The organism is Nostoc sp., assembly GCF_036917135.1.
Lineage (GTDB): Bacteria > Cyanobacteriota > Cyanobacteriia > Cyanobacteriales > Nostocaceae > Nostoc.
Map to the genome: position 1 here is coordinate 57672 of NZ_JBALEA010000061.1, position 57671 is coordinate 115342.

A 57671-nucleotide genomic window follows, 5' to 3' on the forward strand; every position below is an offset into this window, starting at 1 on the left:
TGAACATCAGGAAACTTTATCTAAAATTTTGAAGTTACTAGCTAGCCGTGTTCCTCAGCTAGAAAAAGTGGAGTCTGAGCCAACAATTGATGGCAGATTGGCTCTTTTATTTAAAGATGCACCTTTTAGTAAACCATTTCTAGCTAGGTTTTCCTCAGACGGTACACTAAAACTACTGGCATATTTGATATTATTAAATGACCCTAATCCTCCTCAACTACTTTGCATTGAAGAACCAGAGAATGGACTGCATCATCGACTGCTTGATTCTTTAAGTGAGGAAGCTCAGGCTTACTCGCAACGCGCACAAGTATTCGTTTCTACTCACTCACCATTTTTTGTTAACACAATAAAAGATGCTGGACAACTTTGGATTTTCCAACGCGATGATACGGGTTATGCAACTGTTACAAGCGATCGCTCAAAATGGTCTCAGCTACTCTGAAGGTGTTTATGATATCGAACGCTATAAACAATTGCAGGCGATCGCTACAGAAATCATGGCGACTTACTCAAATATAGAACACAGCTATGTCCTCGATTTATTTAGCTTTTCTATCTACACTAATTAACTATATAGTTTGCTCCCAAAATAACTGCATCGCAATGACTCAAAATACTCAACAACAACCAATCACTGGTAAAAAAGGATTATATTTAGGTTCGGAAACTGCGATCGCAGTTGGTATGCAAGATCAACCAGAGTCAGCAAAACTTTTTTGGGAGGATTTGTTTAGGACTGTTCTAGACTGTACGCCAGTCTACTCCCATGTTTGGCAGCCAGGAGATATTATTTTTTGGGACAACTCACAGGTGATGCACAGAGGTACACCCTATGATGCAACGAAACACAAGCGAATTGCGTTGCGTTTAAGTGTAGTAGAGACAGGTTGAGCTAAACAAGAAGACGGGGAAAGTCGGAGACACGCTGAAAGTATTCTCTGTGTCCCCATGTCTTTGCGTCCCTGCACCGTCTTCCAAAAACACTAAGGCGTTGTCTCAGGAGTTGGTATTGCTGTAGGTGTAGGTTCAGGTTTGGAGGTTTCTGTAGGCGTGGGAGTTGGTGTAGGCGTGGGAGTTGGTGTAGGCGTGGGAGTTGGTGTAGGCGTGGGAGTTGGCGTGGGATTTTCTGCTGTAATGCTGAGTTGATAATCTACTGGTTTCGATGCTGTAGAAACCACAGCAAACTCGTAAAATCCCTTCTCTGGTAATTTAGTTGACAAACTACGCCGGGTAGAATCTTCTAAAATTTGGATTTTGCCAGATGGTGAATAGACTGATAATAAAACTTGGGAATTTGCTTGTAGCTTTAAGTCCAGAGATTGATCTTTAGCAAGTCCAGCAATTAACACTTTACCACCACCAGGTTGAAGAGTACCGTTGACTGTTTTGCTGGTAGCGCCCGGCTCAAAAACAAGTTTCTCGAAAGCGCTACCACTGAGGATAGCACTGAGTCGATCGCTAACAAAACCGTACCAAACTTGTCCAATGGGCTGAGATCGAAAATCTTTACCACGCTGATCGGGAAATACATTGAAGAAAGCAGCATCTCCCAAATCAGACAAAGAACGACTACCAACGTTGATTTTGTTCACTTCCAGTTTCCAGCGATCGCGTTGGGCAGTTGTGTAAGTTCCCATCTGTTGACGTGCTTTATCACTCAGTGGCGCTATCTTTTCCAACAATTCTGAGGCTGTTTTATCCCATTCTGCCCGCAAACTCTCATCTTCAGGGCCATTGCTGAGAGTGCGTCCCCGTAAACTGGGATTTCTGTCCCAAAAAACTTGATTCACCAAGTTTACGTAGAATTTAGAGTCAATACCCAACTGTTGACGGCGATCGCTTAATTTTTCTTTGCGTTCCCGTTCTGCTGGCGAATATTGCGCTAAAGGATCAGTTGGTTCTTCAGTGGTTGGAATTGGGCTGGCTGTAGGAGTAGGTTTGACTTCCACAACATCGTCGTGGTGGCTATTGACTCCCCACCAAATTAAGCCAGCACTACCAGCGACTAGCGCCGCCACTAGGAAGGTTTTTGTTGGTGTCCACCACGAGGGAGGAGGGGGAGATGGGGGAGATGAGGGGGATGAAGGAGAGATGGCGACGGTGGCGGATGTAGGTTGTGGTGGTGTGGGGTATTGAGTTGGGGGATAGTTAACTGGGGGCGGGTTAAGGGATTGCAGTACTTGACGGGCTGATTGATAGCGATCGCTTGGTCTAGCAGATAACATTTTATCTAATACTTGTCCCAAAATTGGACTCAAGCTAACTTCCCGTCGCCACTGCCAGGTAAGATTGTAGGCATCAATTAGTTCTTGGGGTTGCTTGCCTGTCAGTAAAACCAACATGGTTGCGGCTAAGGCATATAAGTCGCTATGGGGAGATACTGATCCAGTTTGCATCTGTTCTGGGGGTGCAAATCCGATTTTACCTAATAGGGTTGGTGCTGGAGGAGGTGCGACCATACCGGGTTGGTAATATTCAGAAGCAACGGTTGCGACTACTTGTTTGACACCGCCAAAATCAATTAACACTGGCAATTTGTCAACAGTACGAAGCATTAAGTTATCTGGAGAAATATCTCGGTGAATTACTCCTAGTGAGTGAATGTATTCCAATACTGGCAAAATTGAAAGCAACAATTGGCAGACTTCCGTTTCTGTAAAGCGCAAACCCTGCTGTATTCGGGTATTTAACAAAGAATTGTAAGTTTCCCCTTCGACATAATCTTGCACTAAAAACAGATATTCTTTACCCCCTAAGTTCAGCCGCAGCAGTTCCCGAAAGCGGGGAATTTGGGGATGTTGCAGTTTATAAAGAACACTCGCTTCTCTCTCAAACAATTCTTCAGCTTTTTGGACAACGTAAGCGGTTTGAACTTGGGGCGAAAACTCTTTTAAAACACAAAGTTCGCGGAAACGGTTGACATCTTCAGCTAAATAAGTGCGTCCAAAGCCACCTTGGCCAATTTGACGTACAATCACATAGCGATCGCCTAAAGTTAATCCCGGTTGGATACTATAACTCATGGGCGTATCCAACAGTTTTTCACCACACTGGAGACAAAAGCGACTACCTGGGGAATTTTCATGTCTTTTAGAACAATAGATTGAATTCATTGGAAAGTGAGGATTTAGGAGTTAATTCATAACTCATCACTTATAACTCCTAACTCTATCTTTGTACTTTACTGACTTGATCGGCTGCGATCGCATACCAAATTTGTCCAAAAGTCTGTTGATTCATTTTCCCACGCTGCTGACCAGGAAACAACTGAGCAAATTTTTCATTTGTGTCTTTGTTCAGTTGATCAATTGTATACTTCCCTAATTCCCCTGATCGCGCTTGTCGTCTCCATGTTTCGTAATCTTGGTCAGTATATTTACTCAATTTACGACGAGATGCTGTACTCAGTTTCGCCTGTTCTAGTTGATTCAATAAATCGTCAGCGACATCAGACCATTCATCTCGTAAACCAGCGTCTTCAGCTTTAGATGTCAGGCTACGTCGCTTTAATTCCGGTTTTTTTGTATAAAATAAATCATCTACGAAGCCAATAAAAAATTTTTCAGGAATTTCTAGCTGTTGACGACGACTGATAATTTCTTGGATATCGTGGTTTTTTCCTTTCTCACTGACTGGTTTTCCGCTTGGAAAGTGTGGGATTTCCGGTAATGAAGGTAATGAAATTGATGGGATGGTGATTGAAGCTACAGCCCGAATGACTGCATTTCCCGCCGCTAAAGTTAATCCAACTAAAGCTGTTCCCCCTAAACTGATCACAAAAGGGCGAATCCAAATAGGCCAAGATATTGGTTTAGCAATGGCTTGGGTTTTGCTCTGGAATCTACTCACAACAGCGCTGGCGTGTTGTCTTCCCGGAGCAACTATCATCGTCTTAATCTTGGTGCTAATATAATTACCTGGGGATTTAATCGCAGTTGATGATGGTAAATCTTTGAGAATTTGCTCGGCTCGTTGGTAGCGATCGCTCGGTTTATAAGCCAGCATCTTTTTTAACACCGCTTCCAGTTGGGGACTAACTCTAATTTCCTTTCCCCATCCCCAAATTCCCTGATAGCTGTCGTATAATTTTTGTGGTTCTTGACCTGTGAGCAACACCAGTATTGTCACAGCCAAAGAGTATAAATCACTACTAAAAAATGCTTTTCCCTGCCGTAGCTGTTCCTCTGGGGCGTAACCTTTTTTACCCAGCAAAGTGTTATTTCCCACCAACTTCGTGCGCCAAAAACCTTGAGAAGCTGGTAATTGCTTGACACCACCAAAATCAATCAGCACAGGTAGATTATCAGAACGCCGCCAAATCAAATTATCAGGAGAGATATCGCGGTGAATTACATCTCGTGAGTGGATGTAGGATAACACAGGTAAAATCTGTTGCAGGAGGGTGATTACTTCCTCTTCACTAAAAGTTTTTCCTTGACTCTCACGCTGTTCTAATAATTGGTAATAATTATCACCATCAACATAATCTTGCACTAGAAAGAAAAAATCTTTACTACCTATCTTCACTTGTAGCGAGGCGTGAAAACGTGGAATTTGTGGATGCTGGAGTTTTTTGAGGACATTTGCTTCTCTTTCAAATAACTCTTTAGCTTTTTGTAAATCTTGTTGTTCTTGTACTTGGGGTGCAAATTCCTTCAACACACAGGTTTGCTGGGATTTATTTCTATCTTCAGCCAAATAGGTGCGTCCAAAGCCGCCCTGTCCTAATTGACGGATAATTTGATAGCGATTATCCACAACCTGTCCCACAGCAAGAGGTAATGGTTCACCACAAAGGGTGCAAAAGCGGTTAATACCATTATTTGTGTGTTGTTTACTGCAATAGAGCTGCATGGTGCCCAAGGATAAATTAAGGTTTTATTGAATGACTACAACGCCCATACCCTCATTTTCGGATATCCTACGAATTACGAATTAGGTAAAGCCTGCGTCATAGCTTCGCTTAGAGCGTAGCCGATTACAAATTATTTTAACGGTGTTGATTCTACTTCAGGATAAATAACAAGTGTCATGAACCGCAAATCAAGACAGCAGCAAGTAATTAAAGCATTTGAAGATTTTTTGTCTACCCCGCTAGAAAGGTTACTGCAACGTCATCTCAACACTCAAACTTCGGCAACTTTGAGTTTATTTCACGATGTGGCGGCTAATGTACCAGCTTACAAGGCGTTTTTAGCAGAGAGGGAAATTAATCCCGCGACTATTCAAACCTTGGAGGAGTTTCAAAAACTACCAGCGATCGCTAAACAAAATTATATCCTGCGTTATCCCTTAGCTGACTTGTGCCGCAACGGACAATTAGAAACCTGTGACATGATAGCCGCTTCATCAGGCTCCAGTGGGAAACCGACATTTTGGCCTCGTTTTTTTACAGATGAACTCCAAATCGCCACACGCTTTGAACAGATTTTTCACGATAGTTTTCATTCAGATACTAGACGTACCCTTGCAGTAATTTGTTTCACTTTGGGCACTTGGGTAGGTGGAATATTTACCACCAATTGCTGTCGTTATCTTGCTAGTAAAGGTTATCACATCACTGTAATTACTCCTGGTAACAACAAAGAAGAAATCTTGCGAGTTGTCCAAGAACTAGGTTCAGAATTTGAGCAAGTGGTGTTATTGGGATACCCGCCATTTTTAAAAGATGTGATTGATACTGGTATCGCCCGTGGTGTGGAGTGGCAGCAATATCAGATTAAATTAGTGATGGCGGGAGAAGTATTTAGTGAAGAATGGCGGAGTTTAGTTGGTGAAAGAATTGGTTCCCAAAATTCCTGTTATGATTTTGCATCACTTTACGGTACTGCGGATGCAGGAGTTTTAGGTAATGAAACACCGTTAAGTATCTGCATTCGCCGTTTTTTGGCAGAAAATCCCGATGCAGCTAGAGCTTTATTTGGGGAATCGCGTTTACCCACGCTAGTACAATATGATCCTTGCAGTCGCTTTTTTGAAGTTCAAAATGGTGGATTGCTCTTTTCTGGAAATAACGGTATTCCCTTAGTACGTTATGACATCTTGGATACTGGCGGGATAATTAGTTATGATGCCATGCTGCAATTTTTAGCTAAATGGGGATTTAACCCCCTTGAAAATCTCCGTTCTGACACTGAACACTTACCTAGAGGTATTCATCAGCTACCTTTCGTTTATGTCTTCGGCCGTTCTAACTTTACAGTTTCTTACTTTGGCGCAAATATCTATCCCGAAAATGTGACGGTGGGATTAGAACAACCAGGAATTCAAGAATGGGTGACGGGTAAGTTCGTGTTGCAGGTGAAGGAAGATGCTGACAAAAATCGATTTTTATCTGTGGTTGTGGAATTAGCGCCAGGGGTAGAGGGTAGTGAAACTTTAAAGCAAGCGATCGCATCTTCCATTCTTTCACAACTGCTACGCCTCAATAGCGAGTTTGCTAATTATGTTCCCCCAGAATATCAAACACCACAAGTTACATTAGCCCTAATGGGTGATTTTGAATATTTCCCCATTGGGGTGAAACATCGTTATACCCGTCAATAGTACTAGGCGCGATGACAAATAAAAAAATACTCAACTATTTCTTGTGGGGTGGGTGTCTCACCCGCCCACAGCTAAAGGCGCTCATATTGCCCACCCCACAAGATTGGATAATTTATTTGTTGTCAGTCCCTAGGTAAGAATACACTCAATAGTGTATATTTTCTACTAACTATATTCGTTAACGAAAATTTGGAACATCTCATATTCCCTAATCGCATCAAAATCAGGATCAGTTTTCGCAATTTCCAATCTATTTGATTCAAGTTTGATTGATTGTTGGAGGTTTTCTATTGCTAGAGTGACATTGTTTTGTAGTGCGTAACAACAGGCTTTGTTATACCAGCAATCAGCACTGTCAGATTTAATTTCAATTGCTTGATCGTAGACAACTAACGCATCTTCATAACGTTGCAATTTTATCAAACTGCCACCTTTATTATTCCAAGCATTGATGTTATCTGGCTTTAATTCAATAACTTTTTCGTAAGAGGCGATCGCATCTTCATATTGTTGTATAAAATAGAGTGCATTGCCACGATCTAACCAGAAACCATAAAAGTCAGAATAGATTGTAATTGCTCGATTGTATGAGTCTACGGCTGCTTGATAATTTTTCTGTGCTGCTAAAGCTTGTCCTCGTAACCACCAAGTATTACTATCTTCTGGTCTAATTTCTATTACTTTATCGTAGGCTGCGATCGCTTCCTCATAACGCTGTAATTTTGCCAAAGCTTCGCCTTGTTTATACCAAGCTTGATAAAAATCTAACTGAATTGCGATCGCTTGTTTATATGCTGTTAAAGCTTCTTCATTGCGTCCTAAATCTGTAAGAGCAATCCCCTGATAGTACCAAACTTGTGGATCATCAGATTTGATTTCCAAAGCTTTTTTATATGAATCAACTGCTTCTACATATCTTTGCAAAAAATAAAGTGAATAACCGCGTAAATACCAAGCATTAGCGTAGTCTGGTTGAATTTTAATTGCTTGATCGTAGGAGGCGATCGCTTCATCATGTTTGTTTAAACGATAAAGCGCATAGCCCCGCCAATACCAAGCATCAGCATTGTTCGGTTTATTCTTAATTATTTTGTCATAGCCAGCGATCGCCTGCTCATATTGTTGCGATGAGACTAACTTATCAACTTTTTTTTGTAACTCTTGATTTTTATCTCTAAATATCCATAAAACCAAAACTAATCCGATAACTAAATACCGCGAATTCTCTCTAAATATTGCATTAGCAAAAACAGTTAAATTTTCTGGTAGATGAAGATATTCGCTAATTGTATGAGTGAAATTCCATAAAAATCGATTAAAAGGTCTGGCAAACCATAACAAACCAATCAATATCCAAATTCCATATTTAGCAACCTTATTGATTTGCTGTTGAATTGGTTGTGGCAGCCACGGTTCGATAATTCCATAACCATCTAGTCCAGGAATAGGTAATAAATTAATCAAAACGACATAGATATTTAGAGATATTATATAAGCTAGGGCAGTAATCAAAGCAAATAAAACTGAATTTGGATTTTCGAGAGCTAGAGAATCCCAATCCAATTGAAAAGGCATTGATAGCAGGTAAGCTAGAATCAAATTGGCAATTGGGCCAGCAGCCGAAACCGCACTTTTCCATTTGCGATCGCGTAATCGACTGTGATTAATATAAACTGCTCCCCCAGGTAGAGCAATACCACCAATTAGGAGAAAAAATAACGGCATCATCAAACTCAAACTCGGTTCGGTATATTTGAGTGGGTTCAAGGTCAAATAGCCCTTATCTTTGACAGAAGTATCACCACCCCAATATGCTACTATTGCATGACCAAACTCATGCAAAGATAAAGATAATATCCAACCAAAACAGATAAAAACTACTATTAGCCACATATTATAGATATCTCGTAAAAATCCTGGTTAGTTTTTGATCGTATTGGCTTTTACAACAAGTTTAAGTAGAGCGGCGTAAATAATACTTACTTACAGCATTTTACAAGTAAATGAAGTACACATCTTAATCTCATGAATCCTGTGGGGTGGGCATCCTGCCCGCCCTTGTGTACTTCATTCAGATCAAATGTGCTGTAATAGAAAATCATCAGTGAGCGATCGCCTAAAATTTTGCCCACTGATGATTTATTTTACCTCGTAAATTGTCGCTATCAACAATTAAGGATAAAGACCCCTATCAGTCAATGCCTGAGCCACTCTACCCACTCCTAAAGTGTAAGCTGCTAACCTTAAAGAAATTTGTCGTACCTCCGACTGGTGAATTACCTTGCGGTAGGCTTGCACCATCAAATGCTCCATTTCGCGGTTGACACGTTCCTCATCCCAAAATACGTAAGAAAGACCCTGCACCCACTCTAAATAACTCACTACCACACCGCCAGCATTGGCCAAGATATCCGGTAGCACGATCACACCCCGCGCCTCTAACGCCAAGTTAGCCTCAAGAGTAACCGGCCCGTTAGCTGCTTCTGCCACAATCTTTGCCTGCACCTGATTCACATTTTCTTCAGTGATCTGGTTTTCTAAAGCTGCTGGTATTAAGACATCGCAGGGTAAAGTTAATAAATCTGCATTGCTAATTGGTACAGATTGCGGGAAACCCACAATACTCTTACGATTTTCAGCCGCGTAGACTTTCAACTTGGGAATATCAAGACCAACTTCGGAAAATATTCCGCCAGCAGCAGTTGAAACAGCGATAATTTTCGCTCCCGCTTCATATAATAATTCTGCTGCGGCACAGCCGACGTTACCGAAACCCTGAATAGCAACTCGCATTCCTACCAAGGATTTACCTTGATCTGCTAGCGCCTCACGCACAATAATCATTACACCACGTCCGGTTGCCATTTCCCGGCCTAGAGAACCACCAATAGAAAGGGGTTTCCCAGTTACAACTCCTGGTACAGCATGACCAACATTCACAGAGTAAGTGTCCATCATCCAAGCCATTTCACGGGCAGAAGTACCCATATCCGGTGCTGGAATATCTACGGAAGGCCCAATATCTTTAATCAACTCACTGATATAACGGCGGCTGATTCGCTCTAATTCGCCAACACTGTAGCGTTTGGGATCTATAGCAATACCACCCTTACCACCACCATAAGGAATACCTAACAAGGCACATTTCCAGGTCATCAGCATTGCAAGAGCCGATACTTCCCGCAATGTTACAGCTGGATGGTAACGAATTCCACCTTTGTAGGGGCCTAAGACATCGGAGTGCTGCACCCGATGTCCAGCAAGAACTTGTATTTCTCCATCATCTAGTTTCACAGGAATGGAAACCGTGACAACCTTACGCGGGTGGCTGAGAATTTCCAGCAAACCCTGATTTAAATTTAATTCTTTAGCTGCTGCTTCTAAGTAGCTACAGGCTTGGTCAAATGGGCATATATGCGCTGGAGAAGCAGGTTCTGGCAGCAACAGTGATTTTGAAATCATAATTTTTTTTCCTATCGCAGTATATTTGCGAACTGGATATATGTACGCCTAGCTTATCCTTGTTTTTTCAGAAAATAGGAATTTTGTAGTTTTTGTTACATTTTTCTTGAACAGAATTCAGGAGTCAGAATTCAGTTAGGTATTCTGTATGACTCACGGATGAATAATCGGCGTCCCTTTTACTCATTCCCAAGTCACTGATTCCTAAAGAACTAGAATTGGATTGAGTGCGTTTTTTATATCTGAATTATGCGCGTTGCAACTTTGTTTGGAATAACACTCTCGTTATCAATAGGGATTGCAGAAGTTGCGGTTCCGGTGACTCAGGCTGTGCAACTCAGAGATGGCACAGTTTATTTTGTCGAACCGCCGAAACTTGTTAATGCCACAACTACTTACAAAGATGTGAATGTTTGGGGTGGGACTTATTATTTTACGATCAATGTGCCGGAAAATGCTGGAGAATCGCTCCAGAAGGTAACGATCGCACAGAAAGAGGGAGCAGAAAATATCGCCTATGATCTTAATGATACCCGTGCATTTGTGGGAACAAGCGATCGCAAAGAAACGCAACTTACATTAGGTGCAGTCACAAATGACCGCGAGACACGCACTGTTTCTGTAAACTTTAACCCGCCCGTAACTCCCGGACAGATAGTTACAATCGCCCTCCGCCCTGTAAGTAATCCCAGCTTTTCTGGTGTCTACTTATTGGGTGTCACAGCTTTCCCTGTGGGTGAAAAATCTCACGGTCAATTTTTGGGCTTTGGACGGTTTCAGTTCTACAGCAATCGGGGAAGCTGGTGGTTCCCATAGAAGTGGGTGAAAAAGCGATCGCACTTAATGCTTTCTGCGGATGCCGATTTCCTTACCGAGTTTCTAATTTAGCAACTCGCTCCTCTAATTTATTCACTTGTTGCTTCAGTTCAATCACCAAAGTTGCAAGCCGATCAAACATCCGATCTGGCTGTGATAAATTCCTTCTGGAACCAGTTGATTGTCGTGGGGTAAGTGTTGTTCTTGGCGATGGAGACTGGCGGCCTTGTCCTAGTTGAGATTCTATCTGGCTTAACCGCGACTCGATCCGATTAAAATCTGCTTCCAAGTTGTTGATACGGGACTCCACTTGCTGCGATGAGGCAGTTTTGGAAAAAAAACTGCCCCAGAGAATTGTTACTAAAATCCCGGCGATTACTAGCACCTTGACTTTCTTCATATCAATAGCTGACTTCTTGCAACAGTCTATCTAACCAGGATTTGCTAATGTGGTTACAGACTAAAAATCTGTATATACTTCATTTTTTATCTGGTTGTAAGTTAGAAAATAAACTCTGCCAATCGATAGATTTGATAGTATTTTCTCCCTGTTTCACCTCAACTGTGACATTAGACGCTTTTCCTATTTTTAGCGCTTGCACGCAAAGTTCTGCCACATCCTCACGGCTGATTTTGCCTCTAATATTGTCACCTTGTTCAAATATTAATTCCATCCCACCTGCGTCTTCAGTTAAAGCACAAGGTCTAATAATTGTGTAAGGAATTCCACTTTCTCTTAAACTATCTTCTCCCTTCAACTTCCAAGTTAAAATTCCTCCCAATTGGTCATTTAATTTCACTGCTGGTGGTTCTTCGTCTAAATTAATGCCAGGGCGGCCAGGACGAGTTACACCTGCTGAACTGACGAGGATAAATTGTGGTAAAGTTGTCCCACCATCAGCTTTAATTGATTCCAATTGCAAAGTAAAACCACCGGGAGAAAATTTGGGATTTAAAGCGCCATCGTATTCAAATTTGCTCAACATCAGTTGGAATGAGCAAATTCTACTTTGCTCAATTGGCGGGGCATCTTTGACAACTTTTGCCCGAAAGACAGGAATCAAATCTGCAAAGGGAATGTGAATATCTACCCACGTATCAGCTACGGTGTCAAAGGAATAGCTGTAACCAATACCATCCCATTTTGTATCCGTCCGCAGAAAGATTTTATAACGCTGACCATCACCTTTGACACGCAATTTTACACCTGTGTAACCAGATAAGTTGAAGGGTGGATCAAAATTCTTAGTTCTGACAGAAGCAAATCCGCCAGAGTTAGCGGTGGAGACGTTACCAGCAAATAAAGCTGTATTTTCTACTAATTGGATATTACTGGCACTCACGCCACCCATGACGACATCATCCAATGCTCCCCAGTTATCCTTTAATTCTGCTGATGGCTTGGTGAAATCAAATATTAGTTTTTCCTTTGCTTGGGGTAAATATTTTGCCGCAGCTTGAACTAAGTTTTTGACACCTTGATATTCTACATTTTCTGGGGTGTCGCCAACAATTTCTGGTTGGTAGAATTTAACACCTTGATAGTATTTGGCTCTATCTGCTGTGTCTCCCTCAACTGGTTGTACACGCACTGCTGTACAACAAACTACAGCTTGGATATCAGCCATAACCAAAGGATTTAAAGTTTCTGGTTGCGTGATATCCGCAACTACTAAATCTATATCATTACCAAGAATTGATCGTGCTTTCTCAATGTCTCGAACTAGGGCGCGAACTTTATAACCTAGTTTCCGCGATCGCTGCACAACTCGTTTACCTACACCACCTGTTGCACCTGCTACTAATATTACACCCACGTTTCTTCCTCCATTGGGTCTATCTTGATTATCCTTAGGACGACCTTGAATTAACTGTTGTACCCAGTTAAGGAAAGGAATTACCTCAAAGTAAGTCAGGGTTTCGATAAACCTGCCTAAGTCCCATTGAGAACGATTTTTGTCAGTCATAGTTTCCGTCCTCATAACTTTTTTCAGTCTAGCAATTTTGAGGGATTGGGGACACTGAGCTTGTCGAAGTGTCCCTAATCCCCAGTCCCCAGTCCCTTTTTCAATTCCGATTTTTCTGAAAAGCTCTGCGTCTGCGCCCACTTTCAAACAGGGGTTTTCGCAACGGAACTACCTCAGCTTCACTACTCTCACGTGCTACCCGAATCAGCAATCCAGCAGCTATTAAACTGGCAATCATGGAATTACCACCATAACTAAACATGGGCAAAGGTAAGCCAGTAGTCGGCAAAGAACCTGTAGCAACACCGATATGGAGCAATGATTGTCCCACCATCAAAACCGTCACACCGATCGCTACTAATCGATGTACTGTATTTTTAGCTTTTAACGCCACCATTAATCCGAGAGTGGCGAATGTCGCTAAAAGTGCCAACAATACCATACTGCCAACAAAGCCAAACTCCTCAGCGAACACTGCAAAAATAAAATCGGTGTCCTGAATTGGTAAATAAAACAGCTTTTGTTGAGAAAGCCCATATCCAGAACCCCAAGTTCTACCAGAACCTACGGCTAGTAGACTTTGCACCAACTGGTAGCCATCTCCTGTAGCATCCGCCCAGGGATTCAGGAATGACATCACGCGCTTACGCTGATACTCTTTGATGCTAATACTGAGTATTGCCAACATTACTCCACCAATTGCTGTTCCTCCCAGGTACTTGTAAGATAATCCAGATGCTAGAGCAATTAGCCAGATAGTCATACCGCAAAGTGCTGTTGTACTCAAGTTAGGCTGGGCAAGAATTCCTAAAAGTACCAGACTGAAAATACCCAACCAAGCCAAGCGAACCCGCCAACTGATTCGTTCCCACTGACCAAAAAGCCGCGCACTTTGCAGCACCAAAAAAGGTTTAATTAATTCTGAGGGTTGAATCGGAATTGGCCCGATCGCAATCCAACGCGCTGCATCAAAAGCTTTTTTTCCCAACCCGGGGATCAGTGTGACAAAAATTAACGCCAAAAACAGCAACAAAAACCAATGGGATAGTCCCAAAATTTTCTGCAACGGCAAATTAACAATAATATTGAATCCGATTAACGAAACTAAGACCCAAAGCAGTTGACGCTTAAAGTAGTACAACCCATCATTCTGACGGGCGTCAGCGACGGCATAGGATGCTGAAAATAGCATAATCAAGCCGACGAACAGCCAAATCAACGTTAACCAGCGCAACAACCGCGCTTCTAAAGCCCAGTTGGAGACTGAACTATCAAAAATTGGAATCAGGCGGCGTAGATTCACGATCAGTACAGGTAAAAAGTTAGAAATTAGGAGTTAGAAATAAAACTCATAAATCATAACTTATAACTCATAAGTAGCCTTGACAACCATAAATCTTCGAGTTGTCAACTTCAATACACCACTAGTTCAACATTTCTGACAAATTGTGTTGGCTATGCGCGCCGTAGTCCTACAAGAAAGCTACGCGTAGCGTCTCCTAGAGAAGGCATCGCGATCCTGCAAACATAAAGTACTATTTTATAGTCAGTAAGTAGCTAGGAGTAAATAAATTAAAGTTCGTAGTAAGGACTTTAGTCCTGATAATCCTTGTTTTGAGCGATGAATCGCTCACTACGAACTAGGATTTTATTTTATGTTTAATTATGCCTACCTACTTAACTCGAAATTTACTTAAAGTATTCCTAAACTAATAAGAGTTACGCATTGACAGAAAATACCAAATATGTATATTAGACATCTGGTGAAAAAGAATTGTTTTTACCTAGCACTGCTACGTCTCTACAAGGGTTCTGTTTAACGCATATTTAATTTCTGGAGATGTCTATTTAATTAAACTTAATGATTTCACGTAATTAACTACTTGTTTGTCCATAGATAGGGGAATTTCAATCGAGAACTCAGTTCCTTGCCCAGGTTCTGATACACATCTCAGGGTTCCTCCATGTTTTTCAACTACAATCTGATAGCTAATTGATAAACCTAATCCTGTACCCTTACCTACAGGCTTAGTTGTGAAAAATGGATTAAACAGTCTTTCCTTAACTGCTTCCGTCATTCCTGAACCATTATCAGCGATTCGGATCACACAATTCGTTTCAATGACTTCTGTCGTAATTGTAATTTTATTAGGACTGGCGTGAATTTCTGCGATCGCACGTTTACTGTTATAGTGATCGAGCGCATCGATTGCATTACTGATAATATTCATGAATACTTGATTGAGTTGACCAGCGTAGCAATCTACTAAAGGCAGATTTCCATAATTTTTCACTACTTTGATACCAGGATGCTCAACACTATTCTTGAAACGACTCTGTAAAATCAGCAAAGTACTATCAATTCCCTGGTGAATATCAACTCTTTTCTTCTCCGCTTCATCAAGACGAGAGAAATTCCGCAGGGACAAGACAATTTCAGAGATCCGTTCGGCTCCTACTTCCATCGAATTGAGGATTTTGGGCAAATCATCTAGTAAAAAATCTAACTCAATTTCCTTAATGTATTCTTGAATTTCTGAGGCAGGATTGGCATAAAATTGTTGGTAAAGATGCACAAGCTTCAGCAAACCTTCCGTATAATCCTTTGCATATTTCAAATTCCCGTAAATAAAGTTAACAGGATTGTTGATTTCGTGAGCGACTCCTGCAACTAACTGTCCCAGACTGGACATTTTTTCAGCTTGGACTAATTGAGCTTGAGTTTGCTGTAAGTCACGAAGGGATTTTTCCAATTTTTTAGACTGAGCCTCAGCAATTTCTGCTAAATTCTCCTTGATTTGTAGCGCACTCCGTAGTTGTGCCCTTTGCTGTTTCAATTCACCTGTTAACTTTTTGGCATCAGCCAAAGCGATGTTCTGAGCTTGTAGTAGAAACAGAAAATCAACAATTGGGTCGTGAATCGCAAAGTCTTTGAGTTTGATACCCAGAGGAGCCAGGCTAGTTGTATTTGTAATCCAGGGAGAACCTAAAAAAAATATCATATCCTGCTCTGGTTCATACATCATCTGACCCTTGAGATGCATTCCATTGTGGAGAAACTCTAATATGAACAGGGCACGAGACTGTTTACTAATAGCATCAAAATCAACCAAAATTTTTGGGCGATTGATCTGGAAATGCTGCTCAATCAATTTACCAACCAATGGTTCAGGACTGATGCGCTCTAAGACATCACCAGTTTGGATAATTTCCCGATTACGGCTAAAGGCAAAGTGGAAGGGAAAAGCTTTCGTCAACGACTCTGGTGAAAGTGTAAGGTGAGGAGGAGCCATGCTACTGCACTCAATTTGGTTTATAAATCACTAAAAATTCATCATGTTCAGCCCCATCATCTCGACTTTGGGTTTGGGTAATATGAACTTCTGTGTCAAACCTGCTTCCCAATCCTTTGACTAGTCCAAGAATCATTGGCGTTAGCCCTTCTCTATCAGAGCGATAATGTAAGCTCAGAGAATTTTCCTCCATCTCAGTACATTCAAATGATGGCGGCTGGAGTTGGGGAAAACTAACTCCCACACGAGCATGAAGATTGTCGAGGTTTTCTAAAAACTCAGGGAGTGTATCTCCACTCATATCCATCATTTCGCCATAGCCTTCTTGGGCTGTGTACTGAACCCAGAATTCCCCAAAGGCTTGCATAATATCTTTGGAAGATAGACCGAGAATGACACTAGCAGCTTTTACCAGCCTGTGGGTGATGTCATCGGGATAGCCTTCCATACTGAGGAAAACATCTACATCCACCTCTGCTTTGTGCTTAATTTCTTTCCAAGTATCTTCGCCAAAGCGACTGCACACCATATCTTGAATCGCCTTGTTCACTAATCCGTACATGGAGCCTCCTCTTGCTGCGCCTAATTTTGTTTTGTAAATTTGCCCAAGACTCAACAACTAATTCCTTAAAAGGGTTATTTTAATGACAAAATTTTCTGTAATCAAACCTGGAAATATTTGATTACAGCTTTAAAAACCGAAAAAATAGGGAAAACTGTTAGCATTTTAATGTTACAAATCCTCATTATTACAACCGTATTTTCACTTATTTCTCTTGCCCAGCTAATTTTGAGGTTTGTAATAAGCACTTGAGGGCTTAGAAAATAAGGACTAAAGTCCTTACTACAAACTTGCTTACCCATCAATTTAAGCTTGAAAAACTACTACAGCGATGCATCAAAAATCAGCCATGCATCAGGATACAAGCTATATTTAGAGACTTGACGCTGAATTCCGTTAAAAAATTGGACACGGGCATCCATAGCTTCTGTAATAGCCAGCTTTATCTTGACATCCTCTTCATTGGTGGTAATTTGAGGTTCAATCACTGCTGCTAGCTTCGCTGCATGACTATCATCCACATCAATATGGACTTCAAAAAAGATCAGGGATTCTTTGGGTAAGGGAGCAGCACCAACAATTCCTTTGTATAGTTGCGTGTACAGGGAATTAACAATCCCTTCGGAAGCATAACAGACGGCACCCAGTGCAGCTAAATAGCCGTACTTATGTGGCATCTGCAAGTAGGTTTCAATCAGGGCGAGAGTTTCAGGTGCAGTGGGTAGTGCTATCAGACTTTCGTCGTCGATACCAAGTGCGCGGGTAAATTGACGAAACAATTCTGGGTGGGACTGAGTTATATCTCCCTGTCCCATTTCGTCAAATAGGTTTTCCAAAATGACTAACTGACTACTTTCATCTTGGCAGCAAGACAAAATGCTAGCCAAGATCCGATTAAATTCTTTGGAGAATTTGTACATTTGAACAGCTAGTACCTGTATGTCTGGTAAAAATAAATTTCCAGCCCGACAGCGAGTTAAGAACTCATGATTCCATAGAGGATGATTAACTGTTATTTCACGGAAGGAATTTCTAACTAAAGAAGATGTCTGTGTCATCGTGATATTTGTAGGGCTAGGTGGAGGGGTTGGTCAACTAAAGGGCTAAAAAATGATTCATCTATTGCGATATGTTCTGGAGTCACACGCAATTCTTGTAAAGTTGGCATCGTATTGAAGCCAGCCATTTTCAGAGCATTAAAGTAATCCTCAAGAGTTTTGTGAATCAATTGGACATTTAGCCAAGAACCATCTCGTTTCCAAATACGACCAGGAAACTGCTGATCTCGCTTGCTGAAGTAGCCTGCACCCTCGACTTGAAAATAAAACGGATATGCCGCCTCCCGCATATACGGGAAAGATGGATGGGGAACGCTGAATATAAATCGACCGCCTGGACGAAGAATGCGTGCAACTTCTGCCATACATTCTTGGGTTTGAGCAATTGTCAAATAGTTAAATAGAAATACTGCAACAACTAGGTCAATTTCCCCATCATCAAACTGCTTAAGATTGGTAGCACATCCTACTTCATAGCTAATACCCAACGCATCTTCTACTTCTTGCAACTTTGCTGCTGCAATCATGCCTTGGGAAAGGTCTATTCCATGTACTTGTGCAGCACCACGTCGGCGTAATTCTCGACTGCAATAACCTTCTCCACAACCTATATCAAGTACTCGCAACCCAGCAACAGGCTCACAAAGCTCTAGTACAAAAGGGCGGGCTGTAAAGTCTGACAGGGAAGTAGGTTCTCCTCTAATCCACTCTGATGCTGTGCGATTATATAAGTTTTTAGTTGAGTTTTCGTGATTCACATTTGACATCTATTAGTATTGTTTTATACTTGTTTTATGATTAGTTAATTTAGTCTCATCGGACTAAAATCCTGAACATCTATAATTTAATAATGAATCTGTTTTATTGATAAGGTTGATCTTACTGATTTTCCTTTGCTTGTCGATTTTGTGTTTAAAACTAGCCTTTTCAAAAGAGTAGCTACCCTGAAATTGTCATCTTGTTAATTTCTTTAAATAGAAACAGCTAAATTAGATTTAACTTCATGAACTTGGGTTATTACTTAGTTAATAGTAGCTTCACATATAGATAGTTCGATTTTTAAGCTGGAACTTCATCTATGCTTTACTAACAAAGTTAAAATTGACTCTTTTAATCAAGATAAGTAAGAGAAATAAAACAGTATATTTTACGAAGTATAAAAAGAAGAATATTGTTAATTTTGTAATAGCCAGATTGGTTTTGAAAACGAACTGGCTTTGGATGCATGAATTATTTAGCCAATTTAGAATGATGTTGGAAGAAATGATGTTAGAAGAACTCTTAGCGGAATCACCAGTGCGCGATCGCTTACAATATGAACGTGCGATGTCTACGACGGACTACGCCTACGCATTTTCTCAACTTGGCGATCGGCTCTTTGACGAGCTTGCTGAGAAAATTGCTACAAAGCGACAATACCGACTACTGTTTGAACACACATTAAAGCCTGAGTTATTCCAGCAAATCCGAATTGCTGCTGCGGGTTATATTTCAGCGTGTCTGAATAGTCCCATCATTCTTTCGGAAGCTGAAATGCTTGAACGACTACTAGAAGGAAGAAGTACTTTGCCCAACTATACCGGCACTGGTCTTTTAATGCCCAAGCGAGAACACATTCTGGCATTTAACCTCTTTCAAAAGAGCGTCGCAGAGGCTTTCTACCAACTAGGAGCAAATGACCTGATTGATGCAGTGGATTTACCAGTCAATCTTCGCATGGTCTACGGCAAGACTGATGCCAAGAAATTGGGTTTGCCCTTCGCTAGCTCAAAGTGCCATAGCGATGTCTGGGCAGGTGTGGCTGCTGATGCAACTGTAGTGGTTCTGCCATTATTTGGCGACATCGATAATATAACCATCGAAGCAGGTGAAATGCCCCGCGAAATGGAACTACAATCCATGCAGGTGATGTCAGACTTTGATGAAGGTCGGGATATTCCGATGGTTGTCTCCTACACAGAAGCACAACTACAACACGGGACAATGTATTTTAATGATGCCCGTGGATTGCATCAAACAGTAAGAAGGAAAACTGAAGGTCTGAGAATTTCAGTAGATTTCCGATTCCGCAGAAAATTCAATGAAGCTTACCGAGCGATGGTAGCACCTAATATTGGTGGTATTGAAGAAGATATGAGCATCCCTTATGAAGACTGGCTGAAGGTTGGTAAGGAAACGCTAATTGTATTTGATGAAACTGTTGAACAGGCTAAGAATAGACACAATCCTGACGCTCCAGTTCCACTTTACACTCGTGGGTATCGCCTTTTAAATATGTTTAACTGTTGATTTGCAAAAATCCGAGCCACAAAAAAGAGGTCTTTCTCGACCTCTTACCAATTTCCTAAAATAATGTTCTATTTACAGAATTACGACAAGCCAGTATTAGCGCCTTGCTTACCAGTTGCCAGTTCCACCTTAATGATTTTGCCACCTGCTTTTTGAATACGTTGCTGTTCGCGGAACCAATTCTCATAGGGAACTAGCTTAGTAAAGTATGTATTTTGCAGTTCGCGTTGGGTACGAATTCGGCTTTGGCTGGGAACTAGAGCAGTAATTTTAAACAAACGGGACATATTTTGAAAATCTCCTGTATATTTTGTGAAAACTTTTTTATCTCAAAATCTTGAGTGCAAATCTTTTAATCATTCAAAGGCTGGAAATCAAACATCAATACTAGACCACTAACACTCATCACTGATAATTTACCGAGATAAGCAATATACCGTTCTAGCACTCACGGCTGATTTCCAGACCTTAATAAAGCCGCACCTAAATTCTTAAGCGCAAACTAATTCTTAGCTTAAGCCAGAGGAGATATAGTCTAAGTAAACGCCCATTTCCTTACCAGCGTCAGAACCAACCAAACTAGCGGTTACTTCCTTGATTGCTTGGATAGCTTGCACGGTAGCACCAACGGGAACTCCTAAAGAGTTGTAGGTTTCCTTCAAGCCATTCAATACACGCTCATCCAAAATGGAAGGGTCGCCAGCTAACATAGCGTAGGTGGCATAGCGGAGGTAGTAGTCCAAATCGCGGATGCAAGCAGCATAGCGGCGAGTGGTGTACATATTGCCGCCGGGACGGGTGATGTCAGAGTATAGCAAAGATTTTGCTACAGCTTCTTTAACGATCGCAGCAGCGTTAGCGCTGATGGTGCTAGCAGCACGTACCCGTAGTTCGCCAGTGGCAAAATAGCCTTTTAGCTTTTCTAAAGCAGAAGAGTCAAGGTATTTACCTTGAACGTCTGCGGAGTTAATGACAGCGGTAATTGCGTCTTGAGCCATGTTGTTAATTCCTTATTTCCAACCGTATTGCAATACTTCTGTTTAAGTAGGTAAACAGCTTTACCCTATCCTAGAAGAGCGCCAACTAGGTAGTCGAAGTAGCTACCAGCTTCACTAGCATCATCACCAGACAGCAATGTACCAGCTACATTCTTCAGCCCACGGATACCTTCAGCAACACCATCGATAGGAGTTCCCAAGGACTTGTACAGTTCACGGGCACCGATAACACCGATTTCTTCGATGGGGGTAACATCACCAGCAACGATACCGTAGGTAACGAGGCGGAGGTAGTAATCTAGGTCACGCAGACAAGTAGCAGTCAATTCTTGACCGTAAGCGTTCCCACCAGGAGACACAACATCAGGGCGCTTTTGGAACAGTTGATCGCCAGCTTGCTTAACAAGGCGTTCACGATTTTCTGACAGAATTTGAGCAATCCGCACACGGCGCTCACCACTTGCAACGAAGGATTTGATCCGATCTAACTCACCAGGGCTGAGATAGCGGGCTTCTGCATCAGCATTCACGATAGCTTTCGTGACGATACTCATTAATGGATTCCTCCAATACGAATGAAACCAGGATTTGATTAAACTGGCGCGACTTTAAATTTGGTTTACTGAGTTTTTTCTCGTTCTTTTAAACACAACAGTTTTACAACTGCTACGGCTAATAAATTACGAGTTCGCTTGAGTCCACATAAGTACACAAGCTTTTAAACTCAGTTACCTTCCGCAAAACATTTTCCGGCATTCTGTTGAGCATTTATGACTGCTCTTAATACTTTGTAATATTGCTTTTCAGAATTCACTGTTTTAGCTGCAATCTGAGAGCGGTATTACGAAAGGTTACGAAGGGGACAGGGGAAGGGTTACAGGGTACAGGGAAATGGAAATAATCTATTCCCTATTCCCTATTCCCTACTCCCTAATCAACCGCTACACTGCTGAGTTAGTTACCTGCTAGAGATGGGAAGCGGTTGTAAGGCACAACATCTTCACCAAAGTAGCGGCTATATTCTTGGCTCTCGACTATCGCTTCTACAGCAGCCGACAAACCACTATCAGCTAGCAGCTTGTTATACTGGCGAATTTCTTCCTGATCTGCGGCTGTACGCCCCAAGAGGTGACGGAAGAGGAACTCAATCACCTTGGCATGAGGATAAGGTGATAAGAAGCGCTGGCGATAGATTTCGGAACTGGCTAGTTCACGCACAAACTCGCGGACGGAAATTTCACCATTCTGGAGTTTGCCCTCTAGATCAGTACGGCGGAAATTATCAGGCACTTCAGCGCTAAATACATCCAACACTTGACGGTAAATGCCGTTGATTGCCTGTTGTTTTTCGGCTTGGTTGGTGCTTTCCGTTAGACGGTAAATGCGTGCATTTTTACGCACACCCTGTTCTATGGATTGTCCGCTACCATCGTTGTAGGAACGACCCAGTTCAGCAAATGAGGGCTTACCGTTTGTATGCGCGGCTATATCTGCGATCGCCTGGGCTAAAAGCGGAGTAGTAGTCGATCCGACGCGCGGCTGTACTGGCTTAAAGCTAGGTACAACTACATCATCGTTTTGCTTGGTAAGCTGGTTGTACAACTTCTCTGTATTCGGGAAGTTTGCCGCCGGGAGGGTTGGGAAGCGACGGTAAGGCACTGTATCTTCACCAAACACCTGGTTATATTCCACACTATCTACCAAAGCACCAATAAAGGCACGAATACCTTGAGTAGCCAAAATCTGGTTATACTTGCGGATTTCTGCTTGGTCTAGTGGCGCACGTCCCAGGAAGTGTTTAGTTCCTAACTCAATTACCTTGGTGTTGGGGTAAGGTGTGTAGAACTCTTTCAGGTAGAGGTTAGAGTAACCCAAACCTTCAATAAATTCCTTCACGCTAATTTCGCCATTCCCCAGCTTGCTTTCCCACGCCGTAAATTCGTTTTTGGCGATGTAGGGTGCAATATCCCGCTCAAATATCTGACGATACGCAGCACTGATCAAAGTTTGCACTGCAACTTTATCACTGGTATTCGCCACCAATTTGAAGATTTTGGTTTGTTCGCGTTGCTTGGTGACACCTTGGTTAATGCGGAACTGAATATCTGGTTCTGACCGATTTTCTGTCACTGTACCCAGTGTTACAAAGCTCGGCGTTACTTCCTTCTGAATTTTCGCCGCAACATCTTCACGAATGCTACCAACGCGCAATTGTCGCCCTGATACACCACCAGGAGTCAGATAACGTTCGTAAGGAATTGTATCTTCACCAAATGCTTCGCTGTATTCTACGCTGTTAATAATGGCATCAACTACCGCGTAAAAGCCCTGTTTAGCCGCGATGTCAAAGTATTTGTTGATTTCTTGACGGCCATAAGTTGGACGACCCAACAAACGGCGGTGAATATACTCGATCGCTTTACAAACATAGAGCGATGACCAGTACAGATTGCGGAATACATCCGACTTAGCCAAAGCACGGATAAACTCCCGTACCGAGATGTCGCCGTTTTCCAGCTTGATTTCCAATACCTTCGGGCGCTGACCTTCGTATAAATCACGACCGAAAACTTGCAGGTAAGCAGCTTTAATCAGTGCTTGCGTCGAGCTTTCGGAGTATCTGACGCTAGAATTTTTGGCAGCCTTTTTACCTCTAGTACCAGGCAGTTGGTCTAATTTGAACACCTTAGGCCCAAGGGTACCAGGAGCTTCACCCCGCGCTTTGGGATTGCTATTTTGGTTATTAATCCCTGCCCCTTGGTGAATCAGGATACGTTTGGTATCCTTGCCAAAAGGAGCCGGACGGGTGCTGGGGTTGCGAGTTTCTTTCGGGAAAATCGCCCCAAACTGAATTTCTAAGGGGTCATTGCCAGAACCGTAGGGATGTTGATCTGGTAACGGTTGCTCGTAAGCCGCAAATGTGGTAATGAACTGAGGTATTTTGCGGAAAGGCGCACTGTAGTTAAACAGGTCTTGCTGCGGCCCCCAGTTGCGACATTCTTGGGCTTCTTGACCCAGACCCCGGAGGTAGGGTACTGTTTCTTCACCAAAATAGTCGCCGTATTCAGCAGAATCGACTAAGGCATCTACCAAGGCTGGTAGACCACCGTTAGAAATAATCGAAAAGTATTTTTGTACTTCTTCGCGGCTACTTGGCCCCCGTCCTAAAATGTGACGGAAAGCTAGTTCGATGACTCGGCTGTTAATAAAAGGCTGATAAAACTGTTTTTGGTAAAGGGGAGATTTAGCTAGACGACGGACAAACTCTTTCACAGAGATGTCGCCATTCTTGACTTTGGATTCTAGGTCAGATATGGATAAGCTATAAGCACGGGTAATGTCGCGCTCAAAGATTTGCCGATATGCGGCCTTGATTACCTCATTTTTTTCGCTAGCTGATAACCCAGTCTTCAAGACGAACTTGGGACGACGTTCTGCTGCATTAAAGTAAATTTGCGGCAGTTGCAACCCTTGCTGGTCGCTAGAGGGGCGTTGGCGAACTTTATTTGAAGGTGTGGCTGCTTTGAATTCTGTTAACAAAACATCCATGTACTGAGACACAATTTCTGTAGCCTCAGCATCGTTGCGGAAAAATGAAAGTGACCCGGCTTTGATTTCCTGCAAAGCTACTAGCGTTGCTTCACCAGAGCAGGCATTTTCAATTATTTCCCGCAAACCCCTTGTATTCACCGCTATGATGTTGGGGTCACCAGCAACGATCGCATAAGTAGCGTAGCGCAAGAACCAGGATAAATCCCGCAAGCTCTTGGCCATGTTGCTTGGGCCATAACGAGCAATGTTAATTGGTCTAAAACCTGCGGGTGTTGGGCCGCTGGGGGATGAGTTAAAAATTGAGCGTAAATTTTCTAGGAACCCGCCACGACTTTCAACGTAGGTTACAGTTCCTAACTGCATCCCTTGTTGAACATTAGCACCACCGCCAGCAGTTACTAATTCTGCTTCTCTGGGCTTTTCTAAAAAAGCCATTGGCGAACCACCGACAAAAATCCGGTTGGCAGCACGAGATACGATAATCTCGGCATTGTCCGTCAGCGTCTGGGAAATTTCTAGACGCTTTGCACCAGATGCAAAATAGCTTGCCAGTTCACTTAGTTCACCATTTCCCAAAAAGCGGTCTTGTTGCTCCGCTTGGGTAATTGTCGCTACCGTTAGGGTTTGATATAGTTGCGGACGCGCAACCGAGCTTCCACCACTCGCCTTAACACTCATCGGATTTGTAAAACTCCCATCATAAGCGTTTATGTGTTAAGTCTGGATCGTTTTGAGGCTTGACACATCGCTGCGTCTATGCTTTATGAGCTTGAGAGTATTGCCTGCAAAACTGCCAGTAAATTAACCCAGTTAGCTTTTAGATTAGAACGTTTTGCGTTCTCAAGGCTGGTTTATTAAGAAGTATGTAGAACCTATATCTTGAATGCCTCTAGTCTTAAAAGTGCATACCCCAGTTTGGCTGAGATAATATCTAAGTTTTGTAACTAAGTAGAAGTTGGGAACTGTGTGCCGATTGATTTTTTATTTAAACGCATAGGCGTTTCGCCTTCCCGTAGGGTAGGGGCGCAGAGGTAAGCGCAGAGGCATGCAGAGAATTCGCTACGAATTAATAAAGTTTTGTACTTAGTCACTGGACAGTGGTTATTAGTCGATGTTAAGTTATTTTTGCTACTGATTATTCATACTTACATCTGACACCGTACCGGAAGTAATTCTTAATTTATGGTGGTTTAATCTGTAACTATCAGCATTTATATATAGGGTAAATACTATGCACAAGAGTTGTAAATTTAACTATTTATTCAATGTTACTTTGTCTGCGATCGCAATTATTTTAGCTGTTACTCCGGCAAATGCGCTTCCAGAACAAAACATCAGCGCCGTTGCGAAGTGGGCAAAGACCAGACCTTTACTACCAACACTGAGATACAACAGCGAAGCCCACGGCTACGAGGGTACAAAGGGAAATTTATACTTTTATGCTGATGTCACTTCTCAAAATGGGACAGTGACTAAAGAAGGCATAACCATTAGTGGTGATAAACGCCTCAAATTCACCACAAAAAATGCCAATGCAGTGAAATTGTTACAAAATATTTATAATTCTAATATTGGCAATGATTTCCAGAAGTCTCGATATGTCACAAAAGTTGGGCGTGACCAATTTTATCGCGGACAAAAGTTTGCTTACATCGCTGCTGAGGTGCAGGGTGGTTCATCATTGCAGATAATTCCCTTGAATAAGTTGCAAGAGTTTATAGATAATGCCAAATATTGCCAAACTAATCAGTGCGACGTTTAATTAGGGATTTCCAAGAAATAAATTATCCAAATAAACGAACCACAGAGACGCAGAGAACACAGAGAGAGGAGAAATAGAGAGGATTTTTGTGTCAGTTTTGGAATATTTTTTATTTGGAAGTCTCTTAAGCCTGTAGCCTATAATTTACATAAGCATTATCAGTAAAGAAAGGCACACAATCACTAACGTTGTAGGCGGCGGCCAGTTCAACATCTGATTCAAAACCTCTCTCAATCAACTCTTTACCCGAACTGCATTTTTTTAAGTACCCCAATAAGTCTTGCTGGAAAGCCTGAAATGTTGCCACAGCCACTTCAGCTTCTGGTGATAGACTGCCATGTAAATAACTGAGAATTGCCCCAGCACCAATTAAATCTTCAAATGCAGGGCGGAGGCTACCATCTTCTTTCCACCTCTCACCGGCAGGAATCACAGCGATTTTATCACCATACTTTTGAGCAAACTGGGCCACAGCTTGGCAATTTCGCAAGCAACCAGCCAAAGTTGGTATATTCCCAGTATGTAAAGTCAGAAAAGAGCCATTAGGTGATGGTAAAACTAATCTAGTTCCAGCAGGAATCTGAGTCACCGATTTTGGCGAGAGAGAATATCCACTTATTGTCCAATGTTGTCTATGACTTGCCAGTTCTGCTCGCACTGATTTGGCATAATCTATGACAGATTCATCTCTCATTGCGTAGGGAAAAATTATCGCGCCGTTGTTGGTGGCGATTTCTACGCAGGTAGAAAAAGAGAGAATGTCAACTATCACAACTACATCACTGATGGGAGCGAGTTGAGCAACTCCCTGTAGACCCCACTCACAGCGTAAATCAAACTCTGATTGGTTGTAAATCATTGGTGCGATCGCAAAAGACAATACGATCAAAATCAAACCACAAATTAACCAAGTCAGCGATCTTAATTTGTCTGAAGGCTAAATTGACCTAAATGTTATAATTAATATCAAATTTGAAAGATCAAAATATTATGAATTTAGCTGTAAAAAGTACCTCTATAACAACTGCACCCAAGTTAACTTATGATGTGCTGATTGAAAATCAACAAGATGGCGAAGTTAGTGCGACAGTACTAGGCTTACCAGATTTTAAAGCCTCTGGTGTAACTAAAGAAAAAGCACTAGAGAAACTAATCCAACTTTTACAAGAGCGAGAACCAGAAATAGTGACTTTGGAAATTGAACCTCCCCAAACCGAACATCCTTGAATAAAATTTGCGGGGATGTTCAAGGATGATCCGCAATTTGACGAGATGCTGGCATATATAGAAGCTGATCGCCGTGAACTTGACGCACAAATGGAGGAATATTATCAGCGACTTGATGCGGAGAATGAAACTAAGTGACTTTATGGATACTTGATACGGATCACGTCTCACTTTTTCAACAGTTGAATCCAGTTATCACACAGCGTATTAATGCAGTCAATTCTGAAGACATTGCCATAACGATAATTACAGTTGAAGAACAACTGCGTGGTAGGTTTAATGTAATCAGAAAGGCTTCCTCATCTGATGTATTGCTATTAGCTTACGCAAAGCTACAGGCTACTTTAGAGTTTTTCAAAAATGTGCGTTGGCAAAGCCCACCGTAGGTATCGCTAGCATTTGACGAGTATGCTATTAATTGTTACGAAGACTTAATTCGTCAAAGAATCCGCATTGGTACTCAGGATTTACGCATTGCGGCAATTACGCTGTCGGTGAATGGTATTTTAGTAACCCGCAACCGGAAGGATTTTGAGAAAGTTCCTAATTTGCGTTTAGAAGATTGGACTATATCTTAATTTTTTTGAAGCCTAAATTGACCTAGATGTTATAATCAATATAAAAATTGAAATATCCAAATATTATGAATTTAGCTGTAAAAACTTATCCTAATAATACTGCACCTAAGTTAAATTATGATGTGCTAATTGAAAATCAACCAGATGGTACAGTGAAAGCAACATTGCTAGGTTTACCAGACTGTCAAGGTTTAGGAAATACAGAAGCGGAAGCGATAGAAAAACTTAGTCAAAGTTTGCAACATCGTTTAGAATCTGCCAAGATAGTCACTTTAGCAATTGAAGTACCCCAAGTAGTAGAAAACCCTTGGTTGAAAATAGCTGGTAAATATAAAGATGATTCGCAATTTGATCAGATGCTCGAATATATAGAAGAATATCGGCGCGAATTAGATGAAAAAAGAGAGTTAAGGTAAATTTAGATGTGAATAATTTAAGAATACTAGATACGGATCACCTATCTTTGATCCAAAGGGGTAATCCATCTATTAGGAAGCGATTAAATACATTTAATCCTCAAGATATTGCCATAACTATTGTGACAGCTAGTGAACAAATACGTGGAAGAATGAATACTATTAATAGGGCTGATTCATCAGGTGAATTAGTCTTAGCTTATGCTAGATTACAAGATACATTAGAAGATTTAAATAGTATTAGTGTGCTGGAATTTAGTGAAGACGCTGGCAACATTTATGCTGAATTAGTTAGGCAGAAAATTCGCGTTGGCACTCAAGATTTACGCATTGCAGCAATTACGCTGTCAGTAAATGGTATTTTAGTAACCCGCAACCGGAAGGATTTTGAGAAAGTTCCTAATTTGCGTTTAGAAGATTGGACTATATCTTAAAATTGATAGACTAAAAAACTGCGTTATCTAGTAATCCTCAGAATTTAATCTGAGCTTAAACGCCAAAGTAGTTTAATATTTATTGAGTTATTCTGGACAAACTTTCTTTAATTTTTAATTTATTTACAATACTTTCTTCTAAGAGATGATAGAGAAAATGAGGTGTGTTCAAATTAGCTGAGTGTAAAATCTCTTGATAAACTTGGCAAGCTGAATCATCATTTAAAATCCTGTCATGAATGATTTTTGTCCATTCAGGTGCATTGATCATTAATTGGGGTACGACTTTAATAAAAGCCGTAATTTGTTCTTCTAGATCAAAAGATTCGAGAAAATGAATTAAGCTGAACATCACTTCTGGCTGTTGACATTGATCATCTAAAACAAGATGATATGCAGATAAATTTTGCTCATCAGGATTATCAGCTATTTCAGCTAAAGCATTTTCAAAGTCGGTAACTTGCTGTTGAGTTTGCATCAAGCGATTTTCTCTTAAAATTGCCAATAAATTGTTTTGATTCATGGGTTTCAACCTATTTTATCAAAAATACCTTGCCAAGTTAGTCTATTCAGGTTAATTAAACCTTGCAAATTTTTCCTGATTTCTCTATTGTACAAACCTTGACGAAGATAAATAGAACGCACATCCCAAACTTCTTGGGCTAATGTTTCTCTTGTTGATAAGCTTAAATTAGGAGATTTACCGTAAGAAATTGTTTGCCGATGACGACCTCCTTTTCCTGGTGATAAATGTTCCATCATAATGGCAATTCCTTTATTTGTAGTATAAACAGGAACTTTAGCTTTCATAAAAGCATCCGCAGGTATATGATGAGGTGTAAGGTTATCCCCTCTACGTCCTAGTTTAAGTAAGTCCCCATAAGTACCTATACTGCCCTCTCTGGAAATTAGTTGACGTTGATTATTAATAATGTTTTACTCCATATTGGCTATTTCTATATCACGTATCTCTCAGCCAGACACCATGTTAAATCAGTGATACATTCATCAAAAGCATCCCAGTTAGCACTAAAGTATGTAGGAAATTCCATTACTTTAGCAGCTTTACTTAAAAATATTTCTTTGCTATTAATTTTTTTGCCATCAAGATAAAAAACTTTAGTTCCTGGTTCTGCGGCTATTTGTTCCACTGCTTCACGTATGTCTCTGTAATGCTTATATTTACAATTGCCGAGTTGAATTGAACCAAACCCAAGCAGCCACCCCTCCTGCAATCCACCCCGCTACTCCAAGATTCCCTGCAATCCCAGCCATCAATAAAATACAGAAGGCTAAGCTACTCCCAACAACCAACAATACAAGTTCAGAATTTGAAGTAGTTGTAGTTGTAGTTGCGGGTGTTGTAGGTGGTTGGGTTATTATAGGTTGAATATAAGGTGTAGAAACTGCTGGTTGAGGAACGTTAGATTTAGTTGGCTTAATCGGTGATGAAGTAACTGTATTGCTTGATGATGCAAGCTGCCAAATATTGATAGTATTGTCGTCACTCCCACTGGCAAGGATTTTGCCATCTGGACTGAAAGCTACGGAAGTAATATAGGAGGAATGCCCCTTAAGGGTGTATATTTCTCTCGCTGTGCTTACATCCCATAGTTTAATCTCACCAAAACTGCCACTGGCAAGGGTTTTGGCATCTGGGCTGAAGGCAACCGAAGTAACCAAATAGGAATGCGCTTGGAGAGTGCAGATTTGTCCTCCTGTGGTGACATCCCACAGTTTGATAGTCTTGTCATAACTAGCACTGGCAAGGGTTCTGCCATCTGGACTGAAGGCAACCGACCAAACCCAGTTGGAATGACCTTGGAGAGTGCGGATTTGCCCTCCTGTTTTGACATCCCACAGTTTGATAGTGTTGTCATAACTACCACTAGCAAGGGTTTTGCCATCTGAACTGAAGACAACCGAATGAACCCACTCTAAATGCCCTTGCAGAGTGCGGATTTGCCCTCCTGTGGTGACATCCCACAGTTTGATAGTCTTGTTATTACTTCCACTGGCAAGGATTTTGCCATCTGGGCTATATGCTACGGAATTAACCCACTCGGAATGCCCTTGGACAGTGTGGATTTGCCTTCCTGTGGTGACATCCCACAATTTGATAGTCTTGTCATAACTCCCACTGGCAATGATTCTGCCATCTGGACTGAAGGCAACCGAATGAACCAAGTCGGGATGCGTCTGGATAGTGCGGATTTGCCTTCCTGCTGTTACATCCCACAGTTTGATAGTCTTGTCATGACTCCCACTAGCAATCATTCTGCCATCTGGACTGAAGGCAACCGAATAAACAGAGCTGGAATGCCCTTGGAAGGTATAGATTTGCCTTGCTATTGCGACATTTTCTATAATTTTATCTGCGGTAAAAGCTTTAGGTTGTGATGTTGATTCAGCAAAATCAGCTTGTTTTGGTCTAGCAAAGCCAGGAAAGATATCAATACCAAGTTTTGTAGAACGATCGCACCAATAACACTTACCATAAGTTCGGCTGTAGTAGTGGCTGTCTACCTTTTGACAGATAGTTAACTCATTAACAGCAAGTCTGAGCGCCTTTACCCAATCTCCAGCAGTTGGGCGCAAGTTAGGATTTTTATAACCATCATTAAAGCATTTGAGAAAACATCGTTGAATCTCTGGGTGAACAACCTCAAGAGGAATTGTCCTTTCTACAGGTTGAATCAAGCTGTTTGGTGCATACAGCCATAAACCCCGGCGGATAAGTTCATTAGTTTCTCGAGTTTCCCCCGCACCTATCCACTTTCCTGCAAAAGGAGTTTGACCACCAAACAACAACTGATAGATAATTACTGCTAACCGGAAGCGATCGTGTATTTCCGTTTGATCGATGCTAGAAAAATCTTTATCAATCAGTTCCGGTGGTGTAAAGCCCTCTGAACCAACTAGACAACGATAAACCTTATTATTTTTCGGATTCCGAACCTGAAAAGAATCAGTATCAATAATAGAAGGTAAGGCGCGATCGTTTACAAGAATATTTTGCGGCTTAATGTCACCCAAAACATAGCCAGAAATGTGAATTGCTTCAATAATTGAGGCGATATTCAGCGCCGTTGTCTGGAAAAAACGCCAATCAACATCAAGTTTCAAATCCTTACGACGCTTGGGGTTGTATATATCAATAAGTTCTTTTCCTTCCTTAATTTCCGGCATCAAAAAGCCCACACAGTTACCCTGAGCATCTTTCAGTACCGACTTAGGCCAAGCAAAAGAAATATGATTGAGGTGAGAGTTTGGCTCTTTCGGTCGGTGCGCTATCATCACCGCCAATTTTTGCACACGCTCAGGAGTTTGGTCGTGGTAAATTTTCGCTAAGTAACCATTGCGATTAGTTCGCCAAACCTTACCTTCACCACTATCAGCTATCCGTTCACCCAGCAGAGTAATCGATTGACCCGTACTGGCACAGGTGAAAACTGTCATTGAATTTTACTCTCTATCAAACAAGCACAAAAGTAAGGTTTTATCATCATCAGTGCGAGAGTTTAGCCGTTCAGAGTTAAGAAATTCCATCAGATATTTATCTTCATCCTCTGGATTAATAGGTTCGTGCAAGTATTCCTCCAAAGGTTTAAAGAAAGGCGAGAAGGGTTTCCAGTCGCTCAAACGAATTGCTACTTTTTCCAGTCCATCAGTGGAAGCGCAAATAAACTCTTGTTTTTCGCTAATGACCTTTACCTGCATTTCTTTTAGTGCATTTGTTGAGGTAATAAAAGTTGTTTCATTAGCAAACTCACCTTTATCGGGCTGAAACAACAGTTGATATTCTGACTCTTGGGAACGCATTACAATAAATCCATCACCGATTTGCATAGCTGCAATGCAGTCAGGAGTTGCCAGGAAAACCAATAACGTACAAGCTAAATCATTGATAGAATAATCTTTTTCATCTGCTTGCTTCTGTAATTCTGTAATAACTTGGTTCACAATCTTAGCAAACACTTTCTGAGCTTCTTCTTTGGAAAGTGGTTGAGAAAAAGCTTGTTTCTGAGGATATTCATTAATATCAGCAAAGCATTTGAGTACTGTTTCTACCGCCAACTTAGCACCAACATCAGAATGTTTAGCACTACCAGCACCATCAGCAACAGCACCTACAATCACATCGTCAAAGATGCGATAATAATTGCCATAATCTTGACAACCTATCTCCTGTTTTTGATGACCTGTTCCAATCTCGGAACGTGCAACAGCTTTCCAATTCACAAAATTTCCTCTAACTGGTAATTTGACCCCATCCCATAGACGGTAAAGCTACAGCTTGCCCCACTTTGCCACTAGAAACCCGTTTCATTGAAGCAGAAAGCCAGACAAACATCTCACGAAAATCTAAGCCCTTTAGCGTAACTGGTGGACGTTCAGGTGGAGAAATTTGTTTGAGGATATTCATATCAGCATCCTTTACACCAACCGCAAAAAATGATAGTCGGCTTTGTGCTTCTGCTTGTCTCAATCTTTGCGCGGCTGGCTGCCAGGAGTCAGTTGGCGTTCCGTCTGTAATCAAAAACACCCAAGGGCGATAATAGAGAATACCGTTGTCTTTATAAGTCTGTTTCCGGTTTTCTAGAAAATCCAAAGCATACTCAATCGCCGCACCCATTGGAGTAACACCACCTACTTCCAATGTAGGCGGTGTAAATTGGTCAATTGTTACAAAATCTTGCGTGAGTTTAACTATAGGGCCAAATGTGATCATGGCAACTTCCACACTCAGCGATGCTTGGGAATCTTTTTGTACATCTTCTTTGAAAGCAGCAAGTCCTCGATTTAACTCTTGGATAGGCTTACCTGTCATAGAACCAGAAGTATCGAGCAAGAGAATTACAGGGCAACGATTTTCTGGATTTTCAACAAATTCAGGCATTCCTACAGCCATTTAATGCTCCTGATTTAGTAAATTATTATACAGAATATATAATTAAATTTTATTAGCTAATAAATACTTAAACACTAGTGTTTTTACTGAAACAACTTCCCTACCTAAAATATATGGGCTGATGGCGATCGCAATTATCTATATACCTGAAAGACATTGTTTTATGGAAGGAATAAATTACTCTCAAATCATTCAAGATATTTTAAGTAACCATTCAGCTAATGACGTGGCTAATGGCACAGAGGTTTAATTGTTTTTTGACGCAGAACGCCATCATTATCAAGTCTTAAATATTGGCTGGAAAGAACAACGGAGAATTTATGGAGTCATCATTCATGTTGATATCAAAGACAACAAAATTTGGATACAAAGAGATGGTACAGAAATCGGTATCGCTAATGAATTAATCGCTGCTGGTGTACCTAAAGAAGATATTGTATTAGGATTTCACGCTCCTTATAAACGCGAATTTACTGACTTTGCTGTTGGATAAGTAGCAGGAAATAAGCAATAGTAATCTTTGCCACTATCCGCTAAACTCAGAAATGCTGCGTTATTCCTCATCATGTCCGATTCCCAAACTGTTAGTGCTGCTGTTGCCAAACTCTACAATACCTACCCCTTTCCGCCAGAAGCCTTGTTGGATGAACCACCTCCAGGCTATAACTGGCGCTGGAATTGGCTAGCCGCCCACAACTTCTGCACAGGTCAAAAACCCCAAAAGCAAGATATTCGGATTTTAGATGCAGGTTGCGGTACTGGTGTGGGTACAGAGTACCTAGTTCACCTCAATCCTCAAGCTTCTGTTGTGGGAATTGACCTCAGTACTGGCGCTTTAGCTGTAGCAAAAGAACGTTGTCAGCGTTCAGGGGCTAGCCGCGTTGAATTTCATCACCTCAGCTTGTTTGATGTGGAACAATTACCAGGTGAGTTTGATTTAATCAACTGTGTTGGTGTTTTGCATCATACCTCCGATCCAATTCGCGGTATTCAAGCTTTGGCGAAAAAGTTAGCCCCAGGCGGGTTAATGCACATTTTTGTGTACGGGGAGTTGGGACGCTGGGAAATTCAACTCATGCAAAAAGCGATCGCACTTATTCAAGGTGACAAAAAAGGCGACTACCGCGATGGTGTTCAAGTCGGGCGACAAATATTTGCTTCTCTACCAGAAAATAACCGAATTGTCAAATACGATAAACAACGTTGGTCACTAGAAAACAACAAGGATGAATACTTTGCTGATATGTACGTTCATCCTCAAGAAATTGACTACAACATTGAGACGCTGTTTGAATTAATTGATGCTTCGGGATTGGATTTTATTGGTTTCTCAAATCCGAGTTTTTGGGATTTAGAAAGACTTTTGGGTAAAGCACCAGAGTTAGTAGAACGGGCAAAAGAATTGAGCGATCGCCAGCTTTACCGCCTGATAGAATTACTTGATCCCGAAGTAACTCATTACGAGTTTTTCCTTGGTCGTCCTCCCCTTATCAAAGCTGATTGGACAGACGATAACACCCTACTAGCAGCGATTCCCGAACTTAATCCTTGTATTGAGGGATTTCCCAGTCAATGTTTTTTTAATTACGATTACCAAATTGTTAATTTATCAGTAGCAGAGTTTGAGTTTATGGAAAGATGTGATATTCATTCCACAGTTGCAGAAATTTTGGCAAGTGTAGAACTGGGATTGGATGAAGTAAGAAGCCTTGTGCAGCAACAGTTGATTTTGTTGACACCAGCTTAACTCTCGTCAGATTAAATTTGAAAACCTATTTTGATGTTAGTCCGCGCAGGTGGTCACTGAGCCTGTCGAAGTGCGGACTTTGCTTGTGTAGCCGCGATTTCTAATCGCCTGGATTATTCTCTGGATTTTGATACGGAGTTAATCAAATCAATTTATACTCGTGGTGATGAGCGATCGCCCATCACTACTTTTAGTAAATCTAATGTAAATTAGTAAAGTGCCCAAGAAACGCGTTATCGTACATCCAAAGAATTGGAGTTTTTGGGAATTCAGCAGTGGTGCAATGTCTAACGACGATCTGCTACTCTACAATTTCTGATTTGCAGTCCGCGTCTATGCTCCTCAAGCACCATTTGATTTCAAGCACCAAGATGCTGCTAGTTATACAAAAACCCTGGAGGACAATTATTATTCACCCAAAAAAAGCGAAATTGGAAGAAATTTTGAATTTCGCAGGCAGTAATTCTTGATAATTCTCCCCTTCACTTCCTCACCTCATCAGCCGCACTCTCACTAATCAGAGCGTGATTTACTGACTATCTAACGTTGCCAAGAAGTTAATTGTTTTTTCCTAAAGTATTGTTACCGGATCGTGATATGATTCATCTGACTGAATGTGCAGTCATCATATTTAACTGTACTGGTTTCAAGTCCCGTGAGCTTGTCTGACGAATCAATTGCGCCCACTCCGACAACGCAACAAGATGCTAAAACTGGTTCTGAAGACACAGAATCAGGTAACTCTATGCAAGAGTTCTATCAACTCTTCCAGCGATTATTGGTAATCACGCTTGTCTTGACGGGGGTTATTTTTATCTCTGTGTGGATTTTTTATTCCTTAAACATTGCCCTAAATTATTTAATTGGGGCGTGTACAGGTGTGGTTTACTTAAGAATGCTGGCTAAAGACGTTGAGCAACTCGGTAGTGAGAAAACCAGTCTGAGCAAAACTCGTTTTGCTCTGTTTATGGGAGTAATGATCGTGGCAACTCAATGGCGTGAGCTACAGATTCTACCCATATTTTTGGGGTTTCTAACTTACAAAGCCACCCTGCTCGTCTATATGGTGCAAATTGCGTTCATTCCTGATTCTTAAAAAGTCAGGCTCACAAACATAGTAATCCCATCCTCGCTCGTTGGGGAAAATGCTTGAAGAATGCAAATGCTTAGTGTCTTAAACGCCTTTAATTCTTTTCCCCTCGCCGAATTAGAAGTAGGTCAACATTTCTACTGGCAGTTGGGCAATCTTAAAATTCATGGGCAAGTTTTTCTCACCTCATGGTTTGTGATTAGCATTCTAGTAGTGGCTTCAATAGCAGCTACTCGCAATGCAAAAAGAATTCCTAGTGGCATCCAAAATTTAATGGAGTATGCCCTAGAATTTATTCGTGGTTTGGCGAAAGACCAACTCGGTGAGAAAGAGTACCGCCCTTGGGTGCCATTTATTGGCACATTGTTTCTGTTTATTTTCGTATCGAACTGGTCGGGTGCTTTAATTCCCTGGAAGCTCATCAAGCTACCTTCAGGTGAATTGGCAGCTCCCACCAATGACATCAATACGACTGTTGCATTGGCACTGCTGACCTCTTTAGCGTATTTTTACGCAGGTTTTAGCAAACGTGGTTTGGGCTACTTTAAGAAATATATCGAGCCGACACCCATTCTATTGCCGATCGCAATTCTCGAAGATTTCACCAAGCCCCTCTCCCTAAGCTTCCGGCTATTTGGTAATATTTTGGCGGATGAATTGGTTGTAGCGGTGCTGGTGCTGCTAGTTCCTCTATTTGTACCTCTGCCTGTAATGGCCTTGGGTTTATTTACCAGCGCCATTCAAGCCCTGGTTTTTGCCACCCTAGCCGGCGCTTACATTCATGAGGCCATAGCGGGACATGGTGAAGAAGAGCATGAGGAGCATTAAGCTTCTCAGTTGATAGCACAGTTCCAAGAGCATACTCGCTCAAAACATCGCAAAGCGCGATCGAAGAACCCAGTGCAGCGTGAAAAACACGTTCTAATCGTTAACGTAATGTCTGTTAGTTTTGTAATCAAAGCAAGGAAAATCAACATGGATCCATTAGTTCAGGCTGCTTCAGTTCTCGCTGCTGCTTTAGCGATTGGTTTAGCTGCAATTGGCCCTGGTATTGGTCAAGGTAATGCTGCTGGACAAGCAGTAGAAGGTATTGCTCGTCAACCTGAAGCAGAAGGAAAAATTCGCGGTACTCTGCTATTGACCTTGGCTTTCATGGAATCCTTGACTATCTATGGTCTAGTGATTGCTCTGGTATTGCTGTTTGCTAACCCCTTCGCCTAATAACTTAAAGTTTTTGTGACTGTGGAGACGTGAACCATCACGCCTCTACAATCGAAAATATTTTGGTTATCCGCTCTGATTGACTACCAATTTTAGATTTTAGACTTCGGCTACGCTCAGTCGAACGATTTTGGATTTTGGATTATCAAGAGTTTTGGATACATTGCCTAACCTTGTCTCCTGAACAAATCTAAAATCGCAAATCTAAAATTCAAAATCCCTTGACCCCTGTTGGCTCTGGGTCTCTAAAATATCAAAGGCTGGATGATTTTGCTAGCCATCTAAAACTGCTACTCCAGCCAAAGAGGAGAGAAATGTTTGATTTCGATGCTACCTTGCCCTTCATGGCATTGCAATTCCTGCTATTAGCAGCTTTGTTGAATGCAATTTTCTATAAGCCACTGACCAAGGTACTAGACGATCGCGATAATTATATCCGAACGAATACCCTTGAGTCGCGGGAGAGCTTGGCAAAAGCCGAGCGTTTAGCCGCCGAATATGAACAGCAACTCGCAGACGCTCGCAGACAATCGCAAGCGACTGTAGAAGCCGCTCAACTGGAGGCTAAGAAAATTACTGCTGAGAAAATCGCTGAGGCCCAAAAGGAAGCTCAGACTCAACGAGAACAAGCTGCTGTTGAAATAGAAAAACAAAAGCAGGAAGCTTTTCGCACTTTAGAGCAACAAGTTGATGCTCTCAGCAGGCAGATTCTAGAAAAACTATTGGGGCCAACTCCAGTTAGATAAGCTAACGAGACTGGTTCTATGAAAGCTACGCGCAACTGGGCCCTAGTCCAGAGCGCTTAATTTAAGTGTCAAATCAAGGCACTTTTTCCCTACGGGATAAAGATACTTTATTTACTACGGGAAAAGATACTTTATTTCCTTTCGGGAAAAAATACTTCATTTCCCAAAGGGGGAAGATACTTAATTTCCCAAAGGGAAAATACAACGTATTACCAAGCGAGCAGCGCACTTGTAAATGGGTATCATGGGCACATTCTTATTACTTGCCGCAGAAGCGAACGCTGTTGGGTCTGAATTGGCAGAAGGCGCAGCAGAAGGTGGTTTCGGTCTAAACCTAGACATTTTTGAAACCAACCTGATCAATCTAGCGATTCTGATTGGCATATTATTTTACTTCGGACGTAAAGTTTTAAGCAACATCCTGAACGAGCGACAATCCAATATTGCCACCGCAATTCAGGAAGCAGAAGGGCGCTTAAAAGAGGCAAAGGCTGCTTTATCTAAAGCCCAAGAGCAATTGAAGCAATCTCAGGCAGAAGCACAACGCATCCGCCAATCTGCTGAAGAAAACGCCCAAAAAGCGAAAGAAGCCTTGTTAGCGAAGGCAGTGCAAGACGTAGAACGCTTGAAACAAACAGCAGCAGCAGATTTAAATACTGAAACTGATCGAGCGATCGCTCAACTGCGGCAACGAGTTGCTACACTAGCATTACAAAAAGTCGAATCGCAACTTAAAGGCGGGATTGCCGACGATGCTCAACAAAGTTTAATTGACCGCAGCATCGCACAACTGGGAGGCAATGTATGACAAGTCAAGTAGCATCAGCCGAAGTAGCCCAACCTTACGCACAGGCACTTTTGTCAATAGCGCAATCAAAAAATTTGACAGAAGAATTCGGGACAGATGCGCGTACTTTCCTGGGACTGCTCAGGGCAGACAAACAGCTACATAACTTTTTCAGCAACCCGTTTATTCAGTCTGAGAACAAAAAAGCTCTCATCAAACAAATACTCGGTGAAGGCTCTAACCCCTACTTACGCAACTTTTTATTAGTGCTAGTAGACAAACGTCGCATTGCCTTCTTGGAATCGATTTTTGAACAATATCTGGCGCTGTTGCGGCAGCTGAATCAAACCGTATTAGCGGAAGTAATTTCAGCCGTTCCCCTCACAGAAGCTCAACAGCAGGCAATTATCCAAAAGGTCATCGCCATCTCCAATGCTCGCCAGGTAGAACTAGAAACCAAGGTAGACAGCGAGTTAATTGGTGGTGTGATCATTAAAGTAGGTTCGCAGGTAATTGACGCTAGTATCCGGGGTCAATTGCGCCGCCTTTCATTGCGCTTAACCAGTGGTTAGAAAGTTAGGAGTTAGAAGTTAGGAGTTAGAAATTAGAAGTTAGGAGTTAAGTAAATAGTAATTTATTTTGACTTTTAACTTGTAATTTTTGCATTTTTAACTCATCACTCTTAACTCATCACTCCTAACTCTTAACCCATAACTCTTGAATTTTTCCGTCTCGAAAGCAAAAAAGATAGACACATGAGCATATCAATTAGACCTGACGAAATTAGTAGCATTATCCAACAACAAATCGAGCAATACGATCAAGAGGTCAAAGTTGCTAATGTTGGTACTGTTCTGCAAGTTGGTGACGGTATTGCCCGGATTTATGGTCTGGAAAAGGCAATGTCTGGGGAACTCTTAGAATTTGAAGATGGCACAATTGGCATCGCCCAGAACTTAGAAGAAGACAACGTGGGCGCGGTGTTGATGGGTGAAGGGTTGGAAATTCAAGAAGGTAGCTCTGTAACCGCTACTGGTAAAATTGCCCAAGTACCCGTAGGAGAAGCCTTAATTGGAAGAGTTGTAAACGCTTTGGGTCTTCCCATCGATGGGAAGGGAGAAATCAAATCCTCAGAAAGCCGTTTGATTGAATCTCCAGCACCAGGTATCATTGCCCGTCGATCTGTACACGAACCCATGCAAACGGGTATCACAGCTATTGACTCAATGATTCCCATCGGTCGTGGTCAACGGGAATTGATTATCGGCGATCGCCAAACCGGTAAAACTGCGATCGCCATCGACACCATCATCAACCAAAAAGAAGAAGATGTAGTTTGTGTCTACGTTGCCATCGGTCAAAAGGCTTCTACCGTAGCTAACGTGGTGCAGACATTGCAAGAAAAAGGCGCGATGGATTACACCGTCGTTGTTTTTGCTAGTGCCAGTGAACCAGCAACTCTACAATACCTAGCTCCTTACACAGGTGCAACTATTGCTGAGTACTTTATGTACAAAGGCAAAGCTACCCTGGTAATTTACGACGATCTTTCCAAGCAAGCCCAAGCTTATCGCCAAATGTCCCTACTGCTACGTCGCCCACCCGGACGCGAAGCTTACCCCGGAGATGTATTCTACATCCACTCTCGTTTGCTAGAAAGAGCCGCAAAACTGAGTGACGAATTAGGTAAAGGCAGTATGACCGCCCTACCAATTATCGAAACTCAAGCTGGTGACGTTTCAGCATACATCCCTACCAACGTAATTTCTATTACCGATGGTCAGATATTCTTGTCTTCTGACTTATTTAACGCTGGTATCCGTCCGGCTGTAAACCCCGGTATTTCCGTATCCCGCGTGGGTTCTGCCGCTCAAACCAAGGCAATGAAAAAAGTTGCCGGTAAGATTAAATTGGAACTAGCCCAATTTGACGACTTGCAAGCCTTCGCTCAATTTGCTTCTGACTTAGATAAAGCCACTCAAGACCAGTTGGCACGGGGTCAACGGTTGCGCGAACTTCTCAAACAACCACAAAATTCGCCACTCTCGGTATACGAGCAAGTAGCAATTTTATACGCTGGTATTAATGGTTACTTAGATGACATCCCTGTAAATCAAATAACCACCTTCACCAAAGGTCTGCGGGACTACTTAAAGACTGGTAAAACCCAGTATGCCGAAGGAGTAAAAGCCTCCAAAGCACTAGGTGACGCAGAAGAAGCAGCCTTGAAGGAAGCGCTAACCGAATTCAAGAAGACCTTCAAAGCAACAGCGTAATTAAAGTGAGGAGTGAAGAGTTAAGAGTTAAAAGTTAATGAAATACTCCTAGCTCTTAACTCCTAACTCCAAACTCCTAACTCCTAACTCAACAATATGGCCAATCTAAAAGCAATACGCGATCGCATTCAGTCGGTCAAAAACACCAAAAAAATCACAGAAGCCATGCGTCTCGTAGCTGCGGCTAGAGTGCGACGGGCGCAAGAACAAGTACTAGCAACTCGCCCCTTTGCCGATCGCTTGGCACAAGTATTATATGGCTTGCAAAGCCGTCTGCGCTTTGAAGAAGCAAACCTACCACTACTGAAAAAACGCCAAGTTAAATCAGTTGGGTTGTTGGTTATTTCAGGCGATCGCGGTCTATGCGGCGGCTACAATAATAACGTTATCCGTCGTGCAGAAAACCGCGCCAAAGAAATCCAGGCAGAAGGTTTAGACTATCAATTTGTACTCGTCGGACGCAAAGCTACGCAGTACTTTCAACGCCGCAATCAGCCTATTGATGCTACCTATAGCGGCTTAGAGCAAATTCCCACCGCCGCCGAAGCCAATGATATTGCTGACCAACTACTTTCCTTATTCCTTTCGGAAAAAGTTGACCGCATCGAATTAATCTATACCAGATTCCTTTCCTTAGTTAGCTCTCGTCCTGTGGTGCAAACCCTACTTCCTCTGGATACTCAAGGTCTAGAAGCAGCCGATGATGAAATCTTCCGCTTGACAACCCGTGGCGGTAAATTTGAAGTCGAACGCGAGAAAGTAAGTAAGCAAGTCCGCACCTTGGCTCCTGACATGATTTTTGAGCAAGATCCAGTGCAGATTCTCGATTCTTTGTTACCCCTGTATCTGAGTAACCAGCTATTGCGGGCATTGCAAGAATCGGCAGCTAGTGAACTAGCAGCGCGGATGACAGCCATGAGTAATGCCAGTGAAAATGCAGGTGAACTGATTAACACTCTTACCCTGTCTTACAACAAAGCCCGACAAGCGGCAATTACCCAAGAACTCCTTGAGGTTGTTGGTGGTGCCGAAGCCCTAACCTAGAATTCAATTGCTAACTATTACTAATAGCTAATTGCTGGTAGATTTAAAAGCTAGCGATTAGCTATTTTTAGTTTTGAAGATGGGCATCTTGCCCGCATCGCATATAAAAATTAAATCCGCAACAGCTTATCAATCAAAATAGTGGTATCGAGAAGCAATAATTGTTAAATACTCATCATCGACCGCATAAACTAACCGATTCGTATCATCAATTCGCCGCGACCAAAAGCCTGCTAGGTTCTCTCTCAGGGCTTCTGGCTTTCCGCTACCCTCAAACGGTAGTCGGATTATTGCCTCAATGAGCTTGTTAATTCGTTTTAAGGTTTTCTTGTCTTGTCCTTGCCAATATAAATAATCGTTCCAAGCCTCATCTGTCCATGCTAGCTTTCTAGTCATCCAACAAATTTCGCTCCACCATTTTCCCTTGCTTGAACTGAGCAATAGAACGCTCCAAATGAGTGGCATTAGCGGGAGACTTAAGTAAATGCACAGTCTCCAGCAAACTATCAAATAACTCTAGCGACATCACTACGGCATCCTCCGCATCCCGTCTGGTGATGATGGTATAGTCGGCATCTTCCACCACTCGGTCTAAAACAGCCTTGAGGTTATTTCTCGCTTCGCTAAAAGACACAACTTTCATTTGCTTGATTATTGTACTGTTTATTGTACAAGTATAGCGATTCAAAAATATATTCAGCAATCCCAAGCAATTGCAAAATCAATATCTAAAGGCTTTTCGTGGTTATGAAAAAACTTGCGCCTACGTAATGACGATCACCCCTAACCTCGTGACACAAAAAGACGTGCTACTTCACAGGCAAAATCAGACAGTTTAATATTTCTTTCTCATCTTGTGACACGTTTCCCTAACAGCAAACTATAATATATATAGCGCATGGGTCCGTCACGGTTTCGACAGGTTGGCGAACGCTGCTCTGTGATGCAGGTCGAGAGTGAGTCTCCTCTCGGAAATCAAAGGCTCGAAAAAAAAGTAAATGCGAACAACATCGTTAACTTTGCTCGTCGGGAAGCTCTAGTAGCTGCCTAAACGCCTCTTATAGGTTCGAGCGTCTTTAGTTTGACTCCGTTAAGGACTGAAGACCAAACCCCAACGGATGCTCTAGTAAGCGTTCTCTGGTTGGCTTGCTGGCTAAGATTAAATCAGAGCATCCTACGTTCGGGATAATGAACGATTCCCGCCTTGAGGGTCAGAAAGGCTAAACCTGTGAATGAGCGGGGGGTCAATACCCAATTTGGACAGCAGTTCGACTCTGCTCGGATCCACTGAGAATAAGTAACAAATCCACCAAACACTTTCATGTTTTGGTGGATTTTGTTTTATATTTCCCATCCCCATTAATGAGAAACAGGTTTTTTGAGGACGCTAGGAATTTCCTCAAGTACTCGCTTGGCAATGTCTTCAGGTGTATCTCCCTCTCCCACGGGGATTCGCAAATCGGCTTGGGAGTAAAGTGGTATTCGTTCTTCGAGGAGCGATCGCAATTTCCCTTGAGGATCAGGATCTTGCAACAGTGGTCTTGTGCTATCCTCAGCTAATCGGCTGTAAATTAGCTCCACTGGCGCATCTAGCCACACTATTAAACCGTGGTGCAAGTAACCCCAGTTTTCTCGCCGCAGTACAATACCCCCACCGGTTGCGATAGTCAACTTTGTAAAAGCACAAACTTGTGCCAACACGTCGCTTTCTACCTGGCGAAATGCTGCTTCTCCTGACTCGGCAAATATTTGATTAATAGATTTACCTGTTGCTTGGGCAATGACATCATCCGTATCCACAAATCCATAGCCCAATTCCTTTGCTAGTAAGCGCCCTACTGTCGTCTTACCAACGCCCATCTTGCCAATTAAATAGAGGTTGACTCCTTGTAATAAGCTGCTCACCAGTTGCTTCGCTCCAATTATGAGTGCTGAGTCACAGTTTCTAATTATAAACTCAAGGCGATCGCACTCTGGATACTTACAAAGCGATCGCACTTGATTATTTTCAGAGCAATCTTCCCTACTGCGTGTTGCTTCAAATGGCGACATCATACCTGGAGTTAGATAGTACTTATGCTTGGGAATACTAAGTGTAGTAAGATTTGCTACTGATTTTTTAGTATTCCTTGTATGAGCGATCGCTTTGACATAAATCATGTTTACAATATTCTGGGATTAAAACCGGGTGCGTCTGTTGACGAGGTTAAGCAAGCTTACCGCCAGATGGCTAAGACTTGGCATCCAGATTGTTTTCTTGAACCGCACCAAAAGCTAGAAGCGGAAGAAAAAATCAAAAAAATTAATCAAGCTTATGCGACGTTAAAATCTTATCAGCCAAGTAAGATAAATCAATCTGCTTCCACTTCGAGCAAAATTGATTTCACTCCATCCAATGCTGAAAGTTTCTACAAACTGGGCATGCAGAAAGCTCAAAGAGGAAAATATACTGAAGCAATTGAAGACTTTAGCCAAGCGATTCGTCTCAACCCCAATTACTTTGAAGCTTACAAATACCGAGGGCTTGCTTGCTTAAAACTAGGATATGAAAATAGAGCCAAGTCAGATTTTAAAAATGCTGAAGAACTGGAACTGAAAAAAGCAGCACCTAAACCTACATCGCCACCGCCAAAGCCAGCAACGCCATCAGCAGCACCTAAATCTACATCGCCACCGCCAAAGCCAGCAACGCCGCCACCACCACCTGAATCACAGTCTCAACCTTCACCGTGGAAATGTGTACACACCCTGAATCATCTGAACTGGGTTTTTACAACTGCAATTAGTCCAGATGGGCAAACTCTGGCTAGTGGAAGTAGTGATAATACTATCAAGATTTGGGATCTCGACACAGGTAAATTACTACATACTCTCGCTGGACATAAAAAATGGGTAAGATGCCTAGCCTTTAGCCCAGATAGCCAAACTCTGGTTAGTGGCAGCGATGACAGTAGTATGATGATTTGGCAAGTGTCTACAGGTAAATTACTTAACACCCTCAAAGTACATTCAACCCCAGTTTTTTCTGTAATCATTAGTCCAGATGGTCAGACTATTCTGAGTGGCGGTAGAGACACCACTATCAAGATTTCCCATATAGACATGGGACAATTGCTGCACGTCCTCAAAGGTCATTCTTACTTGGTTTACTCCCTTGCCATTTGCCCAAATCAGCAGATTTTAATCAGTGGTAGTGCAGACAATACCATTAAGATGTGGAATTTGAAGAGTAGAAAACTGCTGCAAACTCTCAACGGGCATTCAGGTTACGTGACTTGTGTGGCCATTAGCCCTGATGGACAAATTTTAGCTAGTGGCAGTTATGACCAGACTATCAAGTTATGGAACATTAATACAGGTAAGCTAATTAACACACTTGCCGGACATCATAATTATGTTTGCTCGCTCGCTTTTAGCCCCGATGGCCAGCATATTGCTAGTGGTAGTGCAGATCATACTGTGAAACTATGGGATGTTAACAGGGGACAAAATCTTTACACTTTGGATAACCACTCAGATTGGGTTAACTCTGTGGTTTTCAGTCCCGATGGCAAAACCCTTACTACTGGTAGTCGAGACATGACTATCAAGCTTTGGCGATGCGATATCTAAGGACAAATTAAAAATTTAGATGATTTGGGTAAATTTCTAGATTGTTTTATCAAAACATCATCTGACAGCTTAATAACATCCATCTTTGGGATACTCTTTCTTAAGATTAAGTATTAACTCCCTAGAGATAGAGTCACTTGCTGATCACAGAATTTATACTGGTGATTACCAAAGATGAAGTAGCAAATAAAACTCATTCTTAACAGCAACATACATTTTTCGACTCATTAAAACCTTTTGTTATTACAAAGCTTTAGTTTGTCAATATCCTATTTGAGGAGTGAAATCAACACCTATGTCTATTTCCAATGAACACGAAAGCAAAAACAGTGAAGTCAAGCAAGAATCTTACACTGATACAAATGGTAATGCTCACACTGACTTGACTCGAACTACTGAAACAGTCAAGAACAGCACAGCTAATCCCAACTCTTACACTAACGGTTACATACAAGGTCGAAATACTGAGCGTAGCAATCAGCAAGCTGATTTAGCCGAGCGTGATAATAACAATGCTAGTGGTGGTTTGCTGTTGGGTATTATCGTTACTTCCCTGGTTGGTTTGGTTATAGGTGGGGTTTGGTACTTCAACCAGCAGAATAACGCCGCCGTTAACAATACTGTGCCGGTCTTGGTTCCTGTACCGAGTAAGAGTAATCCAACCCCTAGTGCATCTTCTCAACCACAAAGGACGATAATCGAAAGAACTAGGGAAGTACCTGTTCTTGTTCCTGTTCCACAACAGCAAGTTATACCTCCATCTGCACCTCGCCAACCGAATATTAATATTACTATTCCACCCCAACAGCCTGCGGCAGAAAAAGCACCTTCTGTAACTCAACCAGCCCCGAAAGCAGCAGAAAGTCCGGCGACGGGCCAAACTAGTAATAATAATAACAAGGGTGATAGTTCTACTAATACTGTCGCTCCAGGTACGAAAAGTGATACCTCTAAAACCACTCCACCTCAAGGAGTAGACCAGTCAAACAGTACATCTAATAGCGGTTCTTCTACCGCAGGTGATACTACTCCAGGCGGTTCTGCTCAATAACAGCTTCTGAACTTTCAGCCCACTTGATTAATGCTGGCATTCACGCCAATACATAACAAGTGGGACAATTTTTAAGCAATATTTTGGAATTATTGCGATAAATTAAGCCCACACTGACCTGACGTTACAGTGTGGGTAGTTCACACCAATGACCAATGACTAATGACTAATTAAGGTAATTACAGTCACTTCTGGCGGACAAAATAAACGTCCTGGGCGATAAGTTCCTAAACCACGATTGACATATAGTTGATTTTCTTCCACCTTGTGAAACCCTTGCGCCCATTCCCAATATCGCACCACTTTCGAGCAGTCTCCGAAGAAAAATGTTACCCAACGCCTTAATTTTTTGGGAATTTGTTTGAGTAGCTTTTTGTAATAGAGTACTACCGGTCCAACGCCCGGAATTACAATGTGGCCACCGTGGGTATGACCAGATAGTTGCAAATCTACACGCCATCGTTGCAATATCTTGGCTGTATCTGGGTTATGAGATAAAACAATGCGGGGTGTAACAGAGTCTAGTTGATTCATGACTCGTGCGGGGTAAAATTCCTGTGACCAATAATCAGCTAGTCCTACAAGTGGTAATTCTTTTCCGAGTGGATAGGCGATTTCATTCCAAAGCACATGCACCCCAATGCTAGTTAACGCCTGCGTAACTTCTACCTTGGAGTGGCTGTAATAGATATCGTGGTTCCCAAGTACGGCGTAGATACCACAGCGACTTTGCAAATGCTTGAGTCGAAGCACCAATTGGTGAATCGGCGTGGGATCGTCAGTTACGTAGTCACCAGTTAATAGAATTAAATCTGGTTCAGCTTCGTTAGTAAGTGCGATCGCTCTTTCTAGCATATCTTCCGACAGTCGCAAACCATCATAGTGAAAATCTGACAACTGCACTAACGTTGTACCTTGTAAAGATGCAGGAAGTTCTGCAATCTTAACCGTTATTTTATCTACTCTTAAATGTCCCGTAAACAACCAATGCATAAGCTAACCGATACTCCTCATACCAGCGCTTACAGCTTACCAAAAATAAAAATGTAACTTGATAAAATGCAATAATTTATGTCATCTACTCCAGATAAAATTAATTGATTGATTTAAATTATGTTATCTGATGAAACTAAGCAGGTTTTGCCTGAGTTTGCAGGTACTTATTAGCCAGAATACCTGCTATGATTGCGTTATTTTATTTTCAATTTGGAATGACTTACTCACTTTGTAGCGTGATTATAGTAACTTCTGGGCGACAAAATAAACGTCCTGGGAGGTAAGTTCCCAAACCACGATTGACATATAGCTGATTTTTTCCTACCCGATGGAAACCCTGCGCCCATTCCCAATGTTTGACTACAGAAACATCTACTTGTAAAAAGGGGATTCTACGCCGCACTTTTCTGGGTATTTTTTCCACAAGCTTTTCGTAAAACAACGCCACGGGGCCAATTCCGGGAATCACGATTTGACCACCGTGAGTATGACCAGATAATTGTAAATCGACTCGCCATGCTTGTAATATCTCTGCCGTATCTGGGTTGTGAGATAAAACGATGCAGGGTGTGTCGGGGTTTAGCTGGTTCATAACTGGTACCGGATTAAATTCCTTTGACCAACTATCCGCTAGTCCGACGAGTGGTAATTCTTTTCCTAGTGGATAGGCAATTTCGTTCCAAAGAACGTGAGTTCCAATACTAGTCAGGGCTTTGGTTATTTCTGCTTTTGCGTGTTTGTGATAGAATATATCGTGGTTGCCAAGAACAGCATAGATACCACTGCGACTTTGCAGATGTTTGAGTCGAAGTACCAGTTGGTGAATCGGCATCGGATCGTCAGTTACGTAATCACCAGTTAATAAAATTAAATCTGGTTTAGCTTCGTTAGTAACTGCGATCGCTTTTTCTAGCATATCTTCCGACAGCCGCAAACCATCGTAGTGAAAATCTGACAACTGCACCAGCTTTTTACCTTGTAACGATGCAGGCAATCCTGCAATGTTAACCGTCAACTTTTCTGTACTCAACGGCCCAGATAACAACCAGTGCATAAGACGTTCAATAAACTTTAATCATAGCGCTTACAGCTTAACGAAACATTGTCGGATTGTGTGTAGCGACCAGTGCAACTTGTTGAAAATTTCATGAAATCTGTAGGTTATAGCGTATTTATACTTGCCTAAGTCAATGCATATCTGCTGTTGACTGACATCAAGGTGCATTAGATACCGGCTAGTGCTAGTTCCCCTAAAACTGCTTATAAAATAAAATCCAACATTATAAAACTTTGTCGCATAATAAAGCGCTAGGCTATATTCAGCTAGTTTAATATGGGATCACGCTGTCCTTGTAGAGGATGTAGTCAATGCAACTTGCACCAACTGAAGAACAGATGTGGAAAGCATCAGCCTTCCAGAACCGCACCCAAATGTCTGATAGTGAAATTAACGACAAGTATGAGTCTGGTGACCAAAGAATACTCACTGAAATGAACCGTGAAAAGCTTCCGAGTTTTGTCGAAGCACTAAAGAAGCCTGGGTATATGGATGTGCGCCCTTTTTACCAAAGAAGAGATCGGTGGGATGAAAAGATGCAATCACGACTTATCGAGTCGTTTTTGATCAATATTCCTGTTCCTCCAATTGTTCTTTACGAGAAGGAGTTTAACTTTTATGAGGTAATGGATGGTCAACAGAGAATTACGGCTCTTCGGGATTTTTATGAAAATCGTCTCATATTAACTGGATTAGAACTTTGGCCAGAACTCAATAAACGTACTTATGCTACTCTTCCTACAAAAATTAGAGCAGGAATTGATCGTCGCTCCATATCATCTATAGTTCTGATTACAGAGTCAGCATCTAATCCTGAAGAAGCAATGCTTTTAAAACAGCTTGCTTTTGAGCGTTTAAACACTGGTGGTATTGCACTAAGTCAGCAGGAGGTACGTAACTGTTTGTATTATGGCAAGTTCAATCAGCTATTACTTGACCTGGCAACTAATTCTATATTTGCAGAGGCTTGGGGAATTCCCTTAGACAGTAAATTAAAACTCGTTCAAAATAATTTATACAAAAAAATGGAAGATGCCGAATTAGTTCTTCGCTTTTTTGCCTTACGCCATGTCAATGAGTTCCGTAGAGGAATGGAGGGATTTCTTGACCTCTATATGATTAAGAGTTTGAAATTTTCTGATGAAGATATCGAGATCCTAAAAAATATTTTTATCAAAACTGTAGATTTAGCGCACAAAATATATGCAGAAAATTTATTCAAGCCTTTTGATCCCAATACTGACACTTGGAAGGATAGTGCTTATAAAGCATATTATGATGCTGTTATGGTTGGGTTGAGTAGACATTTGGACGAAGCTGATATTTTAGTCGAGCAGAAGCCAAGAGTAATCGAAGAGACAAAAAAGTTGTTTAGAGAAGACAAATCAAAACTTTTTACAGGTGCTGGAAGAACCAAGGCTGATATCCAGAAAAGAATCAGATTGTTCGATGATATGCTGTCTCAAATCATCGCCGAGTAAAGAGCGATGTTTCAAAACATTTTAATGACAGTAACAGTTAATATTTCTACTGTTCGTTCCATTATCAAGACCAATGAGCGGCTGAGAGAAATTTCATTTGGATCAGGTGCTGTAATAAAGCAAGAATGGCATGAGGGAACCGAATTTATCCTTGGCACACTAATGCAGGATATCCCCAGAGTAAAAGAGTGGCGAGTTTACGATCACTGTGCTGTAGTAACGCGGTTGTACGCAATTTATGAGCGTTTTGTCGAAGACTTAGTTAGCGATTGGTTAGTACTGCTACCAGAATTGTTTCCACGTTATTCAGATTTAGAAGAAAGAATACGAAATACTCATCAGACAGGCGTTGGAAGATTGCTGCTTGATCTGAAGAAAAACAGATATGAACACCTCTCTCTTGAGGAAGTTATTCGTGGGTTATTTCATGGAGCTACTGGTGAACAAGATTATGAGATATTACCAGATGCATTTCTCTTTCATGAACAGAACTTACGTAGAGAACCATTAGAGAAAATGTTGACAGAAGCAGGTATACCAAAGTCATGGGGCTGGGTAGAAAACCATAGAGCCGTCAAGTATTTTTTAGAAGAAATTAGAGGAAATCAAAACACTGCGGAAGGAGAGCTTAATGAATTAATTAGCTATCGAAATGACGCAGCACATGGATTTCCTGACGATGTTCTGGGTTCCAATGCACTATTAGAATTGTGTGATTTTGTCGAGACTTTGTGTCAAGCACTTGCTGAGTTGGTCACTTATAAGGTTGTTGAGCGCAAAAAATCAATAGGTCAAGCTAAAGAGGTTGGTAAAATTACTGAGTGGGTTAAGAAGCATGAGGCTTGGGTAGCAAAGGTTGAGGAAACGTTTTTATCAATTGGAAGTAGTATTTTTCTAGTTAGTGAAAGGTCATCTTGCTGTTATTTAGCTACTATTAAGAGCATTCAGATTAATAACATTTCGGTTAACGACGTGCAAACAACTATGGGAATGGAAGTTGGGTTGAAATTTGATGTGGATGCTAAAAAAGGGTTTCGCCTATATCAATTACACCTTTGAAATGGGGTTAATTCAATCAACTCTGCGCTAATCTTGATTATTTTACAACAAAATAATCAAAAAAATAACGCCTACCCGTAATTATGGTGACGCTATTTTTTTAATTTAATTCACAGTTAAAAATAGTTAGGGTTGGCTGAATCTTTCTCATGGATTCACCGCAATTTTATTTTTATACAGCACTGCGGTTATTTAACAAGTTCCACAAGAAAACTGCAACAATTGCACCAAGGACTGCTACCGCAACACCTGGAATGCTAAAAGTAGGAGCTGCTAGAGCTAAAGTTCCCGTACTGAAGAATACACCTAAACTACCGCCAACGAAAGCACCGATAATTCCTAATAATATTGTTCCTAGAATCCCCCCACCTTGATGACCGGGGTAGATAGCTTTTGCGATCGCACCAGCAATTAGACCTAAAACAATCCAAGCAAGAATATTCATTGTTGTTAAGTTGGTATACGTTTTTCACTTACAAATATATATTAACTATGTTTATTGCTGACTCCATCTACCATCAGAATTAATTAAGAATATCCATAAGGAATAGTTTAATTATTACTAGGTTTTTTGATATAAACCACGTCTATTTTGAAACCCGTAATTCTTGGGTGATGAAAAGGATTTGCCCTCATCCCCCAACCCCTTCTCCCAAATTTGGGAGAAGGGGAGCGAATTTCAAAATCCCTCTCCCAAGCTTGGGAGAGGGATTTAGGGTGAGGGCGAAAACTACAGTTCTCAATTTCGATAATGTTTATAACCCAATTGAGGTAGATAATCAATTAAAAAAAAGCTCCTAGTAGGTCTTTAACTAGGAGCTGATCAAACTATTGCTTGGTAATTGCAGTATATGGCTTTTTAATTAGCTCTCTCCTCTACTAGAAGAATTAAGCTGAGTTTTCAAAGACTGTCTCTAAAGTAATGTAAAGAAAGCAAAATCAGGCGATTGAGACGATGGCTGATAAATGGGAATAGTCTGCGGTAAGACCAATGCATACTTAGGAAAATCAGACTTACCAAGGTCAGCAGCATAACGCCCAGAATCGTTGTATATGCCTTAGTGTGCCACCAAAATCCATTTGCACCAAGTCGTACAAGCTTCCACAGGTTGCCTATATCCACGCTTTCGGAATCATGAAGAGTGATTGATAAGGATGCTGCTGTGTTTTTTCCTACAATTGTCATTTTAATTACTCCTTTATACCCAAACACTGAGGCCTTTAATTAAAAATTACGGTAAGCCGATAGATTTACTGTTGTTTATGTACAATATCTCATAGCTTGATGCAAGAAGCAAGTTTTAAGGGGATTGGGGACTTGTACTGAGCGACTTGTGCCGAGCGAAGCCGAGGTAAGCCGAAGTATTGAGGACTGGGTATTAGTATTGAAAATTAGGTGTTTACTAGAGTTAAAACTATTCTCTAGTCCCAATTCCTAGTCCCCAGTTAAAATGCCTAATCAAATTTGGTTATCACAGTTGCAAAAACACCGAGCGATCGCAGTCATCCGCGCCCCTAAAATTGAAGTGGGACAGCAAATGGCAATGGCTGTAGCATCTGGGGGAATGCAGCTAATTGAGATTACCTGGAATAGCGATGGCGCTGGGGAATTAATCAGTCAACTACGCTCAAAATTACCAGCCTGTATCATTGGCACTGGTACGCTATTTAATGTGCAGCAGCTAGAAGAAGCGATCGCATCTGGTGCCCAATTCCTCTTCACACCCCACGTTGATCTGAAAATGATTCAAGCAGCCCAAGAACAAAATGTGCCTATCATACCAGGAGCGATGACTCCCACCGAAATTGTTACCGCCTGGAGTCAGGGTGCTAGTTGTGTAAAAGTGTTTCCCGTGCAAGCAGTGGGAGGGGCTGATTATATCAGAAGTTTGCAAGGGCCACTGGGTCAGATTCCCTTAATTCCGACTGGCGGCGTGACTCTAGAAAATGCAAAAGAATTTTTGCAAGCCGGAGCGATCGCTGTCGGTTTGAGCGGTGAATTATTTCCCAAAAAGCTTGTCACAGAAGGAAATTGGCCAGCGATCGCAACTCAGGCAAAAAACCTCATTCGACAGTTAGGTTAACTGAGAATCAAATCATCAAAACTTCACGTCTATTAAAGTAATAGATAGGGAAATAAAAGTGAAACCTGATAAGTTTCTCAATACCCCATGATTTGAGTGTGAGTGTATCTAAAATGAAAAGACTGATTTATTCTGACTGGGTGCGTCGCTTACAAATACTCCTCACTGGTACAGCACTGTCCTTAAGTGTTTTTACTACTACTGGAACGAGTGAAGTTTGGGCGAATTCCAAAGATCAAGTAATTGCACAAACAATCCAGACATTACAACAATCGGATCAGCGCTGGATTCAAATTAATCTTTCCAAGCAGCAATTAATAGCTTGGGAAGGTGACAGAGTAGTTTATGGAAGTGCTATTTCCTCTGGCAAAAAAGCCACTCCTACCCTTGTTGGTACTTTTAAGATTCAATCCAAATTCAAAACTACGCAGATGCGGGGAGAAGACTACAATGTTCCCAACGTTCCCTATGCGATGTTTTACCAAGGTAGTTACGCTATTCACGGAGCTTACTGGCATAAGAAATTTGGTACTCCAGTGAGCCACGGCTGTGTGAATATCTCACCTAAACACGCAAAATGGCTATTTGAGTGGGCATCGGTAGGGACACCAGTAGTCATCACAAAATAGTAGTTGAAGCAGCTAGAAAGCAGTTTAAGCAAAATCCGAAATAACAATAAATCAAGACAATTAAGTAATTCCCAGCATAAAATCTTGCTGGGAAGCTTCGGAGTCGGAATTACTGAACTTGAAATAAAATATAGAAGAGGGCATTCAACGATTTGCCCAAAAAATAAGCGTAAATCCTGACGATGACTGTGTGAAATTACAAATGCAAAGATGAATTGGGGAAAGTTTGCATTTAGGCATTTAAATGAGAGATTTTTTGTATTGGACTTGTCTTGAAAAGTATTAGCGGATCTAACTTTTCACGTTGTATGGAAAAGCTAACGATTAACCTAACCCCCTTACCGATGCGGTAAGGGGGAAAATTCAAAGTCTCTCTCCTTCTAGGAGAGAGAAATAGAAGTGAGGTTTTCCACATACCGTGAAAAGTCAGATTAGCGGATGAATTGCGTAAATCCTCCACAGAAAGTGAGTAGTCAACCTGGAAATTTGTAATGTTCCAGAAAATTACTTCGCTTCATGATTTTTTGCGTAGTTTAGAAGGTGAGGCATAATGCAAACTTGGATTCGCCGTGGTGGGATTTGTTCTTCAGGAACTTTTTCTTTTTGTACAGGCGTGGCGCTGATGGTGGTGACAATGTTCTCTTGGTCATCACCGCTAACAGGTACACCCAACTCGACTACAGCAACAGCCACATCACTCGATCAAACTAATAATATTAGCCAACCTCGCTGGATTGAGATTGACCTGTCAGAGCAACGGTTACGGGCATGGGAAGGTAATAAACTGGTTTATTCATACCGCATTTCTGGAGGTAAGCGATCAACCCCTACACCCCTAGGTAGATTTCGGATTAATTCTAAGTATCGCACTCACCGGATGCGAGGCAAGGACTACAATATTCCTGATGTTCCTTACACAATGTATTTCTACAGAGGTTATGCTATCCACGGTGCTTACTGGCACAAGCGTTTTGGGACTCCAGTCAGCCACGGTTGCGTGAATTTACCTGTTCAGCAAGCTCGTAATCTTTACAACTGGACTTCAACGGGAACTTTAGTAGTGGTGCGGAAATAATTCGTAATTAAGAGTTGCAATTCTTCCTTTGATGTATGGACGGGTGCGTTCACGAAGTTAACACCTGTCCATACATACTGCTAGACTAAAAACACGTTTTCGAGGGATTGTAGGAGCTATGAGCGTCATAATAACTCAACCTCTCACATTGGAAGAGTTTCTGAAGCTCCCAGAAACAAAGCCTGCAAGTGAATATATTAACGGAGAGATTATTCAAAAGCCAATGCCGAAAGGGAGACACAGCCGCTTACAAGGTAAACTCTGTGCTGTTGTTAATGAAGTCACGGAGAATCAGAAGATTGCCTATGGGTTTCCCGAATTACGGTGTACTTTTGGGGGGCGTTCAATTATACCTGATGTGGCTGTATTTCAGTGGAAACGTATACCGTTCACCGTTGATGATCAAGTACCTGATAATTTTGAACTTCCGCCAGACTGGACGATTGAGATTCTCTCGCCAGAACAGAAACCCAACAAAGTAATTGGGAACATTCTTCACTGTCTGAAGTATGGCAGCCGCCTGGGATGGTTTCTTGACCCTGATGATCTGAGTATCTTGGTATTTCTACCAGAGCAGCAGCCAGTGCTACTCCAGGAAGAAGATTTTTTGCCTGTATTACCAGAAATTCAACTTACATTAACCGTCAATCAAGTTTTTGGATGGTTAAAAGTAAGGGTCAATAATTTTGGCAAAATTCGCGCAACTTTTTACGACTGATGATGTGTATTATATCTAGCTCAACTGTGCCACAAGTTGATTCTCCAAAAGTGTGTCATTCGTTAACAAGTCTTCAACGGTGATTCGCAAAAAGCGTTGCTCATCAACTTGAAAGAGGATTTTGATGCGATCGCTTCCAGGATATCCGGCTGGTGTCAATTGGGCAATTGTCCTCGCACCTTCTTGATCGTTGAGGGGTTTGACACTGGTTTCATTACCATCCAGACGGCGAGTAATTAAGCGATCGCCATCAAAATAAACTTCGGTATTACCTGTATCTGCTCCCAATTCTCCCATAATTAATTCAATGCTGGGCTGATTTTCCACAGAAGCGCCTAAAACTAATTCCACTGCCTGACTCATTGGGTACGCCTGTCCAGCTTTAATTAAAGAATGCCATTTGTGACGCTGATTGCGGCGATCCCAGTAGCGGATACCATAACTGTGATAGAGAAAGTCTTTAATTTGTATCCCTTGAGCTAACTGTAATGCACCTTGAGCGATCGCTTCAAAGGGACGTTCGCAACGGATTTTTTCTGGCTCAAAATACTGTTTGATCCATGTCTGCACTGCCGGCAATTGCACTGTGCCACCAACTAACAAAACTGCATTAATATCTGCAAGTTCTATGCCTTGGCGTTTTGCTTGCTGTAACAGTGTTGTCATCGACTCGTCTAGTAACTCAAAAAATGCGTGTTCTTTGAGGATATTTTCAAAAGTGTCGCGGTTTAGTTCCAATTCATAACTTTCAAATGTCTCATCGTCAAAATAAACTTCACTAGCTTGGTTTTGAGTTGATAGCTGAATTTTCAGCCGTTCTGCCAATCTTGTTGTCAAAGGACTTACCGCCAACTCTTGAGTTTTGGCAAAGTAATCTACTAACCAGTTATCAATATCAGTACCGCCTAGATTTTGCCCAGCTTTCGCCAGGACACGGGCAGTTTTGACTTTTTGCTTTGAATCTTCAGCCAGAGACTTATTACCCCACTTGAGGATAAATCCTAGTGGCTTTGTGGTTGCTTGCACGCCTTGATCCAACCGGACAAGGGACAAATCCAAAGTACCGCCACCAAAGTCAATCACCAAGAGAATTTCTTGATCTGCCAAGCCATAACCCAAGGCG

At 41.7% G+C, this 57671-nt stretch carries 56 protein-coding genes, 1 other RNA gene and 3 pseudogenes (2 of these 60 cut by a window edge); 30 read left to right on the forward strand and 30 right to left on the reverse strand.

Annotated elements, in window-relative coordinates:
- The 3 genes and pseudogenes from V7K50_RS18175 to V7K50_RS18185 all read left to right on the forward strand — a co-directional run.
- On the forward strand, positions 1 to 445 hold the final stretch of the coding sequence (locus V7K50_RS18175; protein ID WP_334962386.1) for an AAA family ATPase. 662 nt of this gene lie to the left of the window's left edge; the window shows 445 of its 1107 coding nt (coding positions 663-1107); the start codon falls outside the window, past its left edge; the stop codon is at positions 443 to 445.
- Positions 387 to 551, forward strand: a pseudogene (locus tag V7K50_RS18180) (NUDIX hydrolase N-terminal domain-containing protein); the annotation flags it as partial. The gene V7K50_RS18175 and the pseudogene V7K50_RS18180, both read left to right, overlap by 59 nt.
- A gap of 55 nt (positions 552 to 606) precedes the next feature.
- Entirely contained in the window at positions 607 to 894 is a 288-nt protein-coding gene (locus tag V7K50_RS18185) for a TauD/TfdA dioxygenase family protein (protein ID WP_334962388.1), read from the forward strand.
- A 92-nt stretch (positions 895 to 986) separates the two neighbouring features.
- Here the strand turns inward: V7K50_RS18185 and V7K50_RS18190 are convergent, their stop codons facing one another.
- Together V7K50_RS18190 and V7K50_RS18195 are read right to left on the reverse strand one after the other, a co-directional pair.
- Entirely contained in the window at positions 987 to 3116 is a 2130-nt protein-coding gene (locus tag V7K50_RS18190; protein WP_334962390.1) for a serine/threonine-protein kinase, read from the reverse strand.
- A 55-nt stretch (positions 3117 to 3171) separates the two neighbouring features.
- Positions 3172 to 4857, reverse strand: coding sequence for a serine/threonine-protein kinase (locus V7K50_RS18195; protein ID WP_334962391.1), 1686 nt, complete (start codon positions 4855 to 4857; stop codon positions 3172 to 3174).
- A gap of 177 nt (positions 4858 to 5034) precedes the next feature.
- Between V7K50_RS18195 and V7K50_RS18200 the strand changes: the two genes are divergently transcribed.
- Positions 5035 to 6549, forward strand: coding sequence for a phenylacetate--CoA ligase family protein (locus tag V7K50_RS18200; RefSeq protein WP_334962393.1), 1515 nt, complete (start codon positions 5035 to 5037; stop codon positions 6547 to 6549).
- A 165-nt stretch (positions 6550 to 6714) separates the two neighbouring features.
- On the opposite strand, the gene V7K50_RS18205 is transcribed toward V7K50_RS18200, so the two are convergent.
- A complete protein-coding gene (locus tag V7K50_RS18205) occupies positions 6715 to 8442 on the reverse strand; it encodes a tetratricopeptide repeat protein (protein WP_334962395.1) in 1728 nt (575 codons plus the stop codon).
- Between the two features lie 279 nt (positions 8443 to 8721).
- On the reverse strand, positions 8722 to 10011 hold the full coding sequence (locus tag V7K50_RS18210) for a Glu/Leu/Phe/Val family dehydrogenase (protein ID WP_334962397.1): 1290 nt from the start codon (positions 10009 to 10011) through the stop codon (positions 8722 to 8724).
- Positions 10012 to 10260: 249 nt separating this feature from the next.
- On the opposite strand from V7K50_RS18210, the gene V7K50_RS18215 reads away from it, so the two are divergent.
- A complete protein-coding gene (locus tag V7K50_RS18215; RefSeq protein ID WP_334962399.1) occupies positions 10261 to 10827 on the forward strand; it encodes a DUF2808 domain-containing protein in 567 nt (188 codons plus the stop codon).
- A gap of 52 nt (positions 10828 to 10879) precedes the next feature.
- Here the strand turns inward: V7K50_RS18215 and V7K50_RS18220 are convergent, their stop codons facing one another.
- From V7K50_RS18220 to V7K50_RS18250, 7 genes are all read right to left on the reverse strand, one after another.
- Positions 10880 to 11227: a hypothetical protein gene (locus V7K50_RS18220; RefSeq protein ID WP_334962401.1), complete on the reverse strand. Its 348-nt coding sequence runs from the start codon at positions 11225 to 11227 to the stop codon at positions 10880 to 10882.
- A 79-nt stretch (positions 11228 to 11306) separates the two neighbouring features.
- Positions 11307 to 12794 (reverse strand): CIA30 family protein, encoded by a 1488-nt coding sequence (locus V7K50_RS18225; protein ID WP_334962403.1) that lies wholly within the window; start codon positions 12792 to 12794, stop codon positions 11307 to 11309.
- Positions 12795 to 12894: 100 nt separating this feature from the next.
- A complete protein-coding gene (locus tag V7K50_RS18230) occupies positions 12895 to 14097 on the reverse strand; it encodes an FtsW/RodA/SpoVE family cell cycle protein (protein ID WP_334962405.1) in 1203 nt (400 codons plus the stop codon).
- 541 nt (positions 14098 to 14638) lie between these two features.
- Positions 14639 to 16087 carry a sensor histidine kinase gene (locus V7K50_RS18235; RefSeq protein WP_334962407.1) on the reverse strand — a complete coding sequence of 483 codons (1449 nt, stop codon included), beginning with the start codon at positions 16085 to 16087 and terminating at the stop codon, positions 14639 to 14641.
- A 10-nt stretch (positions 16088 to 16097) separates the two neighbouring features.
- A complete protein-coding gene (locus V7K50_RS18240) occupies positions 16098 to 16649 on the reverse strand; it encodes a heme NO-binding domain-containing protein (protein WP_334962409.1) in 552 nt (183 codons plus the stop codon).
- Positions 16650 to 16972: 323 nt separating this feature from the next.
- Entirely contained in the window at positions 16973 to 17707 is a 735-nt protein-coding gene (locus tag V7K50_RS18245) for a TenA family transcriptional regulator (RefSeq protein ID WP_334962411.1), read from the reverse strand.
- Positions 17704 to 18474, reverse strand: coding sequence for a class I SAM-dependent methyltransferase (locus V7K50_RS18250; RefSeq protein ID WP_334962413.1), 771 nt, complete (start codon positions 18472 to 18474; stop codon positions 17704 to 17706). Before V7K50_RS18250 ends, V7K50_RS18245 begins: the two co-directional genes overlap by 4 nt.
- Before the next feature lie 433 nt (positions 18475 to 18907).
- Here V7K50_RS18250 and V7K50_RS18255 point away from each other — a divergent pair, with 433 nt between their 5' ends.
- Positions 18908 to 19996 carry a hypothetical protein gene (locus V7K50_RS18255; RefSeq protein WP_334962415.1) on the forward strand — a complete coding sequence of 363 codons (1089 nt, stop codon included), beginning with the start codon at positions 18908 to 18910 and terminating at the stop codon, positions 19994 to 19996.
- Positions 19997 to 20076: 80 nt separating this feature from the next.
- On the opposite strand, the gene V7K50_RS18260 is transcribed toward V7K50_RS18255, so the two are convergent.
- The 4 genes and pseudogenes from V7K50_RS18260 to V7K50_RS18275 all read right to left on the reverse strand — a co-directional run.
- Positions 20077 to 20283: a phycobilisome linker polypeptide gene (locus V7K50_RS18260; RefSeq protein WP_196521311.1), complete on the reverse strand. Its 207-nt coding sequence runs from the start codon at positions 20281 to 20283 to the stop codon at positions 20077 to 20079.
- A 222-nt stretch (positions 20284 to 20505) separates the two neighbouring features.
- The gene (apcB, locus tag V7K50_RS18265) at positions 20506 to 20994 is read right to left on the reverse strand and encodes an allophycocyanin subunit beta (RefSeq protein ID WP_069068902.1); all 489 of its coding nucleotides are present in this window, start codon (positions 20992 to 20994) and stop codon (positions 20506 to 20508) included.
- A 65-nt stretch (positions 20995 to 21059) separates the two neighbouring features.
- The gene (apcA, locus tag V7K50_RS18270; protein WP_094341663.1) at positions 21060 to 21548 is read right to left on the reverse strand and encodes an allophycocyanin subunit alpha; all 489 of its coding nucleotides are present in this window, start codon (positions 21546 to 21548) and stop codon (positions 21060 to 21062) included.
- 403 nt (positions 21549 to 21951) lie between these two features.
- Positions 21952 to 25224: pseudogene (locus tag V7K50_RS18275) on the reverse strand (phycobilisome rod-core linker polypeptide); the annotation flags it as partial.
- Between the two features lie 553 nt (positions 25225 to 25777).
- Between V7K50_RS18275 and V7K50_RS18280 the strand changes: the two are divergent.
- The gene (locus tag V7K50_RS18280; protein ID WP_334962417.1) at positions 25778 to 26308 is read left to right on the forward strand and encodes a hypothetical protein; all 531 of its coding nucleotides are present in this window, start codon (positions 25778 to 25780) and stop codon (positions 26306 to 26308) included.
- A gap of 124 nt (positions 26309 to 26432) precedes the next feature.
- On the opposite strand, the gene V7K50_RS18285 is transcribed toward V7K50_RS18280, so the two are convergent.
- Positions 26433 to 27197: a 2-phosphosulfolactate phosphatase gene (locus V7K50_RS18285; protein ID WP_334962419.1), complete on the reverse strand. Its 765-nt coding sequence runs from the start codon at positions 27195 to 27197 to the stop codon at positions 26433 to 26435.
- A 101-nt stretch (positions 27198 to 27298) separates the two neighbouring features.
- Between V7K50_RS18285 and V7K50_RS18290 the strand changes: the two genes are divergently transcribed.
- The 4 genes from V7K50_RS18290 to V7K50_RS18305 all read left to right on the forward strand — a co-directional run bounded on the left by V7K50_RS18290 (position 27299) and on the right by V7K50_RS18305 (position 28963).
- Entirely contained in the window at positions 27299 to 27535 is a 237-nt protein-coding gene (locus V7K50_RS18290) for a hypothetical protein (RefSeq protein WP_334962421.1), read from the forward strand.
- 134 nt (positions 27536 to 27669) lie between these two features.
- Positions 27670 to 27921, forward strand: a complete 252-nt coding sequence (locus V7K50_RS18295) for a type II toxin-antitoxin system VapC family toxin (RefSeq protein WP_334962423.1) — start codon at positions 27670 to 27672, stop codon at positions 27919 to 27921.
- Positions 27922 to 28178: 257 nt separating this feature from the next.
- Complete coding sequence (locus tag V7K50_RS18300) at positions 28179 to 28529, forward strand: type II toxin-antitoxin system HicB family antitoxin (protein WP_334962425.1); 351 nt, start codon at positions 28179 to 28181, stop codon at positions 28527 to 28529.
- A gap of 8 nt (positions 28530 to 28537) precedes the next feature.
- On the forward strand, positions 28538 to 28963 hold the full coding sequence (locus V7K50_RS18305) for a type II toxin-antitoxin system VapC family toxin (protein ID WP_334962427.1): 426 nt from the start codon (positions 28538 to 28540) through the stop codon (positions 28961 to 28963).
- Positions 28964 to 29042: 79 nt separating this feature from the next.
- Here V7K50_RS18305 and V7K50_RS18310 read toward each other — a convergent pair whose 3' ends face one another.
- The 6 genes from V7K50_RS18310 to V7K50_RS18335 form a co-directional block, all read right to left on the reverse strand.
- Positions 29043 to 29486, reverse strand: coding sequence for an Imm30 family immunity protein (locus V7K50_RS18310; RefSeq protein WP_334962429.1), 444 nt, complete (start codon positions 29484 to 29486; stop codon positions 29043 to 29045).
- Positions 29487 to 29491: 5 nt separating this feature from the next.
- A complete protein-coding gene (locus V7K50_RS18315) occupies positions 29492 to 29773 on the reverse strand; it encodes a hypothetical protein (protein WP_334962431.1) in 282 nt (93 codons plus the stop codon).
- Between the two features lie 146 nt (positions 29774 to 29919).
- Complete coding sequence (locus tag V7K50_RS18320; protein WP_334962432.1) at positions 29920 to 30114, reverse strand: barstar family protein; 195 nt, start codon at positions 30112 to 30114, stop codon at positions 29920 to 29922.
- Between the two features lie 31 nt (positions 30115 to 30145).
- On the reverse strand, positions 30146 to 32422 hold the full coding sequence (locus V7K50_RS18325) for a protein kinase domain-containing protein (RefSeq protein WP_334962434.1): 2277 nt from the start codon (positions 32420 to 32422) through the stop codon (positions 30146 to 30148).
- Between the two features lie 6 nt (positions 32423 to 32428).
- The gene (locus V7K50_RS18330) at positions 32429 to 33205 is read right to left on the reverse strand and encodes a PP2C family serine/threonine-protein phosphatase (RefSeq protein ID WP_334962436.1); all 777 of its coding nucleotides are present in this window, start codon (positions 33203 to 33205) and stop codon (positions 32429 to 32431) included.
- Positions 33206 to 33215: 10 nt separating this feature from the next.
- Positions 33216 to 33875 carry a vWA domain-containing protein gene (locus V7K50_RS18335; protein ID WP_334962438.1) on the reverse strand — a complete coding sequence of 220 codons (660 nt, stop codon included), beginning with the start codon at positions 33873 to 33875 and terminating at the stop codon, positions 33216 to 33218.
- A gap of 163 nt (positions 33876 to 34038) precedes the next feature.
- On the opposite strand from V7K50_RS18335, the pseudogene V7K50_RS18340 reads away from it, so the two are divergent.
- The 10 genes and pseudogenes from V7K50_RS18340 to V7K50_RS18385 all read left to right on the forward strand — a co-directional run bounded on the left by V7K50_RS18340 (position 34039) and on the right by V7K50_RS18385 (position 42786).
- A pseudogene (locus tag V7K50_RS18340) lies at positions 34039 to 34368 on the forward strand (XisI protein).
- A 72-nt stretch (positions 34369 to 34440) separates the two neighbouring features.
- Positions 34441 to 35622 carry a class I SAM-dependent methyltransferase gene (locus V7K50_RS18345; RefSeq protein WP_334962596.1) on the forward strand — a complete coding sequence of 394 codons (1182 nt, stop codon included), beginning with the start codon at positions 34441 to 34443 and terminating at the stop codon, positions 35620 to 35622.
- Positions 35623 to 36277: 655 nt separating this feature from the next.
- On the forward strand, positions 36278 to 36718 hold the full coding sequence (locus tag V7K50_RS18350; protein WP_334709486.1) for an ATP synthase subunit I: 441 nt from the start codon (positions 36278 to 36280) through the stop codon (positions 36716 to 36718).
- Positions 36719 to 36778: 60 nt separating this feature from the next.
- Entirely contained in the window at positions 36779 to 37540 is a 762-nt protein-coding gene (gene atpB, locus V7K50_RS18355) for a F0F1 ATP synthase subunit A (protein ID WP_334962442.1), read from the forward strand.
- A 147-nt stretch (positions 37541 to 37687) separates the two neighbouring features.
- On the forward strand, positions 37688 to 37933 hold the full coding sequence (gene atpE / locus V7K50_RS18360; RefSeq protein ID WP_013192016.1) for an ATP synthase F0 subunit C: 246 nt from the start codon (positions 37688 to 37690) through the stop codon (positions 37931 to 37933).
- A 314-nt stretch (positions 37934 to 38247) separates the two neighbouring features.
- Positions 38248 to 38679 carry a F0F1 ATP synthase subunit B' gene (locus V7K50_RS18365; protein ID WP_334962444.1) on the forward strand — a complete coding sequence of 144 codons (432 nt, stop codon included), beginning with the start codon at positions 38248 to 38250 and terminating at the stop codon, positions 38677 to 38679.
- 235 nt (positions 38680 to 38914) lie between these two features.
- Entirely contained in the window at positions 38915 to 39487 is a 573-nt protein-coding gene (locus V7K50_RS18370; protein ID WP_334962446.1) for a F0F1 ATP synthase subunit B, read from the forward strand.
- On the forward strand, positions 39484 to 40038 hold the full coding sequence (gene atpH, locus V7K50_RS18375) for an ATP synthase F1 subunit delta (RefSeq protein ID WP_334962447.1): 555 nt from the start codon (positions 39484 to 39486) through the stop codon (positions 40036 to 40038). Before V7K50_RS18370 ends, atpH begins: the two co-directional genes overlap by 4 nt.
- A gap of 183 nt (positions 40039 to 40221) precedes the next feature.
- Positions 40222 to 41742, forward strand: a complete 1521-nt coding sequence (gene atpA, locus V7K50_RS18380; protein WP_334962449.1) for a F0F1 ATP synthase subunit alpha — start codon at positions 40222 to 40224, stop codon at positions 41740 to 41742.
- A 96-nt stretch (positions 41743 to 41838) separates the two neighbouring features.
- Positions 41839 to 42786, forward strand: coding sequence for a F0F1 ATP synthase subunit gamma (locus V7K50_RS18385; protein WP_334962451.1), 948 nt, complete (start codon positions 41839 to 41841; stop codon positions 42784 to 42786).
- 129 nt (positions 42787 to 42915) lie between these two features.
- Here V7K50_RS18385 and V7K50_RS18390 read toward each other — a convergent pair whose 3' ends face one another.
- Both V7K50_RS18390 and V7K50_RS18395 read right to left on the reverse strand, forming a co-directional pair.
- Positions 42916 to 43182 carry a Txe/YoeB family addiction module toxin gene (locus V7K50_RS18390; RefSeq protein ID WP_334962453.1) on the reverse strand — a complete coding sequence of 89 codons (267 nt, stop codon included), beginning with the start codon at positions 43180 to 43182 and terminating at the stop codon, positions 42916 to 42918.
- Complete coding sequence (locus tag V7K50_RS18395) at positions 43175 to 43429, reverse strand: type II toxin-antitoxin system Phd/YefM family antitoxin (protein ID WP_334962454.1); 255 nt, start codon at positions 43427 to 43429, stop codon at positions 43175 to 43177. Before V7K50_RS18395 ends, V7K50_RS18390 begins: the two co-directional genes overlap by 8 nt.
- 257 nt (positions 43430 to 43686) lie before the next feature.
- Here V7K50_RS18395 and ssrA point away from each other — a divergent pair.
- Positions 43687 to 44076: a transfer-messenger RNA gene (gene ssrA / locus V7K50_RS18400) on the forward strand.
- Positions 44077 to 44145: 69 nt separating this feature from the next.
- On the opposite strand, the gene V7K50_RS18405 is transcribed toward ssrA, so the two are convergent.
- A complete protein-coding gene (locus tag V7K50_RS18405; RefSeq protein ID WP_334962598.1) occupies positions 44146 to 44691 on the reverse strand; it encodes a shikimate kinase in 546 nt (181 codons plus the stop codon).
- A 228-nt stretch (positions 44692 to 44919) separates the two neighbouring features.
- Here V7K50_RS18405 and V7K50_RS18410 point away from each other — a divergent pair, with 228 nt between their 5' ends.
- On the forward strand, positions 44920 to 46398 hold the full coding sequence (locus V7K50_RS18410) for a DnaJ domain-containing protein (RefSeq protein WP_334962456.1): 1479 nt from the start codon (positions 44920 to 44922) through the stop codon (positions 46396 to 46398).
- Positions 46399 to 46693: 295 nt separating this feature from the next.
- Complete coding sequence (locus V7K50_RS18415; protein ID WP_334962458.1) at positions 46694 to 47449, forward strand: hypothetical protein; 756 nt, start codon at positions 46694 to 46696, stop codon at positions 47447 to 47449.
- A 159-nt stretch (positions 47450 to 47608) separates the two neighbouring features.
- Here V7K50_RS18415 and V7K50_RS18420 read toward each other — a convergent pair whose 3' ends face one another.
- Together V7K50_RS18420 and V7K50_RS18425 are read right to left on the reverse strand one after the other, a co-directional pair.
- Complete coding sequence (locus V7K50_RS18420) at positions 47609 to 48442, reverse strand: metallophosphoesterase (protein WP_334962460.1); 834 nt, start codon at positions 48440 to 48442, stop codon at positions 47609 to 47611.
- Positions 48443 to 48665: 223 nt separating this feature from the next.
- Entirely contained in the window at positions 48666 to 49499 is an 834-nt protein-coding gene (locus V7K50_RS18425; RefSeq protein ID WP_334962462.1) for a metallophosphoesterase, read from the reverse strand.
- 314 nt (positions 49500 to 49813) lie between these two features.
- On the opposite strand from V7K50_RS18425, the gene V7K50_RS18430 reads away from it, so the two are divergent.
- Together V7K50_RS18430 and V7K50_RS18435 are read left to right on the forward strand one after the other, a co-directional pair.
- A complete protein-coding gene (locus tag V7K50_RS18430; RefSeq protein ID WP_334962464.1) occupies positions 49814 to 50983 on the forward strand; it encodes a DUF262 domain-containing protein in 1170 nt (389 codons plus the stop codon).
- Between the two features lie 6 nt (positions 50984 to 50989).
- Positions 50990 to 52042 (forward strand): MAE_28990/MAE_18760 family HEPN-like nuclease, encoded by a 1053-nt coding sequence (locus V7K50_RS18435; RefSeq protein ID WP_334962466.1) that lies wholly within the window; start codon positions 50990 to 50992, stop codon positions 52040 to 52042.
- Between the two features lie 172 nt (positions 52043 to 52214).
- On the opposite strand, the gene V7K50_RS18440 is transcribed toward V7K50_RS18435, so the two are convergent.
- Both V7K50_RS18440 and V7K50_RS18445 read right to left on the reverse strand, forming a co-directional pair.
- Entirely contained in the window at positions 52215 to 52487 is a 273-nt protein-coding gene (locus tag V7K50_RS18440) for a GlsB/YeaQ/YmgE family stress response membrane protein (protein ID WP_334962468.1), read from the reverse strand.
- 456 nt (positions 52488 to 52943) lie between these two features.
- On the reverse strand, positions 52944 to 53228 hold the full coding sequence (locus V7K50_RS18445; protein ID WP_334962470.1) for a hypothetical protein: 285 nt from the start codon (positions 53226 to 53228) through the stop codon (positions 52944 to 52946).
- A 265-nt stretch (positions 53229 to 53493) separates the two neighbouring features.
- On the opposite strand from V7K50_RS18445, the gene V7K50_RS18450 reads away from it, so the two are divergent.
- The 4 genes from V7K50_RS18450 to V7K50_RS18465 all read left to right on the forward strand — a co-directional run bounded on the left by V7K50_RS18450 (position 53494) and on the right by V7K50_RS18465 (position 56548).
- Positions 53494 to 54126: a bifunctional 4-hydroxy-2-oxoglutarate aldolase/2-dehydro-3-deoxy-phosphogluconate aldolase gene (locus V7K50_RS18450; protein WP_334962472.1), complete on the forward strand. Its 633-nt coding sequence runs from the start codon at positions 53494 to 53496 to the stop codon at positions 54124 to 54126.
- Positions 54127 to 54239: 113 nt separating this feature from the next.
- Positions 54240 to 54755, forward strand: coding sequence for a L,D-transpeptidase (locus V7K50_RS18455; protein ID WP_334962474.1), 516 nt, complete (start codon positions 54240 to 54242; stop codon positions 54753 to 54755).
- 550 nt (positions 54756 to 55305) lie between these two features.
- The gene (locus tag V7K50_RS18460) at positions 55306 to 55830 is read left to right on the forward strand and encodes a L,D-transpeptidase (protein ID WP_334962476.1); all 525 of its coding nucleotides are present in this window, start codon (positions 55306 to 55308) and stop codon (positions 55828 to 55830) included.
- A gap of 118 nt (positions 55831 to 55948) precedes the next feature.
- Positions 55949 to 56548 (forward strand): Uma2 family endonuclease, encoded by a 600-nt coding sequence (locus tag V7K50_RS18465; RefSeq protein WP_334962478.1) that lies wholly within the window; start codon positions 55949 to 55951, stop codon positions 56546 to 56548.
- A gap of 15 nt (positions 56549 to 56563) precedes the next feature.
- On the opposite strand, the gene V7K50_RS18470 is transcribed toward V7K50_RS18465, so the two are convergent.
- A protein-coding gene (locus tag V7K50_RS18470; RefSeq protein ID WP_334962480.1) for an Hsp70 family protein crosses the window boundary here: on the reverse strand, positions 56564 to 57671 show its 3' portion. The gene runs 491 nt beyond the window's last position; the window shows 1108 of its 1599 coding nt (coding positions 492-1599); the start codon falls outside the window, past its right edge; its stop codon occupies positions 56564 to 56566.

Bases quoted from the DNA above. Each gene is read 5' to 3' on its own strand.
- atpB (WP_334962442.1), top strand. From the start codon at position 36,779: ATGCAAATGCTTAGTGTCTTAAACGCCTTTAATTCTTTTCCCCTCGCC.
- V7K50_RS18205 (WP_334962395.1), bottom strand. From the start codon at position 8,442: ATGTGGCTAATAGTAGTTTTTATCTGTTTTGGTTGGATATTATCTTTA.
- V7K50_RS18450 (WP_334962472.1), top strand. From the start codon at position 53,494: ATGCCTAATCAAATTTGGTTATCACAGTTGCAAAAACACCGAGCGATC.
- atpH (WP_334962447.1), top strand. From the start codon at position 39,484: ATGACAAGTCAAGTAGCATCAGCCGAAGTAGCCCAACCTTACGCACAG.
- V7K50_RS18365 (WP_334962444.1), top strand. From the start codon at position 38,248: ATGTTTGATTTCGATGCTACCTTGCCCTTCATGGCATTGCAATTCCTG.
- V7K50_RS18225 (WP_334962403.1), bottom strand. From the start codon at position 12,794: ATGACTGACAAAAATCGTTCTCAATGGGACTTAGGCAGGTTTATCGAA.
- apcA (WP_094341663.1), bottom strand. From the start codon at position 21,548: ATGAGTATCGTCACGAAAGCTATCGTGAATGCTGATGCAGAAGCCCGC.
- V7K50_RS18410 (WP_334962456.1), top strand. From the start codon at position 44,920: ATGAGCGATCGCTTTGACATAAATCATGTTTACAATATTCTGGGATTA.
- V7K50_RS18345 (WP_334962596.1), top strand. From the start codon at position 34,441: ATGTCCGATTCCCAAACTGTTAGTGCTGCTGTTGCCAAACTCTACAAT.
- V7K50_RS18460 (WP_334962476.1), top strand. From the start codon at position 55,306: ATGCAAACTTGGATTCGCCGTGGTGGGATTTGTTCTTCAGGAACTTTT.
- V7K50_RS18210 (WP_334962397.1), bottom strand. From the start codon at position 10,011: ATGATTTCAAAATCACTGTTGCTGCCAGAACCTGCTTCTCCAGCGCAT.
- atpE (WP_013192016.1), top strand. From the start codon at position 37,688: ATGGATCCATTAGTTCAGGCTGCTTCAGTTCTCGCTGCTGCTTTAGCG.
- V7K50_RS18455 (WP_334962474.1), top strand. From the start codon at position 54,240: ATGAAAAGACTGATTTATTCTGACTGGGTGCGTCGCTTACAAATACTC.
- V7K50_RS18250 (WP_334962413.1), bottom strand. From the start codon at position 18,474: ATGTCAAATGTGAATCACGAAAACTCAACTAAAAACTTATATAATCGC.
- V7K50_RS18245 (WP_334962411.1), bottom strand. From the start codon at position 17,707: ATGACACAGACATCTTCTTTAGTTAGAAATTCCTTCCGTGAAATAACA.
- V7K50_RS18240 (WP_334962409.1), bottom strand. From the start codon at position 16,649: ATGTACGGATTAGTGAACAAGGCGATTCAAGATATGGTGTGCAGTCGC.
- V7K50_RS18290 (WP_334962421.1), top strand. From the start codon at position 27,299: ATGAATTTAGCTGTAAAAAGTACCTCTATAACAACTGCACCCAAGTTA.
- V7K50_RS18280 (WP_334962417.1), top strand. From the start codon at position 25,778: ATGCACAAGAGTTGTAAATTTAACTATTTATTCAATGTTACTTTGTCT.
- V7K50_RS18465 (WP_334962478.1), top strand. From the start codon at position 55,949: ATGAGCGTCATAATAACTCAACCTCTCACATTGGAAGAGTTTCTGAAG.
- V7K50_RS18430 (WP_334962464.1), top strand. From the start codon at position 49,814: ATGCAACTTGCACCAACTGAAGAACAGATGTGGAAAGCATCAGCCTTC.
- V7K50_RS18395 (WP_334962454.1), bottom strand. From the start codon at position 43,429: ATGAAAGTTGTGTCTTTTAGCGAAGCGAGAAATAACCTCAAGGCTGTT.
- V7K50_RS18195 (WP_334962391.1), bottom strand. From the start codon at position 4,857: ATGCAGCTCTATTGCAGTAAACAACACACAAATAATGGTATTAACCGC.
- atpA (WP_334962449.1), top strand. From the start codon at position 40,222: ATGAGCATATCAATTAGACCTGACGAAATTAGTAGCATTATCCAACAA.
- V7K50_RS18415 (WP_334962458.1), top strand. From the start codon at position 46,694: ATGTCTATTTCCAATGAACACGAAAGCAAAAACAGTGAAGTCAAGCAA.
- V7K50_RS18440 (WP_334962468.1), bottom strand. From the start codon at position 52,487: ATGAATATTCTTGCTTGGATTGTTTTAGGTCTAATTGCTGGTGCGATC.
- V7K50_RS18370 (WP_334962446.1), top strand. From the start codon at position 38,915: ATGGGTATCATGGGCACATTCTTATTACTTGCCGCAGAAGCGAACGCT.
- V7K50_RS18425 (WP_334962462.1), bottom strand. From the start codon at position 49,499: ATGCACTGGTTGTTATCTGGGCCGTTGAGTACAGAAAAGTTGACGGTT.
- V7K50_RS18190 (WP_334962390.1), bottom strand. From the start codon at position 3,116: ATGAATTCAATCTATTGTTCTAAAAGACATGAAAATTCCCCAGGTAGT.
- V7K50_RS18185 (WP_334962388.1), top strand. From the start codon at position 607: ATGACTCAAAATACTCAACAACAACCAATCACTGGTAAAAAAGGATTA.
- V7K50_RS18315 (WP_334962431.1), bottom strand. From the start codon at position 29,773: ATGAAAGCTAAAGTTCCTGTTTATACTACAAATAAAGGAATTGCCATT.
- V7K50_RS18335 (WP_334962438.1), bottom strand. From the start codon at position 33,875: ATGGCTGTAGGAATGCCTGAATTTGTTGAAAATCCAGAAAATCGTTGC.
- V7K50_RS18220 (WP_334962401.1), bottom strand. From the start codon at position 11,227: ATGAAGAAAGTCAAGGTGCTAGTAATCGCCGGGATTTTAGTAACAATT.
- V7K50_RS18390 (WP_334962453.1), bottom strand. From the start codon at position 43,182: ATGACTAGAAAGCTAGCATGGACAGATGAGGCTTGGAACGATTATTTA.
- V7K50_RS18420 (WP_334962460.1), bottom strand. From the start codon at position 48,442: ATGCATTGGTTGTTTACGGGACATTTAAGAGTAGATAAAATAACGGTT.
- V7K50_RS18215 (WP_334962399.1), top strand. From the start codon at position 10,261: ATGCGCGTTGCAACTTTGTTTGGAATAACACTCTCGTTATCAATAGGG.
- apcB (WP_069068902.1), bottom strand. From the start codon at position 20,994: ATGGCTCAAGACGCAATTACCGCTGTCATTAACTCCGCAGACGTTCAA.
- V7K50_RS18260 (WP_196521311.1), bottom strand. From the start codon at position 20,283: ATGTCCCGTTTGTTTAAAATTACTGCTCTAGTTCCCAGCCAAAGCCGA.
- V7K50_RS18235 (WP_334962407.1), bottom strand. From the start codon at position 16,087: ATGGCTCCTCCTCACCTTACACTTTCACCAGAGTCGTTGACGAAAGCT.
- V7K50_RS18300 (WP_334962425.1), top strand. From the start codon at position 28,179: ATGAATTTAGCTGTAAAAACTTATCCTAATAATACTGCACCTAAGTTA.
- V7K50_RS18445 (WP_334962470.1), bottom strand. From the start codon at position 53,228: ATGACAATTGTAGGAAAAAACACAGCAGCATCCTTATCAATCACTCTT.
- V7K50_RS18435 (WP_334962466.1), top strand. From the start codon at position 50,990: ATGTTTCAAAACATTTTAATGACAGTAACAGTTAATATTTCTACTGTT.
- V7K50_RS18385 (WP_334962451.1), top strand. From the start codon at position 41,839: ATGGCCAATCTAAAAGCAATACGCGATCGCATTCAGTCGGTCAAAAAC.
- V7K50_RS18310 (WP_334962429.1), bottom strand. From the start codon at position 29,486: ATGAATCAAAACAATTTATTGGCAATTTTAAGAGAAAATCGCTTGATG.
- V7K50_RS18325 (WP_334962434.1), bottom strand. From the start codon at position 32,422: ATGACAGTTTTCACCTGTGCCAGTACGGGTCAATCGATTACTCTGCTG.
- V7K50_RS18200 (WP_334962393.1), top strand. From the start codon at position 5,035: ATGAACCGCAAATCAAGACAGCAGCAAGTAATTAAAGCATTTGAAGAT.